Annotated in this window: 53 protein-coding genes (1 of these 53 cut by a window edge); 27 read left to right on the top strand and 26 right to left on the bottom strand. The window is 64.2% G+C overall.

The window, feature by feature from the left end; all coding sequences use genetic code 11:
- Positions 1-125: 125 nt before the first annotated feature.
- The 12 genes from ACQ4WO_RS27075 to ACQ4WO_RS27130 all read right to left on the bottom strand — a co-directional run bounded on the left by ACQ4WO_RS27075 (position 126) and on the right by ACQ4WO_RS27130 (position 13,185).
- Positions 126-1,859 (bottom strand): type VI lipase adapter Tla3 domain-containing protein, encoded by a 1,734-nt coding sequence (locus tag ACQ4WO_RS27075; protein ID WP_436483995.1) that lies wholly within the window; start codon positions 1,857-1,859, stop codon positions 126-128.
- Positions 1,856-4,171, bottom strand: coding sequence for a T6SS effector phospholipase Tle3 domain-containing protein (locus ACQ4WO_RS27080; protein ID WP_436483996.1), 2,316 nt, complete (start codon positions 4,169-4,171; stop codon positions 1,856-1,858). Before ACQ4WO_RS27080 ends, ACQ4WO_RS27075 begins: the two co-directional genes overlap by 4 nt.
- A 91-nt stretch (positions 4,172-4,262) precedes the next feature.
- Positions 4,263-4,943, bottom strand: a complete 681-nt coding sequence (locus ACQ4WO_RS27085) for a hypothetical protein (protein WP_436483997.1) — start codon at positions 4,941-4,943, stop codon at positions 4,263-4,265.
- Positions 4,944-5,012: 69 nt separating this feature from the next.
- Positions 5,013-5,342, bottom strand: coding sequence for a hypothetical protein (locus ACQ4WO_RS27090; protein WP_436483998.1), 330 nt, complete (start codon positions 5,340-5,342; stop codon positions 5,013-5,015).
- Between the two features lie 115 nt (positions 5,343-5,457).
- On the bottom strand, positions 5,458-5,970 hold the full coding sequence (locus ACQ4WO_RS27095; RefSeq protein ID WP_436483999.1) for a hypothetical protein: 513 nt from the start codon (positions 5,968-5,970) through the stop codon (positions 5,458-5,460).
- A 27-nt stretch (positions 5,971-5,997) separates the two neighbouring features.
- Positions 5,998-6,498 carry a hypothetical protein gene (locus tag ACQ4WO_RS27100; protein WP_436484000.1) on the bottom strand — a complete coding sequence of 167 codons (501 nt, stop codon included), beginning with the start codon at positions 6,496-6,498 and terminating at the stop codon, positions 5,998-6,000.
- Between the two features lie 116 nt (positions 6,499-6,614).
- The gene (locus ACQ4WO_RS27105; RefSeq protein ID WP_436484001.1) at positions 6,615-7,961 is read right to left on the bottom strand and encodes a sigma-54-dependent transcriptional regulator; all 1,347 of its coding nucleotides are present in this window, start codon (positions 7,959-7,961) and stop codon (positions 6,615-6,617) included.
- Positions 7,948-9,846, bottom strand: a complete 1,899-nt coding sequence (locus tag ACQ4WO_RS27110; RefSeq protein ID WP_436484002.1) for a sensor histidine kinase — start codon at positions 9,844-9,846, stop codon at positions 7,948-7,950. Before ACQ4WO_RS27110 ends, ACQ4WO_RS27105 begins: the two co-directional genes overlap by 14 nt.
- Before the next feature lie 62 nt (positions 9,847-9,908).
- Positions 9,909-10,700 carry an ABC transporter ATP-binding protein gene (locus tag ACQ4WO_RS27115; protein WP_100876234.1) on the bottom strand — a complete coding sequence of 264 codons (792 nt, stop codon included), beginning with the start codon at positions 10,698-10,700 and terminating at the stop codon, positions 9,909-9,911.
- Positions 10,701-10,711: 11 nt separating this feature from the next.
- Positions 10,712-11,521 (bottom strand): ABC transporter permease, encoded by an 810-nt coding sequence (locus tag ACQ4WO_RS27120; RefSeq protein WP_370385376.1) that lies wholly within the window; start codon positions 11,519-11,521, stop codon positions 10,712-10,714.
- A gap of 27 nt (positions 11,522-11,548) precedes the next feature.
- Positions 11,549-12,550 (bottom strand): ABC transporter substrate-binding protein, encoded by a 1,002-nt coding sequence (locus ACQ4WO_RS27125; RefSeq protein ID WP_436484003.1) that lies wholly within the window; start codon positions 12,548-12,550, stop codon positions 11,549-11,551.
- Between the two features lie 398 nt (positions 12,551-12,948).
- Positions 12,949-13,185, bottom strand: a complete 237-nt coding sequence (locus tag ACQ4WO_RS27130) for a hypothetical protein (protein ID WP_128140000.1) — start codon at positions 13,183-13,185, stop codon at positions 12,949-12,951.
- A gap of 467 nt (positions 13,186-13,652) precedes the next feature.
- Between ACQ4WO_RS27130 and ACQ4WO_RS27135 the strand changes: the two genes are divergently transcribed.
- Both ACQ4WO_RS27135 and ACQ4WO_RS27140 read left to right on the top strand, forming a co-directional pair.
- The gene (locus ACQ4WO_RS27135; RefSeq protein ID WP_223278908.1) at positions 13,653-14,153 is read left to right on the top strand and encodes a winged helix-turn-helix domain-containing protein; all 501 of its coding nucleotides are present in this window, start codon (positions 13,653-13,655) and stop codon (positions 14,151-14,153) included.
- Between the two features lie 234 nt (positions 14,154-14,387).
- Positions 14,388-15,260, top strand: a complete 873-nt coding sequence (locus ACQ4WO_RS27140) for a M90 family metallopeptidase (RefSeq protein WP_436484004.1) — start codon at positions 14,388-14,390, stop codon at positions 15,258-15,260.
- Positions 15,261-15,264: 4 nt separating this feature from the next.
- Here ACQ4WO_RS27140 and ACQ4WO_RS27145 read toward each other — a convergent pair whose 3' ends face one another.
- On the bottom strand, positions 15,265-15,954 hold the full coding sequence (locus ACQ4WO_RS27145; protein WP_436484005.1) for a LytR/AlgR family response regulator transcription factor: 690 nt from the start codon (positions 15,952-15,954) through the stop codon (positions 15,265-15,267).
- A complete protein-coding gene (locus ACQ4WO_RS27150; RefSeq protein WP_436484006.1) occupies positions 15,951-17,612 on the bottom strand; it encodes a histidine kinase in 1,662 nt (553 codons plus the stop codon). The genes ACQ4WO_RS27145 and ACQ4WO_RS27150 overlap by 4 nt, the downstream gene beginning before the upstream one ends.
- Positions 17,613-17,776: 164 nt before the next feature.
- On the opposite strand from ACQ4WO_RS27150, the gene ACQ4WO_RS27155 reads away from it, so the two are divergent.
- The 3 genes from ACQ4WO_RS27155 (at position 17,777) to ACQ4WO_RS27165 (ending at position 21,182) form a co-directional block, all read left to right on the top strand.
- The gene (locus ACQ4WO_RS27155; protein WP_436484007.1) at positions 17,777-19,873 is read left to right on the top strand and encodes a serine hydrolase domain-containing protein; all 2,097 of its coding nucleotides are present in this window, start codon (positions 17,777-17,779) and stop codon (positions 19,871-19,873) included.
- Between the two features lie 186 nt (positions 19,874-20,059).
- Positions 20,060-20,626, top strand: coding sequence for a glycine zipper domain-containing protein (locus ACQ4WO_RS27160; RefSeq protein WP_436484008.1), 567 nt, complete (start codon positions 20,060-20,062; stop codon positions 20,624-20,626).
- A gap of 196 nt (positions 20,627-20,822) precedes the next feature.
- A complete protein-coding gene (locus ACQ4WO_RS27165) occupies positions 20,823-21,182 on the top strand; it encodes a hypothetical protein (protein ID WP_436484009.1) in 360 nt (119 codons plus the stop codon).
- Positions 21,183-21,202: 20 nt separating this feature from the next.
- Here the strand turns inward: ACQ4WO_RS27165 and ACQ4WO_RS27170 are convergent, their stop codons facing one another.
- Positions 21,203-22,069, bottom strand: coding sequence for a universal stress protein (locus ACQ4WO_RS27170; protein WP_436484010.1), 867 nt, complete (start codon positions 22,067-22,069; stop codon positions 21,203-21,205).
- Between the two features lie 167 nt (positions 22,070-22,236).
- Here ACQ4WO_RS27170 and phbB point away from each other — a divergent pair, with 167 nt between their 5' ends.
- Positions 22,237-22,983, top strand: a complete 747-nt coding sequence (phbB, locus tag ACQ4WO_RS27175) for an acetoacetyl-CoA reductase (RefSeq protein WP_436484011.1) — start codon at positions 22,237-22,239, stop codon at positions 22,981-22,983.
- A 165-nt stretch (positions 22,984-23,148) separates the two neighbouring features.
- Here phbB and ACQ4WO_RS27180 read toward each other — a convergent pair whose 3' ends face one another.
- From ACQ4WO_RS27180 to ACQ4WO_RS27210, 7 genes are all read right to left on the bottom strand, one after another.
- Positions 23,149-23,529 (bottom strand): TraR/DksA family transcriptional regulator, encoded by a 381-nt coding sequence (locus tag ACQ4WO_RS27180; protein ID WP_436484012.1) that lies wholly within the window; start codon positions 23,527-23,529, stop codon positions 23,149-23,151.
- 110 nt (positions 23,530-23,639) lie between these two features.
- Positions 23,640-24,059 (bottom strand): VOC family protein, encoded by a 420-nt coding sequence (locus ACQ4WO_RS27185; protein ID WP_436484013.1) that lies wholly within the window; start codon positions 24,057-24,059, stop codon positions 23,640-23,642.
- 83 nt (positions 24,060-24,142) lie between these two features.
- Positions 24,143-24,616 carry a hypothetical protein gene (locus ACQ4WO_RS27190; protein WP_051992001.1) on the bottom strand — a complete coding sequence of 158 codons (474 nt, stop codon included), beginning with the start codon at positions 24,614-24,616 and terminating at the stop codon, positions 24,143-24,145.
- A complete protein-coding gene (locus ACQ4WO_RS27195) occupies positions 24,601-25,350 on the bottom strand; it encodes a hypothetical protein (RefSeq protein ID WP_436484014.1) in 750 nt (249 codons plus the stop codon). The genes ACQ4WO_RS27190 and ACQ4WO_RS27195 overlap by 16 nt, the downstream gene beginning before the upstream one ends.
- A 153-nt stretch (positions 25,351-25,503) precedes the next feature.
- A complete protein-coding gene (otnI, locus tag ACQ4WO_RS27200) occupies positions 25,504-26,286 on the bottom strand; it encodes a 2-oxo-tetronate isomerase (protein WP_436484015.1) in 783 nt (260 codons plus the stop codon).
- Positions 26,287-26,529: 243 nt separating this feature from the next.
- Entirely contained in the window at positions 26,530-27,900 is a 1,371-nt protein-coding gene (locus ACQ4WO_RS27205) for a DEAD/DEAH box helicase (RefSeq protein ID WP_046682460.1), read from the bottom strand.
- A 186-nt stretch (positions 27,901-28,086) separates the two neighbouring features.
- The gene (locus ACQ4WO_RS27210; RefSeq protein WP_436484016.1) at positions 28,087-28,329 is read right to left on the bottom strand and encodes a hypothetical protein; all 243 of its coding nucleotides are present in this window, start codon (positions 28,327-28,329) and stop codon (positions 28,087-28,089) included.
- A 218-nt stretch (positions 28,330-28,547) separates the two neighbouring features.
- On the opposite strand from ACQ4WO_RS27210, the gene ACQ4WO_RS27215 reads away from it, so the two are divergent.
- Together ACQ4WO_RS27215 and ACQ4WO_RS27220 are read left to right on the top strand one after the other, a co-directional pair.
- Positions 28,548-29,201: a hydrolase gene (locus ACQ4WO_RS27215; RefSeq protein WP_128139989.1), complete on the top strand. Its 654-nt coding sequence runs from the start codon at positions 28,548-28,550 to the stop codon at positions 29,199-29,201.
- A gap of 66 nt (positions 29,202-29,267) precedes the next feature.
- A complete protein-coding gene (locus tag ACQ4WO_RS27220; protein ID WP_436484017.1) occupies positions 29,268-31,118 on the top strand; it encodes an amidohydrolase in 1,851 nt (616 codons plus the stop codon).
- A gap of 14 nt (positions 31,119-31,132) precedes the next feature.
- Here ACQ4WO_RS27220 and ACQ4WO_RS27225 read toward each other — a convergent pair whose 3' ends face one another.
- Genes ACQ4WO_RS27225 through ACQ4WO_RS27235 form a run of 3 tightly spaced genes read right to left on the bottom strand, consistent with a single transcriptional unit; the run spans position 31,133 to position 33,581 of the window.
- A complete protein-coding gene (locus ACQ4WO_RS27225; RefSeq protein WP_436484018.1) occupies positions 31,133-32,491 on the bottom strand; it encodes a vWA domain-containing protein in 1,359 nt (452 codons plus the stop codon).
- Complete coding sequence (locus tag ACQ4WO_RS27230; RefSeq protein WP_436484019.1) at positions 32,491-33,093, bottom strand: TadE/TadG family type IV pilus assembly protein; 603 nt, start codon at positions 33,091-33,093, stop codon at positions 32,491-32,493. Before ACQ4WO_RS27230 ends, ACQ4WO_RS27225 begins: the two co-directional genes overlap by 1 nt.
- Positions 33,093-33,581 (bottom strand): TadE/TadG family type IV pilus assembly protein, encoded by a 489-nt coding sequence (locus ACQ4WO_RS27235; protein ID WP_436484020.1) that lies wholly within the window; start codon positions 33,579-33,581, stop codon positions 33,093-33,095. Before ACQ4WO_RS27235 ends, ACQ4WO_RS27230 begins: the two co-directional genes overlap by 1 nt.
- Before the next feature lie 561 nt (positions 33,582-34,142).
- On the opposite strand from ACQ4WO_RS27235, the gene ACQ4WO_RS27240 reads away from it, so the two are divergent.
- The 10 genes from ACQ4WO_RS27240 (at position 34,143) to ACQ4WO_RS27285 (ending at position 43,146) form a co-directional block, all read left to right on the top strand.
- Positions 34,143-34,832, top strand: a complete 690-nt coding sequence (locus tag ACQ4WO_RS27240) for a LuxR C-terminal-related transcriptional regulator (RefSeq protein ID WP_436484021.1) — start codon at positions 34,143-34,145, stop codon at positions 34,830-34,832.
- Between the two features lie 204 nt (positions 34,833-35,036).
- Positions 35,037-35,210, top strand: a complete 174-nt coding sequence (locus ACQ4WO_RS27245) for a Flp family type IVb pilin (RefSeq protein ID WP_436484022.1) — start codon at positions 35,037-35,039, stop codon at positions 35,208-35,210.
- A 116-nt stretch (positions 35,211-35,326) separates the two neighbouring features.
- Positions 35,327-35,887, top strand: a complete 561-nt coding sequence (locus ACQ4WO_RS27250) for an A24 family peptidase (protein ID WP_436484023.1) — start codon at positions 35,327-35,329, stop codon at positions 35,885-35,887.
- Between the two features lie 42 nt (positions 35,888-35,929).
- A complete protein-coding gene (gene cpaB / locus ACQ4WO_RS27255) occupies positions 35,930-36,763 on the top strand; it encodes a Flp pilus assembly protein CpaB (protein ID WP_436484024.1) in 834 nt (277 codons plus the stop codon).
- Positions 36,764-36,790: 27 nt separating this feature from the next.
- Complete coding sequence (locus tag ACQ4WO_RS27260) at positions 36,791-38,296, top strand: type II and III secretion system protein family protein (protein WP_436484025.1); 1,506 nt, start codon at positions 36,791-36,793, stop codon at positions 38,294-38,296.
- A 9-nt stretch (positions 38,297-38,305) separates the two neighbouring features.
- Positions 38,306-38,578, top strand: a complete 273-nt coding sequence (locus tag ACQ4WO_RS27265; protein WP_436484026.1) for a pilus assembly protein — start codon at positions 38,306-38,308, stop codon at positions 38,576-38,578.
- Positions 38,579-38,615: 37 nt separating this feature from the next.
- Complete coding sequence (locus ACQ4WO_RS27270) at positions 38,616-39,776, top strand: CpaE/TadZ family protein (RefSeq protein WP_436484027.1); 1,161 nt, start codon at positions 38,616-38,618, stop codon at positions 39,774-39,776.
- An 89-nt stretch (positions 39,777-39,865) separates the two neighbouring features.
- A complete protein-coding gene (locus ACQ4WO_RS27275; RefSeq protein WP_436484073.1) occupies positions 39,866-41,212 on the top strand; it encodes a TadA family conjugal transfer-associated ATPase in 1,347 nt (448 codons plus the stop codon).
- A 5-nt stretch (positions 41,213-41,217) separates the two neighbouring features.
- Entirely contained in the window at positions 41,218-42,186 is a 969-nt protein-coding gene (locus ACQ4WO_RS27280) for a type II secretion system F family protein (protein WP_436484028.1), read from the top strand.
- An 18-nt stretch (positions 42,187-42,204) separates the two neighbouring features.
- Entirely contained in the window at positions 42,205-43,146 is a 942-nt protein-coding gene (locus ACQ4WO_RS27285) for a type II secretion system F family protein (protein ID WP_436484029.1), read from the top strand.
- Positions 43,147-43,223: 77 nt separating this feature from the next.
- Here the strand turns inward: ACQ4WO_RS27285 and ACQ4WO_RS27290 are convergent, their stop codons facing one another.
- Positions 43,224-44,006 (bottom strand): inositol monophosphatase family protein, encoded by a 783-nt coding sequence (locus ACQ4WO_RS27290; protein WP_436484074.1) that lies wholly within the window; start codon positions 44,004-44,006, stop codon positions 43,224-43,226.
- Positions 44,007-44,201: 195 nt separating this feature from the next.
- Here ACQ4WO_RS27290 and ACQ4WO_RS27295 point away from each other — a divergent pair, with 195 nt between their 5' ends.
- From ACQ4WO_RS27295 to ACQ4WO_RS27335, 9 genes are all read left to right on the top strand, one after another.
- Positions 44,202-44,966: an RNA methyltransferase gene (locus ACQ4WO_RS27295; RefSeq protein ID WP_436484030.1), complete on the top strand. Its 765-nt coding sequence runs from the start codon at positions 44,202-44,204 to the stop codon at positions 44,964-44,966.
- Positions 44,963-45,865: a LysR substrate-binding domain-containing protein gene (locus tag ACQ4WO_RS27300; RefSeq protein WP_436484031.1), complete on the top strand. Its 903-nt coding sequence runs from the start codon at positions 44,963-44,965 to the stop codon at positions 45,863-45,865. The genes ACQ4WO_RS27295 and ACQ4WO_RS27300 overlap by 4 nt, the downstream gene beginning before the upstream one ends.
- A 90-nt stretch (positions 45,866-45,955) precedes the next feature.
- The gene (locus ACQ4WO_RS27305; protein WP_436484032.1) at positions 45,956-47,152 is read left to right on the top strand and encodes an MFS transporter; all 1,197 of its coding nucleotides are present in this window, start codon (positions 45,956-45,958) and stop codon (positions 47,150-47,152) included.
- A gap of 72 nt (positions 47,153-47,224) precedes the next feature.
- A complete protein-coding gene (locus ACQ4WO_RS27310; protein WP_436484033.1) occupies positions 47,225-47,752 on the top strand; it encodes a hypothetical protein in 528 nt (175 codons plus the stop codon).
- A 7-nt stretch (positions 47,753-47,759) separates the two neighbouring features.
- On the top strand, positions 47,760-49,406 hold the full coding sequence (locus tag ACQ4WO_RS27315) for a GMC family oxidoreductase (protein WP_436484034.1): 1,647 nt from the start codon (positions 47,760-47,762) through the stop codon (positions 49,404-49,406).
- Positions 49,403-50,359, top strand: a complete 957-nt coding sequence (locus ACQ4WO_RS27320) for an esterase/lipase family protein (RefSeq protein WP_436484035.1) — start codon at positions 49,403-49,405, stop codon at positions 50,357-50,359. Before ACQ4WO_RS27315 ends, ACQ4WO_RS27320 begins: the two co-directional genes overlap by 4 nt.
- A gap of 286 nt (positions 50,360-50,645) precedes the next feature.
- A complete protein-coding gene (locus tag ACQ4WO_RS27325; protein ID WP_436484036.1) occupies positions 50,646-54,284 on the top strand; it encodes an EAL domain-containing protein in 3,639 nt (1,212 codons plus the stop codon).
- Between the two features lie 152 nt (positions 54,285-54,436).
- Entirely contained in the window at positions 54,437-55,018 is a 582-nt protein-coding gene (locus ACQ4WO_RS27330; protein ID WP_436484037.1) for a phasin family protein, read from the top strand.
- A gap of 138 nt (positions 55,019-55,156) precedes the next feature.
- Positions 55,157-55,585: the 5' portion of a TetR/AcrR family transcriptional regulator gene (locus ACQ4WO_RS27335; protein ID WP_034758777.1), read on the top strand. The gene runs 243 nt beyond the window's last position; the window shows 429 of its 672 coding nt (coding positions 1-429); it begins with the start codon at positions 55,157-55,159; its stop codon lies off the right edge, out of view.

The raw sequence follows: 55,585 nt of genomic DNA on the forward strand, positions 1-55,585 counted from the left end.
TCAAGGTGATCCATTCAGCTGGCCGCATGATCTGCTCCCTGCGTGATTGATATGCAGAGTCAGACAGCACTGCCAAGGGAAAATTCCGGCATTCCCCTACTTGCCGATGACAGAGCCAAAAATAATCAGTTCGATGGATAATTCGCCGGGTCGATGGCCGGCGTGACGTAGTGCCGCAATACATCGCCGCCATGCGGATGCTTTTGCGTGCGGCGCTTTTCATCCGACGGCGGGCTGACCAGCACGATGGTCGCTTCGTCCGGGTTGCGCAAGTTCACCACCGCGCTGACGCCGCCATCGCGATAGCTGCCCATCACGCCGATGGCCATTTGCACGAACAGGGTGGCCGCACCCGTATTGCCCAGGCGCTGGTCCGTGTCTATCCATTGCGCCGTGTTGCCGCTGTCGAGTTCCGTACCGCCATTTTCCGCATGTTTCAGCACGGTCTTGTGCAATGCAAGCAGCTGCGCCTGATTGCCGCCGGTGGCAGCGACCAGGCGCGCCGGCGCGGCGGGACGCTCGGCTTCCGGCAAGCTGCGCAAGGCTTGCTGCCAGCCCGTCTGCAAGGCTAGTTCGCGCTGGTCGCGCCGCGTGAGCGGCTTGCCGTGTTCATCCTTCATCTTGACAAACGTGGGCCGGTGGATGAAGCCGAAGGTCGGCAGGCGGTCCAGTTGCGCCAGCTGCTCCTTGTTGAAGGGCAGGGGAAGCCAGGGCGTGGGTTGCCAGTCTTTTGGTGGGTGATACGTTTTTTGCTTGAGCCTGTCGACCATGCTGAAGCTGCCCGTGCCGCGGATGTCGGGGCGCTGCGCGAATTGCGCGGCAACGGGAAGCCATTCGGCGATGCTGGGCTGGCGTTGGGTGAAGACAGTTGGGTCTTCCTTCTTGCGCGGGTGCGGCACGGCCCGCATCAATTCGTCATACGCCAGATACAAGCGCCGCGCCACACCGTAGGTATTCAAGTCATCGACGCTGTCCTCGGGCGGTGCATCGTCATACGCAAACTTCCGCACGGCGTCGATGCGCTCGCGCCGCGCCAGGACGAACATGGCGGAGGCGTCGGGCATTTCGGGGATGTAGTAGCCATCTTTGAGCAATTCAGGAGTGTTGGGACTGCGATTGATATCGCGCGATTCCATGCCATCATGCGAATTCAGGATGACGTATGGCACGTCAGGATGGGCGTCAAAAAATGCGAAAACATCTTCTAGAATATGCTCGGGGTGTTCTGCGAAGCGTCGTGGCCCGGCCACAAATAGAAGCCAGTGCATGCCGGAAGAGGCGGTGCTGCCTGCCAGACCCATAATGGGCGAGTGTGGTGTATCTTGCAGCGCAGGATCTGCAATGGGGCCTTCGGCGTTAAATATGGGTACGGCAAAATACATTGGCGTATTCAGCGCGCCATTTTCGAGTGAGTCGCCTGCACGCCCTCCACTGGTGCCTGCTTTGTCCAGGCTGCTCCATGGATATTTCCTCTTATCTTGTTCGCGGATGCTGGTATAAGCGTTTCCAGTTTGTAGGGCTTCCCAAAGCTTGCCCTGGCGATACTTGTCCAAGGTGACGCCGAGGCCGATGACTTCCAGCACATACTCGCGTTTCTCCTGCTCGGTGGGTGCCGCCAGTTGCACTTGTGGTTTTGCGACGGCCACAGGCTTGGACGAATGCAGCCAGCGAGAACCGAGCAATGTGGCAGCTACAACGGGTGGGATGAGCAACAGCCATTGCAGGTACCACCATATTTTGCTGCTCATTGTGGGCTCCAATAAGAAAGGTGATGGACTGATCAGCAAAGCCCCAAGCACTGCCAGCGCGATGAAGGCTGCACCGAGTGGATATCGCAAGCGTGGAAATGAGCTTTTCATTTCGGGATATCGTCGCTTGACTTGTGGACGACTGGCGTCATGACCGATTCGGTGCGCCTGCCGTTGACTGTTTCACATACAACGGTGGAAGGCAGGCCTGCATGTAAGGCGGGAATACAAGCAGGAAGCTCTCCCGAACTGTAATAGCGCGCATTACCTACGATGATCGCTTTACGCGCCGCAGGCTCGGCAGACAAGTAGACTGCGAAATTTTTTGCAAAGGTATCCCATTTCAATATGGATGGACGCGGTATTTTGTCATCTGTTTTCAACCGCCAATCCGCCACCGCACACAAATACCGGTAAAACTTCGGATCGCTGCTCGCTTTGCCGCCACCGATGGCCACGTCATACGCCGTCACGTTGCGATGATTTTCCGCGTTGCCGATGATGGCGCCGTGGAAGGATTTGGGGCTGACCTCGTTTTGCCAGCGCTTGCGCGCCTCGTTCGGGGTTTCTTCGCGGTTCACAAGCAACTTGTCGCCGCCGCCCGGATGGCGCGAGACGCGGTCGATTTTGCATTGGTCGTCCGCTTCCTTGCGCAGGTTCAAGGCCTTTTCCACCTGATCGCGCTGGCCCGAGCCGAACATGCCGACGCCGTATTCGGGGATGCGGTGCTGCAAGGGGCGTGGGTCGGCGATGATTTCCTGCTTGCGCATCCGCAAACCTTTCTTGCTGGTCACCGCGATGGCCGCGTCGATCGGATCGACTTCCTCGCACGGTCCTTGCTGGTCGCGCGGCAGCTTGACCTGGTCGGTATCCATCGGGAATTGCCCAGGGCGGATCTCGCCGCCGTCCAGCACGGCTTTCATGGGTACGCGCAGCGCTTCGCCATTGATCGTGCGCACGCCTTCGCGGCGTCGGGCTTCCGTTGAAAAGATATTCCATTTGCCGGGTTTGACGGGCGGCCACTGTGCCTCGTCATGGTTGCCGCGGTGGCCCCGGTTGGCCCCGGCCACGTGGGCATGGTCGTCCTCGCCTTCCAGGCGCAGGGCGAAGTCGTGCGGCGGCAGGCCCACCAGCACCGGCCCGCTGTTTTTGCCGGCCGCATCGGGGCGCTGTTTGTTCGTAAACACGCGCTGGTAAAACCCTTTGCCCAGTTCTACCAGCGGCTGGCGGTGCTGGGATTCCTTGTCCCAGTAGGTGGGGCCATCACCCCAGATGCCTTTGTCCGTCTTGCTCTTGGTTTTGGACAGGCCATGACCGTCGATGTGGTCGGGTATGCCCTGCCAGCCGATGCCCTGCATATTATCCAGCGCCACCGTCATGTCTTCGGGGCAGAAGTACAGGTAGACCTTGCCCCGGTTGTCGCGGTCCGCTTCCGCGCGCCATGCCGCGCCTGCCATGCCATGACAGATGTTGTGATCCTTGATGTGCGCAAAGGCGGGTGTGGCGTGCTTTTTGGCCGCCACGCCTTGCACGATCTGCGCCAGCGTCTGCAGGCGCGCATGCAGGGTCTGGCGGTTGTTGATGACATCGTACTGGTCTTCCATCGCGGCATCCCTGCCGCCGCCAAAGATGCGGCTCGATTCCGCCGCGCCGAAAAACATCGTCGTGTCTTCCACCAGGCTGTAGGGCGGATGCGTGAGGATCAGCGTGTCGGCGGGCCGCTTGCCTTCGTCGAGCAGGAAGGCTTGTGCCAGCAACGAGATGAGGCAGCCCTGGCTGTGTGCGACGATGGAGACCACGTCGTTGCTGTCGTAGTCGCGGATCATCGCGATGAGGGCCGCCAGGCGCTTGGCGGCCAGTACCATGTACATGCGGCCCGGTGCCGTCATCAGCGGGCGTACGGGATCGCCGCCCACGTCGTATGGAGAGAATAATCCCTTGTTCCACATGTCGGGCAGGGTATTGGTGGCATTGCCGAAGGGGCCGCCGTTCTTCGACATATCCTTGTCCAGGCGGTTGCCGTAGCGGTCAGTGTTCTGTCCGTTGACCACTTTGCTGGCGTTGCTGCGTTCGCGAAAGCCCCAGTAAAACGGGATGACGGGGCTGTACGTGGTGTCATCAGGCTGGCGCTTGAAGTAGACGGCGTCCGGATCGGCGATCACTTCGCGCTTGTCGGCCTCCTGCGGCAGGCGGTAGGCGGCCGGGGTGAACACGTGGCCGCCGCCGTACATGCGCGCATCGAGTCCTTGGCAGAGTCCCTTTTCCACGGCGCCAAAGCTGGTGCCGACGTCGTTGACGCCATGGATGACGATGACGTTGCCGGGCAGCTCGGGGCGGATGCGCACGATGGCGTCGTTGATGCGGCCACAATGAAGCAGGGCGCTACTCTTGCCGCTGGTGTAGGGAAGTTTGGGATACGCCATCGCCGCTCCATGCTGACCAGACAGGACAGTGTAGAGGGGCGGGACGGTGGATTAATTGCGTTTACGCAAGCATTGCGGAAAGAGAACCGCCTTATGGGGCGCTGATGATCTTCGTCAGCGCAATCCGGTACGCCGGCTGCACGTCGCCATTCTTGTCGAGCTTGTCCGTCATGATCACGCCGAAACCCTGCGCGTACCATACGTATTCGCCGCTTTTGCCTTTGCTTTTGCCGCCGATGTCATGCAATTCGAACTTGCAGGCGTCGGGGAAGCGGCGGCCGCCCAGTTCCAGGCGTTCCCAGCCCAGGAAGGTGATGGAGACATTGCGCTCATCCGTGCGCGTCGAGGTGGTGATCTTGTCGGACAGGCCCGCCAGCGGGTAGTGGGTGCTCGTTTGCGTGTCCGACAATTGCACGCGCACTTCCTGGCCGGGGCGCATGTTGGCGGGGATGGCGGACTGCGCCGTGTAGACGTTCTTGCTGCGCACGGTGCCGTCTTCATTGTAGTGGACGTTGCCTGTCAGAAATACCTGGCCATCGCGGATGTCCTGGTAGGACGTGGCCAGTAGCACGCCGCCGTTGAGGATCAGTTGCGTGCCCTTTTGTTTCTTGCCCTCGAATAGTTCCTCGACGTTGACTTGCGCATCGCCATTGTTCTTGCTGAACTTGATGCCCGTCGTCAGTTCCATGCACTCGCCCACCGTGGGCGCCGCCTGTACGCTCGCGGCCGCCAAAACGCCTGCCGCCATCATGCCACACCATGCTGCTTTCATTGTCTTCCTGGCTATCTTGTAAAGGCGCGATGATAGCGTGCTTGAAAGTAACGTGGCGCAGCGCAGACACTATTTCGTTGGGGCGATGGGGATGCTGGGCACGGCTGGCGTGGATGCTGGCGGCTCGGTGGGCGTGCCGCTGTGCGGTTTGTCCCCGGCATTCGCCGGAGGCTTTCCGCGCCGCGTGCGCTTGTCCGTGCGGGTTTTGCTGGCCTTGCCGTCGTGGACCAGCTTGCCTTTGTTGTCGAGCTTGTCGGAGGCATCCGATTGCTGGCCCGGGTCCCTGGCATTGTTGGTGTGGTTGCCCGTCTGGTTAAGATTCGTCGTCGACTGGGCTTGCACCCAGGCGCCGCCAACGGTCATCAGGGTGGCGGCCAGCAAGAGAGCGGGAGTTTTCATGGTGCGTGTCCTGTGTAGAAAGTTGGAAGTTGCTGTCGAGACTCGATTGTCACATGCGTGCGGTTGTATCCAAGTAGGAATATGCCGCATGCGCGTGTGAGTATATTGCCAGTGTTCACGCATGTTGGCCCGCACGCAAGCGCAGGCGCCGCGCGCTCAGGCCATCGCGCACGGACCATGCCAGCGTGATGGCGCCCATGGCGGCCAGCCACTGGCCGGGTCCGCCGGGCGGCAGGGCCTGCATGACGGCCGGCAGCGCCAGCCAGCCGGGCAGCGCTTGCATCAGCAAGGTGGCGATCACGCCCAGGTTGATGAACAGCAAGACGTGCAGGATGCGTTCGGGCACGGGCAAGCGGCGCGTGTCGCCTTCGACCACGGTGTCACGCAGCGAGACCAGTATCTCCGCCAGCAGCAGTGCCACGGGCCACCAGGCCAGCCAGCCATGCCAGCTGAACAGACCCAGCGAGGGAAACAGCAGGCCGAAGATGATTTCGCGCGCGCTGTGCAGGCCCTGCTCGGCGGCCGCGCCCGGGCGCGACGGCAGCCGCACGAGCAGCTCGTGGTTGAGGATGACGTCGGCCCCGCCCAGCAGGCCGTGCAGCAGCAGCGCGGCCTGCAGCGCCGTCATGGCTATCCCGTGCCGCGTTGCCGGCGCTTAGCGGCCGGGCTGGCGCGGCGGCACCACGCCCGTGTTGCCCGTGGTGCCGGAGTGACCAGTGTTGCCGGTGTTGCCCGACGTGCCAGAGTTGCCGGTATTGCCGGAAGTCCCCGACGTCCCTGACGTGCCCGAAGTTCCCGACGTGCCTGTGCCGCCCGTATTGCCGTTCATGTTCTGCGTGCCGCTGCGCGCGGCGTTGCCTGCGGACTGGCCGGCGCTGCCCGGGGTACCGCCACCCGAGTTGGTGCCGCTGGTGGACTGTCCCGCGCTGGTCGATTGTCCCGTATCGTTGTTGCGCGATTTGCCCGATTTCTTTTGCTGTTTCTTGTCATGCTTGCTCGGCGCCGTCGTGTCGTCCTGTCGCGTATTTTGCTGGGGCGCCGTGCTAGTGTTGCCGGTGTTGCCCGTGGTATTGCTATTGCCCGTCGATTGCGCCTGAGCCAGGGCGGCTGCGCTGCCCAGCAGCAGGGCGGTCAGCATCAATGCAGATGGTTTCATGGGAACTCCTTCTCGTGGCAGGAAGTGGAGTACCGATTCTGGCACGCGCGGGCAGGGCGGCAAGTAGGAGCGCGCCGCCCGCGGCTGTGGGTGCATGGCTGGCCGTGGCGCAGGCTTCAGCGGAATTGCTCGGTCGAAATGTCGAAACGCTTGAGCTTGTCGTACAGGGTTTTCTTGGGAATATTCAGGCTGGCCGCCGCGTCGATGACGTTGCCGTTGTGGCGGCGCAAGGCTTCCTCGATGATGGAAATCTCGAACGTGTCCACTTGCTCGGCCAGCGACGCTTCGCGGCAGCCGGCCGGGCTCAGGGTGTCGTCGAGCAGACCCAGCACGAAGCGGTCGGCCACGTTGTGCAGCTCGCGCACATTGCCGGCCCAGCGCTGCGCCATCAGGGACGCGATCAGTTCGCCGCTGACGAGGGCGGCCGGCTGGCCGTAGCGCAGGGCTGCCTGCAGCACGAAAAATTCGAACAGCAACGGGATATCCTCGCGCCGGTTGCGCAGGGCGGGCAAAGTCAGGCTGGCCACGTTCAGGCGGTAATACAGGTCGGGACGGAATTTGCCTTGTTCCGCCAGTACATTCAAGTCTTCCTTGGCGGCGGCGATCACGCGGAAATTGACGGAAATGAGTTTGTTTGAACCGAGCCGCTCGACTTGCCGCTCCTGCAGCACGCGCAGCAGTTTCACTTGCAGGGCCAGCGGCATGCTTTCGATTTCATCGAGGAACAGGGTGCCGCCGTTCGCGTACTCGATCTTGCCGATGCGCTGGCGCTGCGCGCCTGTAAACGCGCCTTCCTCGTGGCCGAACAGTTCCGATTCGAAGATCGATTCGGGCAGGGCGCCGCAGTTGATCGCCACGAACGGATGGTCGCGCCGCTCGCTGAAGTCGTGCAGGCAGCGGGCGATCAGTTCCTTGCCCGTCCCCGTTTCGCCGAGGATGATGATGTCGGCCGATTTCGGCGCCAGGTTCAGCACCAGCTGGCGCACCTTGGCCATGGCGGCGCTGCGGCCCACGATGCGCGCTTCGATGCCGACCCGCTGCTCGAGCTGGCGGCGCAAGTTCATGTTTTCCAGCACCAGGTGGCGCTTGTCGAGGGCGCGACGGCACACTTCCACGAGCAAGTCGGCGGAAAACGGTTTTTCGATGAAATCGTAGGCGCCGCGACGCATGGCATCCACGGCCATCGACACGTCGCCGTGGCCCGTGACGAGGATGACGGGCAGGCTGGCATCCTGTGCCACGGCGATATCGAGCAGTTTCAATCCATCGATGCCCGGCAGCTTGATGTCGCTCAATAAAATGCCCGCAAATTCGGGCACCAGATAGGGCAGCGCTTCCTCGGCCGTGGCGACGGCCGTCACTTGCAAGCCCGCCAGTTCCAGCGATTGCCGGGCGCCCTTGCGCACGACGGCGTCGTCTTCCACCAGCAGCACTTGCATGCCTTCAAAATTATTCTCGTGCATCAGATGTTTCCTTGTCTCTCCCCCCCGGGTCGCAGCTCAGGGTGATGGTAAATTGTGCGCCGCCCCCTTCCTGTGCGCTGCGGTTGCGCACGGCCAGGGCGCTGCCGGCAGCGCGCAGTATGCCTGCGCTGATCGACAATCCCAAGCCCAGCCCGTGTTCCTTGGTGGTATAGAAGGGGTCGAAGATCTTGTCGAGCGAGGCCAGCGGGATGCCGGGGCCATTATCGGTGATATGCAGCACGGCAAGGCTGCCTTCGCGGCGCACCTGGAACCAGATTTGCACGGGTTCGTTTTCCGGCACGGCATCCATGGCGTTGGTGATCAGGTTGGTAAACACCTGTTCCAGGCCGATGGCGTTGCACAGCACGATGATGTCGTCCTCCAGCCAGCTTTCATGCAGGGTCAAACGCTGCGAGTTTTTGCGCGTGCGGATTTGCAGCATGGTTTGCGCGAACGCCTGGCGCACGCTGACGGGTTTGCGCGCATCGTCGCTGCGCCGCGCAAAGCCTTTCAGTTGCGAGGTGACGTAGCCGAGCCGCTTGACGAGGTCGGAAATGGTCGACAGGTTGTCGAGCGCATCGTCGATCTGTCCCCGCGCCAGAAACACCTTGGCATTGTCGGAAAACGTTTGCAGGGCGGCCAGCGGCTGGTTCAGCTCGTGCGTGACGCCGGCCGCCATCTGGCCGATGGCCGCCAGCTTGCCGCTTTGCACCAGTTCCGCCTGCGCATAGCGCAGGGTCTGCTCGGCCCGTTCGCGTTCCGTCACCTCGGCTTGCAGGCGCCCGTTCGCGTGGACCAGGTCGGCCGTGCGCTGCTCGACCTTGATTTCCAGCTGTTCATACGCGCGTGCCAGGGTTTGCTGTGCATTGAGCTTGTCGGCGATGCGGCGCCGGCGCTGGCGCGCATACATCAGGGCCAGCAGCAGCAAGGCCCAGCCCAGCGCGGCGGCGATGGCCGCGTTGCGCGCCGCCGCATTGACCTGGTCGAGTTCGGCCAGCACCGTGATCTGCCATTGCAGCGGCCCCAGCGCGCGGTTCACGGCCAGGTAGTCGGCGCTGCCGGACAGGGCGGGGGTGTCGCCCGTCTGCGGACGTTCCAGGGTCATCACGCTGGCGCCGTCGGCAAACTGGCGGCTGACGCGGTGCGGCAGGATGGGTAGATTTTCTTGCAGGAACTGGCGCTGTTCGCTGATGTCTTTCTTGGCGTCCGGCGACAGCGGGGCCAGGGTTTTGAACTTGAAGGCCGGTGTGGTGGCCAGGATGATCACGCCATTCGCATCCTTGACCCAGATCTGCTCGCCTGCGCCGGGCGTGCGCCACGATTGCTCGATCCAGTCCAGGTTGACCTTGGCGGCGACGATGCCGATGATGCGCCCGTCGCGCTGCACGGGCTGCGAAATGAAATAGCCGGCCTCGAAGGTGGAAAAGCCGATACCGTAAAAGCGGCCGATGCCGCCCGCGATCGCGTTCTTGAAATAGGGACGAAAACCATAGTTGACGCCCACATACGAGCTGCGGTCCTGCCAGTTGCTCGACGCCAGGGTCGTGCCCTTGTCGTCGAGCACGTAGACGGCAAAGGCGCCCGCGCGGCGGTTCATGTCGACCAGGTAGGCGTTGATTTGCGTGACTTTGTCGGCGCTGGGCTGCTCCAGCAATTGCCCCACCGCATCGCTCTGGGCCACGGCCAGGGGCAGGAATTCGTATTTGTTGAGGGCGCCGCCGATGGACGCCGCATACAGTTCCGCGCGCGAATCCAAGGTGCGGTGCAATTCGTCGAGCTGGCGCTGCTTGACCCAGGCATACGACGCCCACGTCAGCACGACCAGCGACCCCACGGCCAGCAGGGGGGCGAGCGCGGGTCTCAGGGGCCATTTGCCGAATGCCATGGTGCTCCGTGTGTTTGTTTGTGGCAATCTGGGGTCAGACCCGGCGGGTCTGACCCCATTATTTAATCAGCCGTGCTCGCCATCGTTTCCGCATTGTGATGACGCTGCTGCTCTTCCATCACCATCTCGCCCAGCATGCGCTTGAGGCGGTTGAACTCGGGATCGCTCGGGTCGCGCGGGCGGGGCAGGTCGATGGCCACGTCGCGCTTGATGGTGCCGGGACGGTAGGTCATGACGATGGTGCGGTCGGCCAGGTAGATCGATTCCTCGATCGAGTGCGTGACGAACACGATGGTGGTGCCGAAGACTTTCCAGATTTTCAGCAATTCATCTTGCAGGTTGCGCCGCGTCAAGGCATCCAGCGCGCCGAACGGTTCATCCATCAGCATGATCGGCGAATCGAGGGCCAGCACGCGGGCGATTGCCACGCGCTGGCGCATACCGCCAGACAAGTCTTTCGGGTAGCGGGCACGGAATTCCGTCAAGCCCAGCATGCTCAGCAGCATGTCGACCCGTTCCCTGATCTCGGCCGGCGTCTTGCCGGCGATTTCCAGGCCGAAAGCGATATTGCTCTCGATGGTCATCCAGGGGAACAGCGCGTATTCCTGGAACACCATGCCGCGGTCGGGACCGGGTTCGGTGATCAGCTTGCCGCCGGCCAGGATCTGGCCCGACGTCGGCTGCGAAAAGCCGGCGATGGCGTTGAGCAGGGTCGACTTGCCGCAGCCGGACGGTCCCAGCAGGCAGATGAATTCGCCGCTGGCGATTTCCAGGTTGATGTCCTTCAGGGCGATGACGTCCGCGCCGCCCGTGGTGAAGATTTTATTGACTGCATTGATATTGATCGTGGTCATGGCCGTTCCTCTTAGTGTTCCAGGCCGCGGTGCCACTGCAGCAAATGATTATTCAGGGCATTCATGGCGATATCGATGGCCAGACCGAACAGGCCGATGGTAAACATGCCGGCGATAATCTTGTCGGACCAGAAGTACTCGCGCGCTTCCAGGATGCGGAAACCGAGGCCGCTGTTGACGGCGATCATTTCCGCGACGATCACGACGATGAAGGCCGTGCCCATGCCGATGCGTGCGCCAGCGAGGATGTACGGCGTGGCGGCCGGCAGGATGACGCGGCGGAACATCGTCATCTGGCTGGCGCCCAGGTTGCGCGCGGCGCGGATATAGATGCCGTCGACCTGGCGCACGCCGGCGATGGTATTCATCAGCACGGGGAAGAAGGAACCGATGCTGATCAGGAAGAAGGCGGGCGGGTTGCCCAGGCCGAACCACAAGATCGCCAGCGGAATGTAGGCGATCGGCGGAATCGGGCGCAGCACCTGCACCAGCGGGTCGAACAGTTTATAGATGGTCTTGTTGGTACCCATCAGCAAGCCCAGCGGCAAGGCCAGGCCGGCGCCGATGGCAAAGCCGCCCAGCACGCGCGACAGGCTGGCCCAGGCGTCGTGCGGCAATTCGCCGGAGAACATCCACACGAGGTAATTGCCCGCTTCGGGGGTGTACGCTTCCATGGGAATCAGGTATTCATACCATTTCACGACCACGGCGACGGGCGAGGGCAGGATTTGCGGGTTGATCCAGCCGAACGTGGACATGGCTTGCCACAGCAGCAGCACGGCAACGGGCACGGCGGCGCCGTGCGCGAAGCGTTTCATCATTTGAATATTCATCGTGACACTTTCAGATTAGCGAGGTGCGTAGGACTTCTTGGCTTTTTCCAGCAGATCCAGCTTGACCCAATCCTTGGCGGCAGGCGCTTTGGCCATGCGGCCCACGCCGAATTTCACCATGTAGTCTGTGGTCAGCTGCACGTGGCTTTGCGTGATGTCTTCCGTGAAGATGGCGTTGTCGATGGCGTCGCGGTAATCGTCGGTGGTGATCTGGTTCTTGAACATCGATTCGCGCACGTATTTTTCCGCCAGTTTAGGGTCGGCCAAAAATGCCCGCGTGGCGGCGACGAAGCAATCCATGAAGCGCTGGGCCACGGCCGGCTTTTCCTTGTACATTTTTTCCGTCATCACGAGCGCGCGCACGGGCTCGCCCAGCGGCGTGTCGTAGGGCTTGAGGATGGCCGCGCCGTATTTCTTGTGGATGGCCTGGGTCGAGTACGGCTCGGACTGGCTCATGACGTCGATATCCTTGGTCAGCAGCGCCTGGTTCAAGTCCGGGTAGCCCATGTACAGAATCTGCACGTCCTTGCCCGGCTTGTCGGACCAGGTCAGCTTGGCCTTGGTCAATTCGGCAAACAGCAGGATTTCCTGCGGACCGCCGCGCGTGACGCCGACTTTCTTGCCTTTCAGGTCGGCAATGCCCTTGATGTTCAGGTCGGGGCGGCCGACGATCTGCACGCCGCCCTTGGCGAAGCCGCCCACCAGGTACACGGGCAAGCCCGTGGCGCGGCCCGTGATGGCCGCTTCCAGCGCGCTGGCGGACACGTCGATTTCGCCGGCGATCATGGCCGGCACGATGTCGAGGCCCTTGGCGAAGATGCGCTCTTCGATCTTCAGGTCGTATTTCGGCGCGATTTCCTTCATGTAGGCGACGGCGCCGTAATGGGCGAATTTCAGGTTGCCCAGGCGTACGGTATCGGCCGCATGGACGGCCAGCGGGAATTGCGCGGCCAGGGCGACGGCCACGGCCAATGCCTTGGTGTTGAGGAAGGACGAGATGCGGAAGGTGCTTGCCATGCTGTTGTCTCCAAAAGGTAGATGGTTTTTATATAGTGGGTCATGCCGCCGCTCTGCTGGTGGCTATAAAAATATAAAAGCATCTTTCGTGCCAGTGGAGCGCATTTTGGCGCTTATTGCAAGTGATTGTTTATAAAGGTTTAATTTGAATCTATTGAAATTGGAAAATGGCGAGATTCCGCCTTTCCGCACGTGGAGGGGAAAGACTGTGCGGATTGCCGCATTTTGGCGGGCGGGCTCGGTATCGGCTTGCGGGCTCGGAGCAGGTGAACCTTCATGGCGCGACCGACTCCAATCGTAAAAAAACGCGTTGCAAACAGGCTGGCAACGCGTAACTCCCCCGTGGAGTAGGGGCGGCGCCGCGCGGGCGCCTGATGGATGGGCTCCGTCTGCCGGGCTTACTTTGGCGTCGTGGCGGGCGGCAGGGCCGGCGCGGTGGCCGGGTCCGTCAGCGGGGCAGGCGGCGTCGTGCTGCCAGGACCCGCTTCCGGCGTGGCTGGCGTGACGGGTGGCGGCATCACTTGGGGTGCGGAAGCGGGGTTGGGTGCCGTTTCGGGCAGCGGCGCGTCGGCCGGTTTTTTGCAGGCGGACAAGGTGATCAGGGCGGCGGCGGCCAGCAGACTGGGCATATTCATGATGGTTCCTTTGCAAAGTATCAAGATTGGCGCGATGCGGGCGGCGGGTGCCGCGCGCGAAGCTTGAATTTATTGCAAGGATGCCGACGCTTCTGTTCGCTATTTCACTTTGTGCGCGTATGCGAGCGCAGGGTTTTTAAATGTCTTTTATAGATGCACTGAGAGAAATAATTCGACAAGGCAATATTTTTCACTTTCTTGCTTCTAATGTTCGTTAACGCACAGACCAGTGAGGAACGGGATGGCATTCTGTGCCCAGACGCTCAGGATTCGTGGCGTTCTGGTATAAAAATTGCCAAGAACTTAACAATCCGGGCTACCGGCAATCGTTTAAAAGGAGTATTCAAATGCATGCAATGACTCAGTCTCACGTGAAGAGCGAATTAAAGGCAGCGCACCAGGAACTTCGTAGCCCCGAAAAAGGCTCGCAAATGGTAGAACGCGCAGCACCCATCCCCCCGGAACGCATGAATCCCATTTCCATGGCACCGATCGAGCGCGTGCGTTCGACGTCGGCCACCCTGCGCCGCATCGAAAACATGCAAAAGCTGATCGGCGAATTGTCGCTGCACGAGATGCTGGCCGACGAAATTGCCTGGTTCCTCAAGTTTTCGCCATCGGGCGCCCGCAAATACATCCGCGACCTGCGCGAAGCGGGCGTGATCGAACTGGCCCGCTACATCGAAGGCACCGCCACCTACCTGGGCAAGGCAGTGTACCAGCTGACGCCGGATCCTGAGCGCGTGCGCGCCTTTCTGGCCGCCATCGTCCAGCCAAAACGCGAAGGCGCGCCACCACGCAAGGACCGTCCCGGCCTGCGCGAGCAAAGCATGGCAGGCAGCGGCCGTCACTTCCACATCCTGGCCGATGACACGCATTACGCCATCCGCGTCAACCGCGGTCCCGTGACGCGCGATCCGCTCGTCGCCGCGCTGTTCGGTGCGCCGCAGCAAAAGTCGGCCGAGTAATAGCTGACGGTTTTGTCAGGCGTTGTGACGTTGTAATGAAAGCCGGGTCGCAACCCGGCTTTTGGCGTTGGGGCAGGCCGTTTCATGTCGTCTGATTGAAAAGACTGCAAGCATCCCCATGTGGACTGGACTGCTGCCCGCAACGCGCGGGTTCACCTGAAGGAGCTTGTCCTTGTCTGCCTACGCCGCCTCGTTATCGTGTCCGCCACTGCTTTGCCTGAAACGGGACTTCGCATGAATCCGCTGCTGTGGATCGCCATCGTCACGGCTGCCATCGTCTTTTCGCTGTGGTTTCCCCGCTGGCGTTTGAAGCGGGCTCTGGCCAGGCCTTTGCCGCCGGAAGGCCTGGCCGTGCTGGAAAAGAATATCCCCGTGTATCCGCGCATGCCGGCGGCGCTGCAGGAGCAGTTGCGTCGTCTCGTCGTGCAATTCCTGTATCAGAAGAAATTCGTCGGTTGCGGCGGCCTCGAGGTCACGGACGAGATGCGCTATACCATCGCCGGCCAGGCTTGCCTGCTGTTGCTGAACCGCCAGACGCAGGTGTATCCGGAACTCGACACCATCCTCGTGTATCCCACGGAATTCATCGTCACGCGCGATGAAGTGGGGCCGGGCGGCGTGGTCACGCCATCGGCCAATGGGCTATTGGGCGAATCCTGGGGCGATGGCAGAGTCGTGCTGGCCTGGGACCATGTGCAGCGCGGCGCGGCCGACTGGACCGATGGGCACAATGTCGTGCTGCATGAATTTGCCCACCAGCTCGACAGTGAATCGGGCGCCGCGAATGGCGCGCCGTATTTGCCCAGCGTGTCGAGCTACCGCAGCTGGGCCACCGTGCTGTCGCGCGACTTCGACAACCTGCGCCACGACGCCATCTACCGGCAGCACAGCGTGATGGACCATTATGGCGCCACGAATCCCGCCGAATTCTTTGCCGTGGCCACGGAAACCTTCTTTGAAAAGCCGTACCAGATGGCCGAGCACCACGAAGAACTGTACGCGCAATTCGTGCAGTACTACAAGGTCGACCCGCGCGACTGGATGGCGCCGCCCGTGGAACCCGAGCACATGGCCTCGCCGTTTCCCAACTACGCGGCACATTGGTAAGCGTTCAGCCCAGCAGCCGCTGTTTCAGCGCGGGATAGCTGCTGCGCGACACGGGGATGCCCGTGCTGGTTTGCGTGTCGAGCGCGTATTTGCCGCCCGCCGCGATCTGCAGCCTTTTGAAGCCCAGGCTGTTGACGATGTAGGAGCGGTGCACGCGCAGGAAGTGGGGCGGCAGCAGGGCCATGAGCTTGTCGATGGCCAGGTCATGAAAACACTGTTCTCCGCTGCGCAGCACGATATTGCTGTAGTGGCCATCGGCTTGCACATGGTCGATGTCGGCCATGGCGATCCATTCGAGCGCCCCGCGTTTCTTGACGGCCAGCGAGGCCACTTCCGTATGCCGCCCCGTATAGCGTTGCAGCGCCTTGTGCAGCCGTTCGCGGCTGAAAGGCTTGGCAACGAAGTCGAGCACGCCGAACTCGAAGGCCGTGATCGAGCGTTCCGCATGGGCCGAGACAATGATGGTCTGGAACGGGGCTGTATGGGCCAGGCGCAGCAAGTCATAGCCGTCGGCGCCATGCAGGTTCAAATCCAGCAGCAGCAAGTCGACCTGTTCCTGCGCCAGCGCGGCCAGCGCTTGCGGGACATTGTCATGCAGCACGAGATTGCTGAGGCGCGCGCCGAAATGCGCGCGCACCTCGCGTTCGAGGCCTTGCGCGATCAGCGGTTCATCTTCCAGTATCAACACATTCATGGCGCCGCCGGCAAGGTAAAGGTGAGGCGCCAGCCCGCCTGCTGCTGTTCGCTGGCATATTCACGCTCATAGCGGGCCGCATCGCCGAACACGGCGCGCAGGCTGGCGCGGATGTACTGTTCGCCCACGCCGCCGCCCGCATGCTGGCGTGCCTCGCCTTCGGGCAAGACCATGGTCAGCACCTGCGTTTGCGCATGTTCGGCGATGCGCAGGATAAAGGTTGCGCCGTGGCGGTAGCGGTTGTGGCTGAACGCATTTTCCAGCGCCGTCAGCAGGATGGCGGGCGGTACGGTGATGCCTGCCGCCTCGCCTTCGAGCTGCAGGCTGCACGGCTGCTGCAGCCGCGTGCCCATGATGCTCAGGTAGTTCTCGCACAGGGCCAGTTCCTGCGTCAGGGCAATGCTGGGCTGCTGCGCAAATTCGTTGAGCATGCGCAATTCGGCGCCCAGCGCCTCGATGAAGGTTTCGGCTGCCTGCGGTGATTGCGCGTTGAGCTCGCTGATCAGGCTGAGGGAATTCATCAGGAAATGCGGTTGCATGCTTTTGCGCAAGAGCTGGTTTTCCAGCTGCTGGGCGCGTGCCGCCTTGCTGCGTTCGCGCAGCAGCTGCGCCAGCAATTGCGCGCACAGGGGCAGCAGCAAGAAGCACACGACGAGGGCAAAGCCGCCTTCGGCAAACTGGCTGCCCGTCAGCAGGAACAGGGCGCACGAGGCCAGCGCGATCAAGGTGCCGCCGCGGCTGCCCGGCAGGCGGCGCCACAGGGCGCCCAGGTTGAGCGCCAGGCTTGCTGCCAGGCCCGTCAAAAACATCGACCAGCAGCGTGAGTCGAAATGCGCGGGCAGCGCGCCGGCCAGCGCGATGCCCGTCAGCAGCAGGGCCGCCGCCAGCGGCCAGCGCGGCAGCCGGTATGCCGTATAAAAATACAGGGCCAGCAAGGCGGAAAACAGCCAGGTCAGGGCGCTGACGGCGTACAGGCGCGGCAAATGCATGGGATAGGCATAGCCGGCAACGCTGCGCCAGAGTTCCACCACCAGCAGCAGCGCCGCCACCAGGCACAGCGCGGCAAACATGGCCCAGTGCCGCTGCCGCTGGTATAGCGCCGTCAAGGCGAGAAACAGCAGGGCGACGGCACTCAGCGCGCCCGCCAAGAGCAGTGGCGGTAGCCGGTACCAGGCCAGCGCCGCGCGGTAGTCTTGCCGGTCGACCAGGTACAGTGCATACAACGGCGACGCCAGGCGGGCCGGTGCCTGTTGCGTCGACAGCAGCAGGCGCAGGTGGTGCGTGCCCATGGACAACTGCCGTGGCGTCAGGTGGATGGCGAAATCGATGTCGCCCGCGCGTTCCACGCTGGCCTGGCGGGCCGGCTGGCCATTGCTGCCGATCAAGCTGCCATCGAGCCAGACCTCGCTGGAAGCCAGCGCCGATAGCACCAGCAGCTGCGTCGACGAGGGCGTGGCGGCCACGGTGATGTCGCGCTCGACGCACAGCAGCTGGCCCGGCTTGAGCAGCTGGTACAGCGAGGCGGCGGGCGTGGCGCGCGTTGTGCCGCAGGCGCGCCAGCCTTCGGCCAGCGATAGCCTGTCCATGCCCATGGCGAAAGAGGGCAAGGCCAGGCAGCACAGCAGCAGGTAGCGGAAGCAGGAGGGCATGGCGGGCATTGTAGCTGCTCATTTGCCAACCCTTTGCAACATTTTCATCATTGCCGGTGCCGTTCGTGCGGGCCACGTGCATTTCGTGCACGGCCCGCCAACGGTGTATGAAAGACACTTACCATGCATCAGCGCCGTGCTGTGGACACGGCCCTCACCATGGAATCATGACTATGCAAAGCAAGACTTGTTTCGCCGGCGCGCTGGCGCTGTTCTGCGGCGTGGCGCAGGCCGCTTCCGCTCCCGCTCCTGCGCTGGCCGCGCGCCTGGCCGACTTCGACGGCTGGGTGGCGCAACGCATGGACAAGGCACGCATCCCGGGTGTGACCGTCGGTTTCAGCCAGGGTGACGTGGAATGGGTCAAAGGCTATGGCTATGCGGACCTGGAAAACCGCGTGCCGGCCACGCCCCGGTCCAGTTACCGGCTGGCGTCCGTCACCAAGCCCATGACGGCGGTGGCCATCCTGCAACTGGTGGAACAGGGCAAGATCGACCTGGATGCACCCGTGCAAACCTATGTGCCGTACTTCCCCGTCAAACCGTTTCCCGTGACGGTGCGCCAGTTGCTGGGCCACCTGGGCGGCATCGATGCCTACCGTAACAGCAAGGCGGAGCAGCACTTCAAGGAGCACAAGGATACGCGCCAGTCCATCGCCGTCTTCGAGCAGTTCGACCTGATCGCCGAACCGGGCACGCGCTTCCGCTACACCAGCTATGGCTACAATTTGCTGGGCGCCGTCATCGAGGGCGCCTCGGGCGAAAGCTATGGCGGCTACATGCGGCGCCACGTGTGGGGGCCGCTGGGCATGGACACCATCGTGATGGATGACCCGGACGCCGTGATCGCCCATCGCGTGCGCGGCTACCGGCTGGCCGGCAAGGAGTTGAAGAATGCGGAATTCGTCGACATCAGCAGCCGCTTTTCCGCCGGCGGCACGCGCGCCAGCGTGCCCGACATGCTGGCGTTCGGCAGGGGCGTCCACGAAGGCACAATACTGTCGGCGGCCAGCGTGGCCGCCATGGTGCAGCCGATGGCCACGCGCGCCGGCCGCTTGACGGACTATGGCATGGGCTGGGAAGTCCTCTCGACGGGCGGGCGCTACGCGATTGCCCATAGCGGCCAGCAGCCGGAAACCGTCACCTATCTGTACAGCTTCCCCTCGCGCAAGCTCACCATTGCCGTCGCCGCCAATCTCGAGCGCGTCAATCCCGAGGCGTTCGTGCAGCGCCTGTTCGAGGTGGTCACGGGCGAACCGTGGCAGCTGAACACGTATATCGCCGATGCGGGCGCGCAGCGCGCGTACCAGGTGGCGCAAGGCTTGTTCGAGGAGGGCAGGGCGTATGCCGAGCGCACGGATCAACCGTATGCCGATGTGGCCGCCACGCGCGAAGCGTTCCTGCAAATCAACCGGCAAGCGCTGGCGGCCGATGCCAGGGCGGCGCGCGCCTACATCGACGCGGCCCGCCATCCCGCAGGCGGCCGCGTGTTTCTCACGGCCGGCGCCAGCATGGCCAGGCAGTTGCGCGAGTCGGGCGTCGACTTGAATCAATACGCGCGCGGCGGCGCGCTGGCGTTTGCGCGCGACTATGTCTTGTTGTCGCAAGGAACAAAGGCCGGCGCCTTGTCCCGTTTCGATCCTGCTTTCGAACAAGCCATCGTGGCCCTGGCCGACAGCTGGGACCGTACGGCCGTTATCGCCTGGCCGGCCGCACCCGCTTCCATCGCCGCGCTCGATAGCCAGTTGCGTACGGCCTTCCGCAGCCAGCGCGCCTATCCCGATTTCGTGCCCGAACTGCAGGAACTGGCGCAAGCGTCGTCCGCGCGTGGCGAGACAGATACGGCGCTGGCGGCCAGCCGCCTGGCCGTGGAACTGTATCCGCTCAGTGACCTCGCGCATGCGCTGCAGGGCTTGATCCTGCTGCGCGCCGGCAAGACGGAAGCGGCCCTCGGCGCCCTGCGCCTGGCGCTGGAGCGCGATCCGCTCGGTGCGGCCAGCCCGGCGGCGCTGAACCTGGAAGCTTACCGTTTGAAAGGCAGCGGCGCCGTGGCGCAAGGCATGGCCGTGCTGCAAGCGGCCGTCAACCTGCATCCGCGCGACGCGAATCTGCAGGATAGCCTGGCCGAGTTTTATGTCGAGCAAGGCTTGCACCCGCAGGCCGTCGAGGCCTACCGGCAAGCGCTGCGGCTCGACCCCCGCTATCCGGGCGCCGTGGGGGCGAAAGCGGCGATCATCCGCCTTGGCGGCGAGACGAAGGCGCTGGCGCCTTAGAACACCTAATGGGTTTCGCGCGCACAACAATTCCTGTCCGATATCCGCAGCCCGTTCGGCGCAGCCGCATGATTGATTGGCTGTGTGCGTAACTGTGTGCGTAAGCGAACGGTATCCTGGCGCCGTCCGGCGCACGCTATCGTAGCGGCGCACGGTGCGCCAGCAGCCGACCAGGAGGGCCGTACCATGTCACGCATCATCGCAGGTCATTTTCAGTTGCAGGAGCAGATCGACGCCGCGCGCGCGGCCCTGAACCAGGCGGGGTTTCCCGACAGCCGCATCAGCGCCTTCTTTGTCAACCAGCCGGGTCAGCATGATCTGCACGCGCTCGGCGGCGACCGCGACACGTCGCCGGGCGCGAAGGAGACGCCCGAAGGCGTGGTGGAGGGCGTGGCCGTCGGGGCCGCCGTCGGTGCGGGCATCGGCGCGGCCACCACCCTGGCGATGGGGCCGCTGGGCCCGGTGGTGGGGGCGCTCGTGGGCGCCCACGTGGGCTCGCTCTACAGTTTCAATAAAATGAAGGACGCGGGCGAACCCGAAGCAAATGGCGAGGGGAATGGCGAAAACCGCCGCCAGCCCCGTCATCCGGGCATGCTGATCGCCGTGGCGCTCGGTGGCCCTGACGAGCGCGAACGGGCGCTCGAGACCTTGCACCGGCTGGGCGCCGAGCATATCGAGGAAGCGGAAGGCACGATCGCCAATGGCGACTGGCTGGATTTCGATCCGCTCAGCATACCCGTGCTGGTGGCGTGAATTGGCGCGCCAGCCGCGGAATAGGCATAAATTCCGCGCTGCATGAAATTTAGGTATGATCCTTGTTAGTATTCGTAATTATTGGTAAACAATGCCGACAGGGATAGTTTCCGCGCGCCCGAAGTGACACTGGACCAAGGTGACTGCCTGTAGTACTTGCCTCGCATGCTAACGGGTATGAATAGGAGGTCGCGTCATGACACAGGCATGGTTCATTCTGACACGGGCCGATGGGCGCGACATCTGCGCGCCCTCGCCGGCACAGCTGGCCGATGCGCTGGCCGAGGTTTACCGCGGCGGAGCCGTGGCGCAGGATGGCAGCCCGGCCGCCGTCCTGTTGCGTTTTGGTTACGATGACGGTTTGATGTATCAGGTCGAGGTCGCTAGCGGAGGCGAAGTCACTTTCGAGGAATGGTCGGACCGCGATTGCGAAATCGCCCTGGCCGGCCCGCGCCACATGTCGGCCCTGCCGCAGGACGACGCGCTGCAGCTGTGGCAGTGGCTGGCGCAGCGCCAGGTGGCGAAGATCCGCAGCCAGCCCTGGCAGGGCGGCTAGCCCGCCGCTTTCAATACGCCCTAGTGCGCCATCAGCACGGGGATCGTCATGCTTTGCAGAATCGTGCGCGTGACGCCACCGAGGATGGTTTCGCGCAGGCGCGAATGGCCATACGCTCCCATCACCAGCAAGTCGGCCGACAGGTCGGCCGCCTGCGACAGCAGCGCTTCGCCGATATCGCCGCGCCGCACGCCACCGCCATCGAGCAAATGCAGCCGCGCTTCCACGCCGTGGCGCGCCAGGTATTGCGTCAGTTCCGCGCCCGGCTGTTCGCCGTGCTCGGCGGCATGCACCTGTGCGTCGAAGATGGCCACGTGGACTTGGCCAGCGCGCTGCAGCAGGGGCAGGGCGGCGCTCACGGCGCGGCTCGCTTCCTTGCTGGCGTTCCAGGAAACGAGTACATTGCGCGCGGCCGCCGGCGGCGCCAGCAGGGGCAGCGGCGGCGCATACGGCACGATCAGCACGGGACGTCCCGAATGCAGCAGCACGTAGGCAGGAAAGTCGCGCATCACGGACGGCGATTTATCCTTGGCATTGTATTGGCTGATGACGACCAGATCCGCGTAGCGGGCCAGCAGGCTGATGCCGCCCGCCGCCTCGTCGTCGAGCACGCGCTGTTCGAACGAGGCGACGCCGGCCGCGCGCACTTGCGCCTCGAAACCGTCGAGGGCGCGCGTGGCCCGGTCGCGCAGGAAGTTCAGGTGCAAATTCAGGTTCGGGTCGGCATCGAGGTCGGGCTGGTTCTGGTACAGCAGGCGCGATACGCCCGTCAGCGCCACACCCGTCAGGTGGCCGCCGCAAGCCTGGGCGATGCTGGCCGCCGCTTCGATGCGGGCGGCGCGCCCGGCGCTGTCGTCGATGTGGAGCAATACGGTCTTGTACGTCATGGCCTGTCCTCTCGCTGTGCAGTAGCGGCCATTCTGGCACAGTCCGGGGTGCCGGCCGCGCACGACTGCATCAGACTGAGCAGTTGATCTGGCGCAAGGTTGGCAACAAAAACTGCTCCTACACTCGATGCCACGCAGAACAACCATAACAAGCGGGAGAGACAGTCATGAAGGAACAAAAGGTAGCGCTGGTCACGGGCGGCATGGGCGGCCTGGGCACGGCCTTGTGCCGCCGCCTGCATGGGGCGGGCTTTGCCGTTGTGGCCGCGCATACGCCGGGCAATGCGCGGGTGGCAAGCTGGCTCGACGAGCAGCAGGCTCAACAGTATTATTTCCATCCGCTGTCCATCGACGTGACGGATTTCGCTGCCTGCAGCGAGGCCGTGGCCAGCGTGCTGGCGCAGTTCGGCCGCATCGACGTGCTCGTCAACAACGCCGGCATCACGCGCGACCAGAGCATGCGCAAGATGGAGTTGCCGCACTGGTCCGAGGTCATGCGCACCAATCTCGACAGCTTGTTCAATATGAGCAAGCAGGTGCTCGAACCGATGCTGGCTAACCGCTGGGGCCGCATCATCAATATCTCTTCCGTCAATGGCCAGAAGGGCGCGTTTGGCCAGTGCAACTACGCGGCCGCCAAGGCGGGTGTGCATGGTTTCAGCAAGGCACTGGCGCTGGAAGTGGCGCGACATGGCATCACCGTCAATACGGTCTCGCCCGGCTACCTGCGCACGCAGATGGTGACGGCCGTGCCGGCCGATATCATGGAAACGAAGATCCTGCCGCAAATTCCCCTGGGCCGTCTGGGTGAGCCGGATGAGGTGGCGGCCCTGGTCGCTTACCTGGCGTCGGACGAGGCCGCGTTTGTGACGGGCGCGAACATCGCCATCAATGGCGGACAGCACATGAGCTAAGCAAGCGTACAGCTTGCAAAGGGGCAATGGCAGTAGAGGAGACCCGTCCACCCAGCCGGCGCATAGACGCTGGTGGAGGACGTCAGGCAACATGGCAGTCACGCTGGAAAACAGGGGGCAGGGCAGCGATGCCTTGCCCTTTGTTGTTGCGCAGTCATGCAGCCGTTATGGTACCGGGCGCCGGGCTTTTTCCAGCCGCGTCTGGCAATCGATGCACAGCCGTGCTTCGGGGCGGGCGTTCAGGCGCGACAGGCCGATGGCTTCGCCGCAGTTGTCGCACTGGCCGTAGCTGCCATCGGCAAACTTGGCCAGCGCGTGCTTGATGATGGCCAGTTGCGCCAGCTTGTGTTCGGCCGCTTCGCTGACGAGGGCGTTCAAGGTGCGCACGCTGGCGTTGTCGGCCGGCGAGGCTTCGATTTCATTGAGCAAGGAGGCGCGCGCGTCCGCTTCGGCCGCTTCGTTCTCGATCTGTTCCAGCAACGCCAGCTTGCGTTGCTCCAGCACGCCCTGCAGGCGCTGCAACTGGTCTTGCGGCAATCCATTCATGGCCATCACCCGGTAGAGGTTACTTCCATCATGGTAGTCCAAGATTGGCGGCTCTGCTTGCGCTACCACCCGCGCCGCGTTTGACACGGCGCAGGCTGGCAGCGGCCGTTCTATGCTGGCTCTTTCAGGCAGTTGACCATCCAGGCAACGCCGAACTGGTCTTTCAGCATGCCGAAGCGCTTGGCCCAGAACGTTTCTTCCATGGGCATCTGGATGGTGCCGTCACGCGCCAGCGCGGCGTAGGCCCGTTCCGCCTCTTCCGGTGTATCGACGGTCAGGCAGATCGAGCTGCCGTGCATGCCCTTGGCGCCATCCTCGGTGCAGCCGCCGTCCGAGCCCATCAGCATGGTGGGGCCCAGTTGCACGGAGCCGTGCATGATCTTGTCATACCAGTCTTCCTTGACTTGCTCCTGGCCCGGGGTGCCCCGAAACGGCATCAGGCACAGGTCCGTGCCATGCAGGTGCTGGCGGTAGTATTCGAGCGCTTGCGCGCAGTTTCCATTGAATTGCAAATACGGTTCGATACGCATGTTGGTCTCCTCTGGTCATCGTCCCGCAGGCACGATTGTCTGGCGGGGACGTCCCAGTATAGGCGCTCGCCGGCCGATTTCAATCATTCCGGCGCCATCTCTTGCAGGCGCTCACGCACCTTGCCCAGGGTGCTGAGGATGCGTTCGGGGTTGCCGGCGAGCACGGCGCTGCCCAGGTGCAACAAGCTCGTCGCCAGGCTGATCCAGTGCCGCACGTCGTCGTTGCGGGCGATGCGCAGGCGCACCGTGTCGAGCAGGCCGCTGAGCTGGCGCTGCGCCGTCTCCAGCCCTGCCACCGTGTGCCCGGCGGCATCGGCATACAGCTGGTTGGCTTGCTGGCGCAAGGCCACTTCCAGGGCGAAGACGGCTTGCGCCTGGCTGTGGCTGATGCCGTCGGCGCCCTGGCTGGCGCGCTTGCGGATGGCGCGCATGACGGCGCCGTGCAGGGTGACGGCCGCCTGCGACAGGCTGTCGGCCAATTGCTCGACGCGCATGGCGCTGCTGAGGGCCGCTTCGCGGCGTTCGCTGTTGCTGCTCCTGCCTACCGATCCGTCCATCTTGCCTCCGTAGTGGTGGTGAGGGCGGCGGCGAGCTGGGCATGTTCGCGCCCCAGTGCCGCCAGTTGCCGGCGCGCCAGGGTGTGGCGCAAGCCAGCCAGGCGGTATTCCTCGGTTTTGTTTTGCTGCATGTTTTTCGCCAGCACGGCCAGCAGGCGCTGTTGCGGCGTGTCCGCATACGCGATTTCCACGTCGAGCAGGCCGAGCACCATGTCGCGCTCGTTGTCGCCGCTTTTGTCGTACAGCGCCAGCAAGCTGTCGAGCGCGGCCAGCAAGGCTTGCAGCGGCGCGTCGCCATCGTGCAGCACTTGCGCCAGGTGCGCCTGCTGGCTGGCCGCGCCGCTCAGGCGCGACAGTTGCTGCAGCAACTGGGTATAGGCGCTGACATGGCGGTCGTCGATGCCGCTGTCCGGCCAGGCGCGGATGGCGGCGCCGGCGCCCGCCAGTTCCGGCCGCACGTCATACGCGTCGGCATCGGCCAGCCGGCCCAGCGCCTGCAGGTACAGGCGCACGGCTTGCGCCAGGCGTGCGGCGTCCGCCTGCGCGGCGCGGCGCTGCGCATCGAGCAGGCGTTCGCGCGCGTCTTCGGCCGGCGACAGATAGGGGCGGGCGCGCTGGTAGCTGTCGACGTGGCGCTGCGACAGTTCGCTGAAGGCGGTCAAGGCATCGGTGCCGGCCGCCAGGGCGCGCACTTGCGCCAGTTCGGGGCGCGCGGTGGCGCAGCCGCACAGCATGGCAGCCAGGCAGAGGTGGATGCAAAGATAAAGGGCGCGGCGATGGCGGGCGGGCAGGGCAAACACGTCACCTCTCACAGGAAATACTGTATGGAAAGGTATTGTCGTGCCGGCCCGCGCTACCCGCCTTGTGCGGGCGCAAGCAGGCTGCGATCAGGCGCCCGTCAATTGCCCGCGCCAGCCCAGTCCGGCAACGGTGTCGCTGGCGGGACGGTATTCGCAGCCGACCCAGCCTGCGTAGCCGACCTGGTCCAGCAGCTTGAACACGTGGCGGTAATTGATCTCGCCCGTGCCCGGTTCGTGGCGGCCCGGCGTATCGGCGATCTGGATGTGGCGGATCAGGGGCAGCATGGCGCGGATGGTGTTGCTCAGTTCGCCTTCCATGCGCTGCATGTGATAAATGTCGTATTGCAGGAAAATATTGCTGCGCTGGCAGTCGGCGATGATGTCGGCCGCCTGCTGGCTATGGTTCAGAAAGTAACCGGGCATGTCGTGGTGGTTGATCGGCTCGATCAGCACATTGATGCCATGCGGACGGCAGGCGTCGGCCGCAAATTGCAGGTTGCCGATCAGGCTTTGCCGCGCCCGCTCCAGGCTCATGCCGGGCGGCACGATGCCGGACATGCAGTGCAGCTGCTTCGCCCCGAGTTCCAGCGCATAGTTGAGCGCCAGCTGCACGTTGCTGCGGAATTCCTCGCCCCGGCGCGGGTCGCAGGCAATGCCCCGCTCGCCGCGTTCCCAGTCGCCGGGCGGGAAGTTGAAGAGGGCCAGCTGCAGATGGTGGCGCTCCAGCAGCGTGGCAATCTGCCGCGTCTCGACGGCATAGGGAAACAGGAATTCGACGGCATCGAAGCCCGCTTCCCTGGCGGCGGCAAAGCGGTCGAGGAAGGGCAGTTCGGTAAACATCATGCTGAGGTTGGCAGCGAAGTTCGGCATGGCGGCACGCAGGTGAGGGCAATGGACACTATCCTAGCCCAAATCGGCAATTGGTGGCGGGCATGAAAAAACCGTTCCAGAAACAAGTTCTGGAACGGTTTTTATCGTCTTTTGATAAAGACAAACGCCGCCTGAAAGCGTAGCGAGCGGGAGTGATATTGCGTCGAGTAGCGCAGCCGTACAGGAGTACGGCGAGCAACGCAAACGCAATAGCGCCCCGCGCAGTAGCTTTAAGGCTGCGTTTTAACGGCCGCGGCCGCCGGAGCGGTGATTAGCTGCCGAACGCGGCGCATTGCCCGAACGGTTGCCGCCGCCACCGCCGCCCGATGGGCCGGCGCTGCGTGGCTTGGCGCCGCTGCCGCCGGTTTTCACGCGCACGACGGCGCCCGCTGGGGCGCGGCTGTTGTTGCGGTGACCGCCGGTGCCGCTGCGCAATTGCACAGGCTGGGCGCGGGCGTTCAGGTCGGGCTCGAAGCCTTCGATGACTTCGCGCGGCAGGGTTTGCTTGATCAGCTTTTCGATGTCTTTCAACATTTCGTGCTCATCCACACAGACCAGCGACACGGCTTCGCCCTTGGCGCCGGCACGGCCCGTGCGGCCGATACGGTGCACATAGTCTTCCGGAATGTTCGGCAAGTCGTAGTTGACGACGTGCGGCAACTGGTCGATGTCGATACCGCGCGCGGCGATGTCGGTGGCGACCAGCACTTGCAAGGTGCCATCCTTGAACTCGGACAGCGCGCGCGTGCGGGCCGACTGGCTCTTGTTGCCGTGGATGGCCAGGGCGCCGATACCGTCCGCGCCCAGCTGTTCGACCAGTTTATTCGCGCCATGCTTGGTGCGCGTAAAGACCAGCACTTGCGTCCAGTTGTTCGACTTGATCAGGTAGGACAGCATCGGATGCTTCTTGTCGCGGTCGACCGGATGGATCTTTTGCTTGATCACTTCCACTGTCGAATTGCGGCGCGCCACTTCGATCATGGCTGGCTTGTTCAGCAAGCCGTCGGCCAGGGCCTTGATCTCTTCCGAGAACGTGGCCGAGAACAGCAGGTTCTGGCGTTTTGGCGGCAGTACTGCCAGCACTTTCTTGATGTCGCGGATGAAGCCCATGTCCAGCATGCGGTCGGCTTCGTCGAGAATCAGGATTTCCACTTTCGACAGGTCAACCGTGCCCTGGCCCATGTGGTCCAGCAGGCGGCCCGGCGTGGCGACGAGGATGTCGACGCCATGCTTGAGCTGCTTGATTTGCGGGTTGATGCCGACGCCGCCGAAGATCACGGTCGAGTTCAATTTGGTGTACTTGCTGTAGGCGCGCACGCTTTCCTCGACCTGCGCGGCGAGTTCGCGCGTCGGGGCCAGGATCAGGGCGCGGATCGGGCGCGTCGAGGTGTTGCTGGTGATGGATGCGCCATTGGCGTCCGTCGACAGGCGGTGCAGCACGGGCAGGGTGAAGCCGGCCGTCTTGCCGGTACCGGTTTGTGCGCCGGCCAGCAAGTCGCCGCCAGCCAGCACGGCGGGAATCGCCTGCGACTGAATCGGGGTCGGCACGGTGTAGCCGTGTTCGGTAACGGCACGTACGATAGCGTCGGACAATCCGAGGGAGGAAAAGGACATGGTAACTTTATTGTGAGATCGGCCTGTCGCCATCGTGGGGCGCCAGTCGCAGGCAATCAGATTAGGGGTCGAAAGACAGCGGCAAGGGGACTGGTCATATGTGCCGCACCCGCGAAGTATAACAGCCTGGCAAAAATGCGCCTGTTTTGTTTCGGGTTTGCAATGTCGCAAGTAAAGAAAAGGCGTTTAGTTGTCAATTTCGTCGACGGTGTAGCGCACACCTTGCGTATCAAACCAGGCGCGCAGGGCTTCCAGGCCGTGCCACGGCTCCGGGTGCAGGTACTGGCAGATATACAGGCCAGCCTCCGTCAGCCTAGCGTCGGTATCGGGCATGGCTCCTGGCGCCTGCGGCCGTGCCGCCAGCAGCTGCGCGATGTGCTGGCGCTGCTCTGGCGTCAGGCTGGCCGTGATCCTGAATTCAAATCCCATGTTTTCTCCTTGAGGACAGGCTGCTGTCGCGACCATTTTTTATTATCGAAAAAATTGCATATAGCTTGGCATTCTTTCCGTTTTTGTTTTCAAAGTATCTCGTCCATACTGCACAGCACTGGCCCGGCACACGCAGCGTGACGCAAGGGCAGGAGCAGCAGCACCGTATAACGACATCCGTTTTTTTATATTCAATTATTTTCACTAAGGAAAACATCATGCCTATCGCCACCGCCCAAGCCGCCCAAAAACTGCTGACCCCGAACGATCATGCCCTGATCATGATCGACCACCAGTCGCAGATGGCCTTTGCCACCCGCTCCATCGACCTGGCCCTGCTGCGCAACAATGCGGCCCTGGTGGCCAAGGCGGCGGCGGAATTCAAGGTGCCGACGATTTTGACGACGGTGGCCGCGAAATCGTTCTCCGGCCCGATCTTCGACGAAATCCAGTCCGTCTTCCCGGATCAGGCGCCGATCGACCGCACCAGCATGAATACCTGGGAAGATGCGCGCATCGCCGACAAGGTGAATGGCTACGGCAAGGGCAAGATCGTGCTGGCCGGCCTGTGGACCTCCGTCTGCATCGTGGGCCCCGCGCTGTCGGCGCTGGAACAGGGTTTTGAAGTGTACGTGATTGCCGACGCCAGCGGCGACGTCTCCGACGAAGCCCATGCGATGGCGATGCAGCGCATGATACAGGCGGGCGCGCAGCCGATGACGTCCGTGCAATACTTGCTGGAGCTGCAGCGCGACTGGGCCCGCGGCGAGACCTACAACGAGACGGTGGCGACTGCCGTGGCGCACGGCGGCGGCTATGGCCTGGGCCTGATCTACGCCAAGTCCATGTTCAACGCCAGCGAAGGCCATTGATTTTTCACTGACGCCGGCGCCGCCATCCACTGCGGTGCCGTGTTTTTACCTGATTCGGGAGTTCCCATGCACGCACACACCATCTTGCTCAACGGCCGTTTCCACACGGTCGACAGGACGCAGCCGCTGGCGTCCGCCGTCGCCATCGCCGATGGCAAATTTCTCGCCGTGGGCGACGTGGAAGACGTGATGCGCCATCGCGGCCCCGCCACGCAGGTGATCGACCTGGCTGGCCGCACGGTGATTCCCGGCTTGAACGACTCGCACCTGCACCTGATCCGCGGCGGCTTGAACTACAACCTGGAATTGCGCTGGGAAGGCGTGCCGTCGCTGGCCGACGCACTGCGCATGTTGAAAGAACAGGCCTTGCGCACGCCGAATCCGCAATGGGTGCGCGTGGTGGGCGGCTGGACGGAATTCCAGTTCGCGGAAAAGCGCATGCCGACACTCGATGAAATCAACGCGGCCGCACCCGACACGCCCGTCTTCATCCTGCACCTGTACGACCGCGCCCTGCTGAACCGCGCCGCCCTGCGCGTGGTCGGCTACGATAAAAATACGCCGAACCCGCCCGGCGGCGAAATCGTGCGCGACGCTGCCGGCAACCCCACCGGCATGCTGATCGCCCGTCCGAACGCCATGATTTTATATGCGACCCTGGCCAAGGGTCCAACCCTGCCGCGCGAATTGCAAGTCAATTCCACGCGCCAGTTCATGCGCGAACTCAATCGCCTGGGCCTGACCAGCGCCATCGACGCGGGCGGCGGCTTCCAGAATTATCCCGAGGATTACGCCGTCGTCGACGAGCTGGCGCAAAAAGAACAGCTGACCATCCGCATCGCCTACAACCTGTTCACGCAAAACAAGGGCGCGGAACTGCAGGACTTCCAGAAGTGGACGGGCATGATCAAGCCCGGTGACGGCACGGACTTTTACCGGCATAACGGCGCCGGTGAAATGCTGGTGTTTTCCGCCGCCGACTTCGAGGATTTCCTCGAACCGCGTCCCGAGCTGGCGGCCGGCATGGAGGACGAACTGGAAAAGGTCGTGCGCCACCTGGTCGAGCAGCGCTGGCCGTTCCGCCTGCACGCCACCTATGACGAATCGATCAGCCGCATGCTCGACGTGTTTGAAAAGGTCAACCGCGACACGCCGTTCGGCGGCCTGCACTGGCTGTTCGACCATGCGGAAACCATCAGCCCGAAAAACATCGACCGGGTCAAGGCGCTGGGCGGCGGCCTGGCCATCCAGCACCGCATGGCCTTCCAGGGCGAGTATTTTGTCGAGCGTTACGGCGCGGACGCGGCGAAGGCCACGCCGCCCGTGCAGCGCATGCTCGACGCGGGCGTGCCCGTGGGCGGCGGCACGGATGCGACCCGGGTCGCCAGCTACAACCCGTGGACGGCGCTGTACTGGCTGGTGTCGGGCCGCACCGTGGGCGGTCTGGCGCTGACGGATGCGGCGGGCAGATTGTCGCGCGACACGGCGCTGGAACTGTGGACGGCGGGCAGTGCCTGGTTCTCCAGCGAGCAAGGCAAGAAGGGGCGCATCCGCGAGGGCATGCTGGCCGACCTGTCCGTGCTGTCAGCCGATTATTTCACGGTGCCGGAAGAGGCGATCAAGTCCATCGAATCGGTGCTGACCATGGTGGGCGGCAAGGTCGTCTACGGCCAGGGGCGATTTTCGACCCTGGCGCCGCCGCCGATTCCCGTGCTGCCCGAGTGGTCGCCCGTGCGCACGGTGCCCGGCCATTACCGGCCCGTGGCGAAGCAGGCGCAAGCCGCCATGCCGCACCAGTGCGCGGGCGCCTGCGGCGTGCACGCCCACGCTCACGACCGGGCGCGCAAGTCGGCCGTGCCGATCAGCGATTTTTCCGGCTTCTGGGGCACCCTGGGCTGCAGCTGCTTTGCCTTCTAGGAGCTGGCCGGGCCTTATTTGGAAATGCGCAGGATGGCCGAGGCAAGCCGCGTGAAACAGGGGCTCAGGTCGCTGTCGGTGGCCGCATAGCAGTACAGGCCCACGGGTTCGGCCGGCTTGCGGCAAGCCGCTTTCGCATCGGTGGTATTGGCCAGGCAGCGCAGCAAGTCTTCGCCCAGTTCGTTGTCCGGTCCTTCCTTGCTTTTCAGCGAGGTGCCCATACCCAGGGTAAAGACGTAAATGCCTTCCTGGCGCGCTTTGGCCGCCATCGCCTCGACCAGGTTGCGCGAGGCGCGGTGCACATTCGTCCATTGCACCTGCGCCGAGGCGATGGACGAGGTCACGACGCGCGGTGTGTTTGTGACGATGGGAAATTCGCGCAGCGCCGCGTCGTTGGCTTTGGCGTACGCGTTATTCGCGTTGTACCACGGAGGAAGCGCCGTGATCTGCATGGCATCGCAGTCGCCGGTCTGGCGCGTGTCGCTCACTGCCATCTTGTACAGACCGACCAGCGCGGGGCTTTGCAAAGCCGTAAAGGTGGCCAGCGCGCCCGCCGTCTTGCATTTGCCGCCCGTATTGGGGAAGTACGAGGAAAATGCCGCAGGCGAGCCGTCGGAAAAAAACACGATGACGCGCAGGCTGGAGCGGTTGACCTGTCCGATGTCATTGAGCTGCTTGCGTGCCTGGTACATGCCTGCGGAAGAATTGGTGCCGCCGACAAAGGCGAATTGATCGATCTTTCCACCTTTCATGGTCATGCTGGCGCGGTCGAAACCGCGCTCGACCTGCTTGATCGGGACATCGATCTGCGCTTCCGAAGCGAAGTGCAGCAAGCCGACCCGGTCGACCGTGGAGTTGAATTTGTCCAGGAAGGACTTGCCCGCCGCCCGCACGGCGTCGGCATTGCTTGCCAGCGAACCGGACGTATCCATCACCAGTACCATGTCCAGGTCCTTGCGGATGGTTTGCGCGCTGGCGGCCACGTTCAGGGTCTTGAAACCGAGTATGCCCATCAGCGAGACGGGCAGGGAGGCGGTGGCCGAGACGTCGATGGTGGCGGTGCCCTTGTCGAACGTGACGCCGACGGGATTGAGGGTCGGCGTCGAGAGCAGGAACTGGTCCGGATAATTGATGTCGAAAAACTCCTTTGCGGACTGGCGCGCATTGATCCGCTGTTCCTCTTCCGAGCTGCCCGCCGTGACGCCGCGCGCCGCCGCCAGGCTGGCCGAGTCGACGGCCGCGTTGAGCTTGGCCTTGACGAAGTAGCCGAGGGCCGAATCGACGGCCAGGCCCACCGAGGCGACCAGGACGACGGCCGACAGCACCACCATGATCAGCACTTGCCCGTCTTGCCGCTTGTGTGGAATGCGCATCAGAATACCGTCATCGAAGTGAGGTTGGGGCCCAGCACGGGCGTCGTGCTGTTGCCAAATTTCAAGGTGCCGAACAGCATGTCGAAATGGTAGAAAGTTTCCACGGCGTAGATCAGTTCGCCGTCGGCCAGCTGGCCCCGCATTAACGGCACCGTGGGGGCATAGTCGTCCTTGGCGATGCCCGTGCACGCGCCATTGCTCCAGCTGCCGCATTGCCACACCTGGCTGGCGGGCAGATAGCCGCTGGCGTTCGCGCCCGCATCCCAGCGGTACTGTTCCAGCACGATGTTGCGCATGCCGCTCTTGGCCGTGTAGCCCATGATTTTGGTGATGTAGATCATGCCGCGCTGCTTCATGTCCAGCGGCGGCGTGCTGGCGGCCAGCGCATTCATGATGGCCTGGCTCGAGCCGCTCAGGTCGGACGTGGAGCGCGAAGCCAGGTTGGCGCCTTCGCGGCTGATGTTGAGCAAGATGGTCTTGGCCTGGATGGCGCGCGACAGATCGACCACCATGAACAGCAGCAGCGCCAGCAGCGGCAGCACGATGGCAAATTCCACGGCGGCGATGCCGCGCGCGGCGCGCGCAGGAAAGTAGCCGCGCATCACAGGCCGGCAAAGCTTTCATTGCGCATGGTGGCGGCCACGACGAAATGCGCCTGGCCATCGCGGAACAGGGCCCTGATCATCGGCGTGGCAAACGCCCAGCGGCAATCGACGGAAATGACGACGATATCGCCGGCCTGGCCGAACATGGCGGCGCCGACGGCATCGCTGCCGTTGACGGCGATCACGGGGCTCACCTTGTCATACATGCCCATGGAACTGTCCCTGATCTTCTGTATCACGGCCTGGTAGCGCTGCTGGTTGGCGCTGTCGGGGTCGAGGTCTTTTGCCCCCGTGACGGCATAACGGGCACCTTCGCGCACCGCGTGCTGCATGGTCATATTGGCAAAATAAGCCATGCTCAATTCGATGATGCCGATTATCAGCATGACAAAGACCGGCGTTATCAGGGCCAATTCAAGCAAGGTGGCGCCGCCTTGTCCGCCGTGCTTGCGGAATATGCGGGAATCGGCCTGTTTTAAACGCATGGGAATAATCCGGTAAAGTTTCGCGATGACGAATGTCGGGCGGATGGCAATGCGCCATTTGACTGGCGATTATTCTATATCGATTTTCAAGGGCGTGGCCGCCATTTAAATTATTGCAGGTCAAGATAATTACAATTAATCGCCATATTTCAATTGTACCGGCCCTGTCCCGATAAGGCCGGGAGTAATATGCGCGGGTATGAAAACAGGCCTGGTGTCAGGATTGTCCTGCGTGCAGGCAAGGACTTGTTTTGCAAGGTGATGCAACAAAAATGCTGCAATGTAAGCAACAGCAGCGGTGGCAGCAGCGATGGCGCGCCCGCGCCGCGTCCGCCCCGGCCACGCTGCCCATCCATCGGCACACGCCCGCCATGCGGCGGCCGGTGGCCTGGGCCACGCACCGCGTTTGCGCGTGCCGGCCCGGTGCCTCTTCCTTCGTGCCCCCATGACTTCTTTCCCCTGCGCGCAGCCGCGGAAGGCGCGCGCGGGCGAGGCAGGCAAGCCGATTCGGATCAACAGCATTTCCCCGAGGGGAGTGGGCTTCAAGTAAAGAGGTAAAGCATGTCAACAAAAAATGTCATCCGCGTCATGCTGGTGTCGGACCACAAGACCTGGCTGTGGGGCCTGGAGCAGCTGCTCGCCGGTGCCCAGCCGGCGATGCAGGTGGTAGCCAGCTCCACCGAGATCGACAGCGCGCTGTTGCTGGCGCGGACCCTGTGTCCCGATGTCATCGTGCTCGACGCCGACCTGGGCTGCAGCGGCGCCTGCGCCATCGACTATCTGCCGCAGCTGCTCGGCAATGGCGTGTCGCGGGCCTTGCTGTTCAGCGGCACGCAGGATCAGGCCGCATGCGCGCGCGCCGTGCGCAGCGGCGCGCGCGCGGTGCTGGGCAAGGAAACGCCCGTCAAGCAGATGGTCGACGCCATCGTCCGCCTGCATCAGGGCGAGTTGTGCCTGGATCCGGCGCTGCTCGACAGCATGCTGGGCGTACTGAACAAGCCGGAAGCGGCGCCCGATCCGGAAGAGCAGCGGATCGCCAGGCTGACGCTGAAGGAGCGCAAGATCGTTGCCATGATGGTGGAGGGAAATGGTGCGCTAAACCGTGCGATAGCCCAGCGCGCTTTTATCTCGGAGCAAACCTTGCGTAATCATCTGACATCGATCTACAGCAAGCTCGATGTCACCAACCGCCTGGAATTATATGTGTACGCCACCCGCAACCGGCTGGCCGAGCTCATCCACGCGGAATGACGGTACATATGTACTGGATGTGAATAAAAAATTAAGATGATTTGTACTGCGCATAAAATGACTTTTCTCTGATTCGATCTGATGTTTGTTTATATAAAATACATGCATCAGAAATTGGAAAATAAAAACAAGGATGATGTTTTTATTTTCAGACTGTATTTTCAGTTTTTATCATGTTTGAAACTTGACCTGAAAGGGAATAATATGAATTGCATTAAAAAATTTATCGCCGAAGAAGACGGCGTGACTGCGATCGAATATGCGCTGATCGCTGCGCTGGTGGCTGCGGCGCTGGTAACGGCCGTCGGCTATTTCACCACCGGCCTCGATGGCGCCTTCAAGGCGATCGGCACCAAGCTGACGGGCGCGGCGATCTAAAACGCCGGCCCACCGCGCTGCACCCCGACAGGCCGGCTGCCGATCCGGCCCGGCCTGCCGACCTCCCGCCCAACGATGCGCATGCTGTCCTGCGCTCGGCTTGCATCAGGTACACGATGGACCCTCATTCTTTCTGGACGTTCAGCCCCGCCATAGTCTTGTGGGGGCTGCTTGCTGTGGCTGTCTGGCATGACGTGCGCCGCCGGCGCATTCCCAACCGGCTCGTGTTTTCCGGCGCCGTGCTGGGCGTGCTGCTCAACAGCCTGGCCTTGCCCGGGGTAACGACGGCCGGACCGTGGCTGGCGCTGGGCGGCCTGGCCGTCGGCCTGGGCTTGCTGTTGCCCATGCATGCGATGAAGGCGCTGGGCGCGGGCGACGTCAAGCTGATGGCGATGGTGGGGGCTTTTCTCGGTCCGCGCGCCACCGTGTTTGCCGTGCTGTGCAGCCTGCTTGCCGGCGGCGTGCTGGCGCTGGCCGTCGCCGTGTATCAGGGCACGCTGCGCCAGGCGCTGGCCAATGCCCGCCAATTGCTGCTGCAAGGTTGGCTGCGCGCCGCGGCGGGCGAGGCGCCGCAGCTTGATGCGCCCGCCGCGCCCGGTGGCAGCTTGCCGTACGCGATCGCCATTGCCGCAGGCACCGCCATCTGGCTGGCCCTGGCGGCCGGCGGCCATGCATGACGCACCCGTCCGGAACCCCACGCTTGATCAAGAGGAAAAATAATGAGAAATAGCCGCGTTGTGATCGTGCTGCTGCTGGCGTTGCTGATGGCGGGGGCCGCCGTGCTGGCGGCCGCGCGCTGGATGTCGGGGCAGGGCGCGCCGGCCAGCCAGACGGTGATGGTCGCGCTGGTCGATATCGGCGTGGGCGCGAAGGTGACCCAGGCCATGCTGCGCGGCATGGACTGGCCGGCCGGCGCCTTGCCGCCGGGAGCGTTCGGCGAGGCCGGCGCGCTGGACGGGCGCATCACGCGCAGCGCCGTCGGCCGAGGTGAGCCCATGCTGGAAAGCAAGCTCGCGCCGCCCGGCGCCACGGGCGGCCTGTCGGCCATCGTGGCGGCCGGCAAGCGCGCCATGACCGTGCGCGTCAATGACGTGGTGGGCGTGGCCGGCTTCGCCCTGCCGGGCAATTTCGTCGACATTCTCGTGCATACGCAGGATGACCGCGCCAGGCCGGCGGGCGGCGCGCCGCTGGCCATTTCCAAGATCGTGCTTGAACGCATCCTCGTGCTGGCCGTGGCGCAGGAGTCCGGCCGCGACGACAACAAGCCCAAGGTGGTCAACGCCGTGACCCTGGAACTGACGCCGGAGCAGGTGGAAAAGCTGGACCTGGCGCGCAGCGTGGGCAGCCTGTCGCTGGTGCTGCGCAACCAGGTCGATCCGGACCCCGTCAACACGGGCGGCGCCACCAAGGAGTCGTTGCTGGAACTGAAGGCGCCGACGCCGGCGGCCGCGCCCGTACGCGCGGCGCGGCGCCAGGCGGCCCCGGCACGCGCCGCCGCGCGCGACAGCGTCACCGTCGTCAAGGGCATGGATACGAGCGTCCAGCAATTTTAACAATCAGCAGGCAAGCAAGGATGACCGATGAATATATTTCGTAAGCACGCCGCGAGTGCGGGCATGCGCCTGGCGCTGGCCGCAGGCATGGCCTGGCCAGCGGGCGTCAGCGCGGCGACGCCGGCCAGGCAGGCCGTCATGTCGCCCGTCGCGGCGCCGGCCATGTCGCTGGGCGCCGATATCGCCCGCCTGGGCGCGCCCGTGCGCATCGCTGTGGGCAAGTCCACCTTGCGCAAGCTGAGCTTGCCGGTGTCGCAGATCGCCGTCAACGATGCGCGCGTGGCCGGCGCCAGGATGCTGGGCTCGTCCAGCCAGCTGTTCGTCTGGGGCCTGACCCCGGGCAGCACCAACCTGATCTTGTGGGACCGGCAGCAGCGCCCCGTGATCGTCGATATTGAAGTCGAGATCGACGTCGAAGGCTTGCAGGCGCAGCTCGCCTATGTCTTCCCTGGCGAGCGTGCCGTGAAAGTTGGCGCGGCCGGCGGCAGCATCGTGCTGTCGGGACAGGTGAGCGACGGCGTCAAGGCCAGCCAGATCCTCGAGATGGCGCAAGCCTATGCGCAGCGCGGCGTGGGCGAGCCGGCCGCACCGGCCGCAGCGGCCGATGGCGCCGCGAGTGCGGGCGGCGCCGTCAAAGTCATCAATATGCTGTCGATCGCGGCGCCGCAACAGGTGATGCTGGAAGTGAAGATCGCCGAAGTGTCGAAGACCCTCGTCGACCAGCTCGGTGCCAGCGTGGGCCTCAGCGGCACGCGCGGCAACTGGAGCTACGGCTTGCTGTCGAACCTGCTTAGCGGCAACCCCAGCCAGCTGGGCGCCGTGCACGGCAAGAATGGCAACGGCCTGACGCTCGATGCGCAAAAGCGCGACGGCCTCGTCAAGGTGCTGGCCGAACCGAACATCATGGCCATCAGCGGCCAGGAAGCCAGTTTCCTGGCGGGCGGCAAGATTTTCATTCCGGTCGCGCAAGACAGCACGACCAACAAGATCACGCTCGAGGAAAAGGAATTCGGCATTGCCGTCAAGTTCACGCCCACCGTGCTGGAAGGGGGACGCATCAACCTGAAGGTGGCGCCGGAAGTGTCGGAGCTGAACCGCGAAGGCATCGGCATCACCACGGGTGGGGGCGCCGCCGCCAATGCGGTGCTGCCGGCCTTTACCACGCGGCGCACCACCACGACGGTGCAGCTGTTCGATGGCCAGAGTTTTGCCGTTGGCGGCTTGATCAAGAACAATGTGACGACCAATATCAAGGCCTTGCCCTTCCTGGGCGAGATTCCCGTGCTGGGCGCGCTGTTCCGCAGCAGCGATTTCCAGACCGACCGCACCGAGCTGGTATTCATCATCACGCCGCACCTGGTCAAGCCGCTCGATACCGCGGAAGGCACCGATATCGTGTTGCCGACCGACGCCTATGTGGCACCGAGCCGCGGCGAGTTCTTCTTGCAAGGAAAAATGGAAGGCGCCGCCGCCCCACGTCCACGGCAGGAAGCGGCCACGCAGACAGCGCCGGCCAGCCCGGACATTCAATAGGAGCATACCATGCAGCATTCCCTTTCCCTCCCCGTGCTGCTGGCCGCCCTGGCCGCCAGCGGCTGCGCCGCCACGCCGAACCTGGACCGCCAGTTCGGCCACAGCGTCGCGCAGTTGCGCGCGCGCCAGGTGCTGGCGCCGCAGGCGGGCGCGAACCGCGACCCCGTGGCCGGCATCGACGGCAAGGCCGCGCAGGCCGCCCACGCGGCATACCAGAAAAGCTTTGCCGCGCCCGCGCCGCAAGCGGCCGCCCTGACCATTGGCGTCGGGGCGCGCCCGTGAGCCTGGCACCGTCACCACAGAATCAGCAAGGCATATCGTGAAAATCGCCATCAATTCCCGGGATGAAAAAACGCTGTCCGAACTGGGGCGGCTGCTGCGCAGCCGCAACCGGCTCGACGAGATCAGCGCGGGCGGCGAAACGTTTGAGGCGCTGCAGGCCGCGCAATCGCTGCCGGATGTGCTGATCTTCGACCGTCCGTCGAACGACGGCGCCGACCTGGCCGCCATCGAGCGCCTCAGCAACCTGCATCCGCGCACGGCCTTCATCGTGCTGTGCCACCAGCAGGCGCCGGAATTCCTGCTGCAGGCCATGCGCGCGGGCGTGCGCGACGTGCTGCCGTTTCCCGCCGCGCCGGCCAGCCTGCATGCGGCGCTCGAACGCATCGAGGAAAAGCTGGAGCGGCGCGAGCATGGCAACGGCAAGGTGCTGGCCTTCATTTCCTGCAAGGGCGGCAGCGGCGCCACCTTCATCGCCAGCAACCTCGGTTATGCGCTGGCCGCCGGCGGCCAGCAGCGCGTCGCCCTGATCGACATGAACCTGCATTTTGGCGACGCCTCGCTCTTCGTTTCCGAGAACAAGCCGCTGGCCACCCTGTCCGACGTCACGCGCGACATCCACCGGCTCGACTCCTCGTTCCTGGGGTCGAGCATGCTGCACATCCTGCCCAACTACAGCGTGCTGGCCGCGCCCGAGGATCCGGCCCACGCCAGCGAAGTGGCGCCCGAACACATCGACGCCATCATCCGGCAAGCCAGGCGCCAGTACGACTTCATCGTGCTCGACGTGGGCCGCAACCTCGACGCCGTCAGCGTGCGCGCGCTGGACCACGCGGACATGATCTTTCCCGTGCTGCAGGCGACCTTGCCGTACATCCGCGACGGCAAGCGCCTGCTGGGCATGTTCCGCTCGCTCGAATACGCGAAGGAAAAGGTGCACATCATCGTCAACCGCCACGACAAGGGCGGCGAAATCCGCCTGCGCGACCTGGAAGCGGCGTATGGCACGGCCGTCTACCGCACGGTGCCCAATCACTACGCCTCGGCGGCCGCCTCCGTCAACCAGGGCATGCCGATTTTGCAGCTCGACAAAGCCAGCCCGATCACCCGCTCGCTGCAGGAATTCGCCGCCAGCCTGGCCGGAAGCGCGGCCAGCACGGCGCGCCAAGGCTGGCTGGGCCGCGTCCTGCGGCGAGCTTGATTCACACGTTTGGCCCACACGCTTGATTCACATGCTTGATACACATCCCAGAACAGGAGCATCGCATGGCTAGTTCCCCCACCGCCGCCTTGTCCATCCGCGAACGGCTCGGCAGCGCCAAGATCGCCGCGCTCGCGCCGCAACGCGCGGCGGCCATCGACAACCACGGCTACCGCGACCTCAGGCTGCGCATCCATGGGCTGCTGCTCGAACGGGTCGACCTGGAAACCATGCAGCGCCTGTCGCCGGAGCGCATCCGCGAAGAATTGCGCGGCTTGGTCGAGCGCCTGCTGGACGAAGAGGCGGTGGTCATCAACGACGCCGAGCGCCGGGGCCTCACGCGCGACATCCAGCACGAGATGCTGGGCTTCGGGCCGCTTGAAACCCTGCTGTCGGACGCCAGCGTATCGGACATCCTCGTCAATGGCCACAAGCAGGTGTATGTGGAACGCGGCGGCCGCCTGGAGCTGACCGACATCTGTTTCGACGACGACGCCCACCTGATGAAAATCATCGACAAGATCGTCTCGCGCGTGGGCCGCCGCATTGATGAATCGAGCCCCATGGTCGATGCGCGCCTGCCCGACGGTTCGCGCGTGAACGCCATCATCCCGCCGCTGGCCATCGACGGTCCCGTGATGTCGATCCGGCGCTTCTCCGTCGATCCGCTGCGCCTGGCCGACCTGGTCGCCTACCGCAGCATGACGGCCGAAATGGCCGAGGTGCTGCAGGGCCTGGGCAAGGCGAAGATGAACATCCTCATTTCCGGCGGCACGGGCAGCGGCAAGACCACCATGCTCAACGTGATTTCCGGCTTCATCGGCCATACGGAACGCATCGTCACGGTGGAAGACGCGGCCGAGCTGCAATTGCAGCAGCCGCACGTGGTGCGCCTGGAAACGCGGCCCGCGAATATCGAAGGCAAGGGCGAGGTGAGTCAGCGCGCGCTGGTGCGCAATGCGCTGCGCATGCGCCCCGACCGCATCATCCTGGGCGAAGTGCGCGGCGCCGAGGCGCTCGACATGCTGGGCGCCATGAACACGGGCCACGAAGGCTCGATGGCCACCATCCACGCCAATACCCCGCGCGACGCGCTGACGCGGCTGGAAAACATGATCAGCATGGCGGCGGCGAATTTGCCCAGCAAGGCCATCCGGCAGCAGATCAGCTCGGCCGTGTCGGTGGTGGTGCAAGTGTCGCGCCTGATCGACGGCAAGCGCAAGGTCACGTCGATCCAGGAAATCACGGGCATGGAAGGGGAGGTCATCACGATGCAGGAAATCTTCAGTTTCAGACAGACGGGCGTGGCCGAGGGCGGCGCCGTGGTGGGGCAGTTCTCGGCCAGCGGCATCCGCCCGCGTTTCCTCGAGCGCCTGAACAGTTTTGGCATCGGCGTGCCGGCCGCCTTGTTCGAACCCGCGGCGGCGGGACGCTGACCGCCATGCTTTCCTGTCTTGTCTATCTGTTCCTCTTCCTGGCCGTCCTGCTGCTGGTGGCGGGCGCTTGGCTGGCGTGGCAGGCGGCGCGGGGGCCGGGCGCTGCGCGGGTGGCGCGTCGCCTGCAGTCCATGTATACGGCCAGCGACGGCGAACAGGCGCTGTCGATCACCAAGCAGCGCCCGCTGAGCAGCTATCCCTTCCTGCAGGGCGTGCTGGAAGGCTTGCCCGGCGTGCGGCGCATCGAGCAACTGCTGCTGCAGGCGGGCATGCGCTGGCTCGTGGCCGGATTCCTCGGCTATTGCGCGCTTGGCGCGCTGGCCGGCCTGCTGGCGGCCAGCGTGCTGCCGCTGCCATGGTATGTGCGTCTTGGCCTGGGCGCGGGCGGTGCCGCGCTGCCTTATCTGCTGGGGCGCCGCGCCAGGAGCCGGCGGCTGGTGCGCATCGAGCAGCAATTGCCGGACGCGCTGGACCTGATGGGCCGCGCCATGCGCGCCGGCCATGCGTTTCCCACCGCGCTGAAAATGGTGGGCGAGGAGATGACGGGGCCGCTGGCCGACGAGTTTCGCGCCGTGTTCGACGAAGTCAGTTTCGGCGTCGCGATGGCCGATGCGTTGGGCAACCTGGCCGCGCGCGTGCCCAGCACGGATTTGCGCTATGTCGTCATCGCCGTGCTGATCCAGCGCGAAACGGGCGGCAACCTGACTGAATTGCTGGGCAGCATCAGCGCCATCATCCGCGACCGCCTGAAATTGCTGGGGCAGGTGCGCGTGCTGTCGGCCGAAGGGCGCATGTCGGCCTGGGTGCTGGGCTTGCTGCCGTTTGGCGCGGCGCTGATGATGCACGTGATGAATCCGCAGTTCATTGCCGTGCTGTACACGGATGCGGGTGGGCGCAAGATGGTCGGCGTGGCGCTGGGCTTGCTGATGGTTGGCGTGCTCTGCATCCGAAAAATTATCCATATCCGGGTGTGACATGAAAGAAGAGACACGATGAGCGGCATGAATGCGGCGCAGCTGGCTTTGCTGGGCCTGCTGTTTCTGATTGTTTTCGCGCTGGCCGTGCTGGTGCTGCGCCTGTTCGCGAGCAATGCCGTGCAGCAGCGGCTGCAATCGCTCGGTGACGCGGGCGCCGCCGGCGACCGGGAGCGCCATGCCAGGCGGCGCTGGGTGGCGCACGCCGTCAGCCTCGCGCGCCCGCTGGCCAGGCTGTCGCTGCCCGACGAAGGCTGGGAAAGTTCGCCCATCCGCAGCCGCTTCGTCCATGCCGGCTGGCGCAGCCAGGCCGCGCCGGCCCTGTTTTATGCGGCCAAGACGGGCCTGTTCGTGGGCTTGCCGCTGCTCGTGTATTTCCTGCTGCGCCAGGGCGGACAGAATATGCTGTTGTGGCTGGTCGCGGCGGCCGCCCTCGGCTATTACCTGCCTAACGTCTGGCTGTCGCACTGTTTGAAACAGCGCCAGCGCGAAGTGTTCGAGACCTTTCCCGATGCGCTCGACCTGATGACGGTGTGCGTCGAAGCGGGGCTGGCGATGGATGCGGCGCTGGCGCGCGTGGCGCAGGAAATCGGCTTGAAAAGCGCGGTTCTGGCCGAAGAGCTGCAACTGGTGACGCTGGAACTGCGCGCCGGCGGCGCCAAGGACAAGGCCCTGCGCAACCTGGCCCTGCGCACGGGCGTGGGCGACGTGGATGCGCTGGTGACCTTGCTGATCCAGGCCGAGCGCTTCGGCACGAGCATAGCCGCGTCGCTGCGCGTGCAGTCCGACCAGCTGCGCACCAAGCGGCGCCAGCGCGCCGAAGAAACGGCGGCCAGGATCGCCCTCAAGCTGCTGTTTCCGCTGATCTTTTTCATTTTTCCATCGCTGATGGTCGTGCTGATGGGCCCGGCGTTCCTGCAGATTTACCGCGTGCTGCTGCCGGCCATGCGGGGCAGCTGAAGGCTAGTCGAGCGGGCAAAAAAAAAGCTGCCGGAGTTTCCTCCGGCAGCTTCTTTACATCAGCCCTTGCCTGGCAATCAGGCGAATGGCGTCAGCAAGGTGATCATCTGGCCAAAGATCTTCGGGCTGGCGGCGATGACGTCGCCCTTGTACAGGTAGTCCGATTCGCCGGAAAATTCACCGACGATGCCGCCCGATTCCGTGATCATCAGGGCGCCGGCGGCGATATCCCAAGGCTTCAAGCCTTTTTCGTAGAAGCCGTCCAGGCGGCCGCAAGCGACGTAGGCCAGGTCCAGCGCGGCCGAGCCGGCGCGGCGCACGCCCTGGCTGCGTTCGCCCATGATCGCGTACATCTTTAGGTATTCGTCCAGCGCGCGGGCGCTGCCGGCCACGTAGCCGGTGCCCAGCAGGGCGTTCGAGATGCGATCGAGCTTGGTGACGCGGATGCGTTTTTCGTTCAGGTAGGCGCCGGCGCCCTTGGTGGCCGTGAACAGGTCGTTGCGGACCGGGTCGTAGATGACGGCTTGCGTGACGACGCCGCGATGCGCGAGGGCGATCGAGATGCAGTATTGCGGAAAACCGTGGATGAAGTTGGTGGTGCCGTCCAGCGGATCGATGATCCACTGATATTCATTCTCGTCGTGCGAGTTGGCGGAAGCTCCCGATTCCTCAGCCAGGAACGCGTGGTCCGGGTAGGCTTTGGACAGCACCTCGATGATGGCTTGTTCGGCCGCCTGGTCGACGTCGGTGACGAAATCGTTATGTTGTTTTTCCGTGACGACGACGCGGTCGAGGTCAAAAGAGGCGCGATTGATGACGGTGGCGCCGCGGCGGGCGGCTTTGATCGCCGTATTGAGCATTGGGTGCATGTGAGCTTCCGTTAAAAGCACGCGACCGCCCATGGCCGCCTTGCGGCGCCGGTACGATAGAGTGCAAGAATGAATTAAAGAGCGGAGCGGTGCCGAAGTGGTTAAAATCCCGGCCTGGCGTCAGCGTTTTGTGACTCCGTTTCCCGAAATTTCCTGTATCGATACCGCGCAATAGCGCTATTTTAAATGAATCTGCCCGAAATCAACACGTCTCTTTTCAAACGCCTGCGATTTATTCTTGTCGAAACTAGTCGTCCTGGCAACATTGGCGGCGTCGCGCGCGCCATGAAAACGATGGGTTTTTCCGATCTGGTGCTGGTCAGCCCCCGCTTTCCCGATGCCTTGACGGATGCGGAAGCGGTGGCCTTCGCCAGCGGCGCGCAGGATATTTTGTCGGGCGCGCGCATCGTCGGCTCGATCGCCGATGCACTCGAAGGCTGCAATTACGCGGCCGCCGTGTCGGCCAGGTTGCGCGAATTCTCGCCGCCCGTCACGGCGCCGCACGCCATCGCGGCGCAACTGGCGGCCAGCGAAGAGCTGCACGCGGCCGTCATCTTCGGCAACGAGCGTTTCGGCTTGCCCAACGAGATCGTCGAGCAGTGCAATGTGCTGATCAACATCCCCGCCAATCCCGAATATTCGTCGCTGAACCTGTCGCAGGCGGCGCAGGTCGTCGCCTATGAATGCCGCGTGGCGGCGCTCGGCGATGGGCAAATGGCCAGCCCCGTCGGTTTCCATGGCGACGCGGCCAGTCTGGCGCAGGTCGACGGCATGTACGCGCATCTGGAGCAGGCGCTGGTCGCCATCGATTTCCTCGACGCCGACAACCCGAAAAAGCTCATGCCCCGTTTGAAGCGCCTGTTTTCGCGCACGGGGCTGGAAACGGAAGAAGTCAATATCCTGCGCGGCATCGCGCGGCATATCCTGGCGGTAGCCAAAAAAGGCCCATGATAGAGACCCGGCTGCTGCGCCAGTTCATCGCCGTCGCCGAGGAACTCAATTTCCGGCGCGCGGCCGAACGGCTGCACATGGCGCAGCCGCCGTTGTCGCAGGCGATATTGCGGCTGGAAGAGGCGCTCGGCTACCCCGTATTCGAACGCACGAACCGCAAGGTCGCCTTGACGCCGGCCGGCAGCACCTTCCTGGCGACGGCGCGCCAGGTGCTGGCCAGCCTGGAAGAGGGCGTGGCCGCCACGCGCCGCGTGGCGCAAGGCATCGAGGGTCATTTGCGCCTCAGTTTCATCCACATCACGCCGTATGCCCACGTGCTCGATGCCTTGCGCGCGTTTCGCACCGCGTCGCCCGCCGTGCAGTTCACTTTGCGCGAAGCGTCGACGCAGCAACAGGTCGAGTGGCTGGAAAAAAACGAGGTCGATATCGCCCTGCTGCGCGCACCGGGCCGCAGCACGCCGGGCTTGCGCTTCGAGCGCCTGTCCGGCGAAGACATCGTGATCGCGCTGCCATCGGAGCACCGCTGCGCGGGGCTGACGCGCGTGGACCTGGCGGACCTGGCCGGTGACGACTTCGTCGCTTCGCCGCGCGAGCTGGGCCAGGGTTTCCACGACCAGCTGGCCAGCCTGTGCCTGCATGCGGGCTTCGTGCCGCGCGTGGTGCAGCAGGCGCGCCGGCTGCAAACGGTGCTGGGACTGGTGGCGGCCGGCTTTGGCGTCGCGCTGCTGCCGGCCAGCCTGGCGGCCTGCGCACCTGCCGGCGTGGTCATGCTGCCGCTGGCAAGCGGCGCGCCCGAGGCGCTGCGCCAGCTCGACCTGTACATGGCGTGGGACCCGCAGCGCACGTCGCCCGTGCGCGAGCGGCTGCTGGCGCAGTTGCGGCAGTCTGCCTTGTATTGAGACTTGAAAAGTCTCATTCCAAGATAAATAAGATATTTTACAGATGATGGCCCAGGGGCCAGCATGGCGTTTTGATTTGCTGGAAGCGCCATGTCTCCTGTTACTACCCGCGCCGCGGCAGCCCTGCCGCCTGCCGTTTATCTGCTCTCCCTGTGCAGCTTTGCCTTTGGGTTGTCCGAATTCGTCGCCGCCGGCCTGTTGACCCCCATGGCGCGCGATTTGCACGCCAGCGTGGCGGCGGCCGGCGGCGCCATTGCCGCGTATGCGCTGGGCGCGGCCATCGGCGCGCCGATCCTGACGGCCCTGCTGGCGCGCCGGCCCACGCGCCAGGTGCTGGTGGCCACCATGCTCGTGCTGGCGGCCGGCAGCGTGGCCATGGCGGCCGCGCCGGCGCTGGGCGCGCTGCTCGGTGTGCGCTTTGCCGTGGGACTCGCGCATGGCGTGTTCATGGCCGTCGCCTCGCATGCGGCCACCAGCCTGGTCGACCCGTCCCGCGCGGGACGGGCGCTGTCCATCGTCTGGCTGGGCCTGACCCTGGCGCTGGCGGGCGGCGTGCCGCTGGGGACGTGGCTGGGCGCCGTCTCGTCGTGGCGCTGGGTATTTGCGGCCATCGGCGTGCTGGCCCTGTGCGGCGGCGCCGGCTTGCGCTGCGCCATGCCGGCCGCGCGCCAGCAGCTTGCCGCCGTATCGGCGCTGGCCAGCCTGCGCGCCATCTTGCAGCCGCCCCTGCTGCTGGCGGCCGGCGTGGCGGCGCTGGTCAGCGTGGCCACCTTCAGTTTTTTCACCTATGTTTCGCCGTTCCTGTTGCAGCTGGGCGGACTCGATGCGGGCTGGCTGGGCGCCGCCATGCTGTGCTTTGGCGCGTGCGCCATCGGCGGCAACTTGCTGGGTGGCTGGTGCGCCGATAGGCCCCACGCCTTGCGCGCCACCGTGCTGGCATTGGCCGCGCTGGCGCTCAACTTGCTGGCGTTTTATGTGCTGCGCGCCCAGTCCGTTGCCATGCTGGCCCTGTGCGGCACTTTGGGCTTGCTGTTCTTCGCCCTCGTGACCTTGTCCACCATGCGGCTGCTGCGCCTGGCGCAGCAGCATTGCCCTGGCAGCGACGCCGTGGCGGCGGGCTTGAATATCGCCGCCTTCAATGCGGGTACGGCGGTCGGTGGCGCGCTCGGCGGTGCGCTGATCGTCTCCTTCGGCTTGCCCAGCATCGCCATCGGCGGCGCGCCGGCGGCGCTGCTGGCCATGTTGCTGCTGTGGTTCCCGTCGCGCAAACTAGACGGGTCGCTCTAGTTTTTGCGCGCGGATCGCCGCCCCCTTTGGCGTACACTGGCCTGCAAAAGGCCGTATAAAACAAGGGGAGACATGGGGATGCGACGCAGATCGTTTCTGAAACTGGGCGTGCTTGGCGCCGGTGTGCTGGCCGCTGGCGGCGCCACCTACCGTCTGGTACGCGGGCCGGCGCCGCCTGGCCGCTTCGTGCCCGATGGCGAAGCGCGCGCGGCGCTGGCGGCCATCGTGCCGGCCATGCTGGGCAGTGCACTGACTCGGGACGCCACCGCGCGGGCCACGGCGCTCGATGGCGCCATCGCCGGCGTGGACACGGCCATCCGTGGCTTGCCGCTGGCGGCGCAGCAGGAAGTGCAGGATTTGTTTGGCTTGCTGGCGCTGGCGCCCGCGCGGCGTTTCGTCGCCGGCGTGCATGGCGGCTGGCTTGACGCCGACCCGGCACAGGTGGCCGCCTTTTTGCAGTCGTGGCGCACGCACCGCCTGGCCACCCTGCAGACGGCCTACCTGGCCCTGCACGATTTGATTCTCGGCGCCTGGTATGCCGATGCCGCCCACTGGGCCGCCATCGGTTATCCGGGACCGCTGCCCGAACTGAGCGCATAAGGCATCCATGAGCACATCCCCCATACCCGACCCGATCGCCATCGGCGTGGCAGCGGGCTGGAACGTTACCGACGCCAGCCCCCTGGGCGCCGACCGCAGCTTCGAGGCCGATGTGGTCGTCATCGGCAGCGGCGCCGGCGGCGGCGTGACGGCGGAAATCCTCGCGCTGGCCGGCTTGAAGGTCTTGATCGTCGAAGAGGGCGGCTTGAAGTCCTCGCAAGACTTCAAGATGCGCGAAGCGCAGGCTTATCCTGCCCTTTATCAGGAATCGGCCGCGCGCAAGACGCGCGACAAGGCGATCAATATCCTGCAAGGACGCACGGTCGGCGGTTCGACCACCGTCAACTGGACCTCGAGCTTCCGCACGCCGCCCGGCACGCTCGAATACTGGCGCAAGCACTTTGGTTTGTCCGGCTATTCCGTCGATGCCATGGCGCCGTGGTTCGCCATGATGGAAAAGCGCCTGCACGTGAGCGACTGGGCCGCGCCACCCAATGAAAACAACGACTTATTGCGCCGTGGCGCCACGGCGCTGGGCATCCCCACGGCCGCTATCCGGCGCAATGTGAACGGCTGCTGGAACCTCGGCTACTGCGGCATGGGCTGCCCGACCAACGCCAAGCAGTCGATGCTGGTGACGACGATCCCGTCGGCGCTGTCGCTGGGCGCGGGCCTGCTCGTGCATGCGCGCGCCGAACGTTTCACTTTCAAGGGCGAGCGCGTCGACAGCCTGCTGGTGACGGCGCTCGACGCCGCCGGGCAAGTACCGACCGGCGTGCGCCTGACGCTGCGCGCCAAACACTTCGTGCTGGCCGGCGGCGCCATCAATTCGCCGGCGCTGCTGCTGCGCTCGCAGGCGCCCGACCCGCACGGCTTGCTGGGCCGGCGCACCTTCTTGCACCCGACCGTGGTCTCGGCGGGCCTGTTCAAGCAGAGGGTCGACGCCTATGCGGGCGCGCCGCAGACGATTTATTCCGACCATTTCCTGCACGTGGCGCCCATCGATGGTCCCATCGGCTACAAGCTCGAAGCGCCGCCTTTGCACCCGTTGCTGATGGCCACCACCATGGGCGGCTTCGGCGACGAGCATGCGCGCACCATGCGCGAATTTCCCCATGCGCACGCCTTGCTGGCGCTGCTGCGCGACGGCTTTCACCATGATGCGGCCGGCGGCAGCGTTTCGATCGACAGTTTCGGCGCGCCCGTGCTCGACTATCCGCTCACGCCTTTTCTCTGGGATGGCGTGCGGCGCGCACTGCTGTCGATGGCGGAAATCCAGTTCGCGGACGGCGCCAGGAGCGTCTATCCCGTGCACGAAATGGCCAGTCACTACACGAGCTGGGCGCAGGCGAAGCAGGCCATCGGCGCATTGCCGATGCAGGCGCTGCTGGCGCGCGTGGTGTCGGCCCACGTGATGGGCGGCTGCGCCATGTCGGACGATGCGCGCCTGGGCGTGACGGGGGCCGATGGCCGCTATCACGGCGTGCGCAACCTGTCCGTGCACGACGGCTCGCTGTTTCCCACCTCGATCGGCGCCAATCCGCAACTGACGATCTACGCGCTGGCCGCGCGCCTGGCCAGCGGCCTGGCGCAAGCGCTGACGGGCAAGCCGGCGCCCGTGCCCATGCCTGCCGCCGCAACAGGCGCCGCATGATCGCGCGCATCCTCAAGTGGCTGATGCTGCTGCAAGTGCTGGCCGTGCTGGGCTTGGCGTACCTGGCCATGCAGGCGTGGGGCGTCGCCTCGCCGATGCTGGCCGTGCTGCTGGCGCTGGCCATGCTGCTGGCCGTGCGCGCGCTGATCGTCGTGCGCAATTTCAGGGAGAGCCGGCGCCTGGGCAGCCCCGTGCCGCCTGAATGCCAGCTGGGCGCCTTGGGCGCGGCGCGCCTGTTTTTCGGCGAATTGCGCGCCACCCTGTGGACATCGTCATGGGGCATGCTGCGTCCGCGCCTGCATGCGGCCGACACTATCGCCGGCCGGAGTCTGCCCGTGCTGCTGGTGCACGGCTATGTGTGCAACCGCGGCTACTGGACAAAGCTGAGCCGGCAACTGGCACGGGCCGGCATCGTGCACGACGGCGTCGACCTGGAACCGATCGGCGCCGATATCGAGGAGTTCGTGCCGCTGGTGGAACAGGCCATCGCCGAGCTGTGCGCCCGCACGGGCAGCGACCGCGTGATTCTCGTCGCCCACAGCATGGGCGGCCTGGTGGCGCGCGCCTGGCTGCGCCATTACGGCGCGGCCCGCGTGGCGCGCATCGTCACCATCGGCACGCCGCACCACGGCACGGCGCTGGCCAACCTGGCGGCGGGCGCGAATGCGCGCCAGATGAGCCGTGTCGATGGCACACCCAGCGGCTGGCTGGCGCAGCTGGCCGCCAGCGAGACGCCCGAGCTGCGCGCGCTGATCACGTCGATCTATTCGCACCACGACAATATCGTCGCGCCGCAGTCGTCCGCACAGCTGCCGGGCGCGCGCAATATCGCTTTCGGCGGCATCGGCCACGTGGCGCTGGCCAGCGATGCGCGCGTGCTGCGCCAGCTGCTGGCAGAAATCACTATCAAGAGCGAAGTCGTGCAACCTCCCTCGGCTCCCCATTTCGCCTGAGTCCTGTTGTGTTTTGTCTGCATGGCAAGACTGTCTCTTTTGACTCTGCTGTTGCCCATGTTTAACAACGCACGAGGCAGAAAATGCTGTTTTCCGCTGGCGTACTGTATTAAGCTAACGTCAGAAGATAGCTGAAGGAAATTTGTTCATGAGGCCGCTTGGGCCGTTCTGCAGGCGTACGTCGGCCAGAAATTTCTCTGAATCTATGGCAAGATGTTTATACGATTGTTATGTAGCCCGCGCATGCGGAAAAATGAGTCCATGCCGTTTTTATTGGGGGCGCTAATTGTCCGCACGTATCCTGATTATCGAAGATAACGCCACCAATATGGAATTGATGGTGTACTTGCTGCGCGCCTTCGGGTACACGCCGCTGGCCGCCTATGACGGCGAAGAGGGCGTGCGCATGGCGCGCAGCGAGTTGCCGGACTTGATCATTTGCGACGTGCACTTGCCCAAGCTCGATGGCTATGGCGTGGTGGCGGAGCTGAAGAAAGACCCGCAGCTGCGCAAGATCCCTGCGCTGGCGGTGACGGCGCTGGCCATGGTGGGCGACCGCGAACGCCTGCTCGAAGCGGGCTTCAATGGCTACATCGGCAAGCCGATCGAACCCGACCTGTTCGTCGCGGAGCTGGAGTCTTTTTTACCCGGGGCGCCGTCGACGCCAATTAAAAACGACATAGCCACCATCCTGATCGTCGATGATCATGTGCTGAACCGCGAGTTCCTGACCGCACTGCTGGGCTACGGCGGCCACCGCCTGCTGGAGGCGGCCAACGGCGCCGACGCGCTGGAAATACTGCGCACCGAGCGGCCCAACCTGATCATCTCCGACATCCTCATGCCGAACATGGACGGCTACGAATTCGTCACGCGCGTGCATGCCGATCCCGCGCTGGCCGACGTGCCCATCATCTTTTATACGGCCACCTACCGCGAGCAGGAAGCGATCCTGCTGGCGCAGGCGTGCGGCGTGCGCTGGGTCTTGCCCAAGCCGTCCGATCCCGAAGTCATCGTGCGCACGGTCAACGAGGCGCTGGGACTGATGCCGGCGGCGCCCCAGGTGCCGGCGGCGCCGGGCGCGGGCGGCGGAGCGGCGCTTCCTGGCACGGGCCAGCTGGCCGGCATCGAGCACCAGGTCAGCGGCTACCTCGACGAGCTCGAATCGAGCAGCCAGCAGATTTCGCAGCTGGCCAGCCAGCGCGAGGGCCAAGCCGCGCTTCCCGAAGACCTGGGCATCATGACGGAGCGCTTGTCGCGCTCGCTGTCGAGCCTGCAGGCGGTGAGCCTGCGCCTGACGGCCTTGATCGAACTGGGCATCGAGCTGGGTGCCGAACGCGATCCGCGCGCCCTGATCGAGGCGGGTTGCAAGGTGGCGCAGAATATCTGCGTCTCCAAGTACGCCTGCATTGGCGTACTGGAAGAGGGCGCCGAAAAGCTCAGCTATTTTTCCTCGTGCGGCGCCGAGAAAAACCTCGACCGCATCGCCAGCACGCCGCGCACGGGCATTTTGAACCGCTTGCTGGAACAGCGCCAGCCTTACCGGGTCAATGGCTTGAAGGGCGATCCCTGGGCGCTGGGCCTGCCCGATACGCACCCGCCCGTACACTCCTTCCTCGGTGTGGCCATCGCCTCGCGCGAGCGCAGCCACGGCTGGCTGTACCTGGTCGACAAGCTGGGGGCGAATGAATTTTCCGAAGTCGACGAACGTGTCGCCGCCACGGTGGCGGCGCAGATCGCCGTCGCTTACGACAACCTGCTGCTGTACGACGAGATCAAGCGCCACCACGAGCAGCTGACTCTGGACATGGCGGCGCGCATCCGCCTCGATGAAGACTTGCGCCGCTTCCGCTTGGCGATGGACGCCACGGCCGACGCCATTTTCCTCGTCGACCGCGCCGGCATGTGCTTCGTCGACGTCAACCAGACGGCTTGCCGCATGCTCGGTTTCGAGCGCGAGGATTTCCTGCGCGTGGGGCCGGGCCGCGCGCACGAGGGCGAATCCCAGCTGGAAGAGCTGTACAACAAGCTGCTGGCCGGCGACCAGGGCGGCCCGATGACGGAATTGCAGCTGCAGCGCAAGGACGGATCGCCCCTGTCGGTGGAAGTGCAGCGGCGCACCTTGCGCTCGGGGCAGAGCTGGATCCTGGTGGCCGTGGCGCGCGACATCACGGAGCGCAAGGACGCCGAACAGCGCCTGATGAAGCTGGCCCATTTCGACACCTTGACGGGTTTGCCGAACCGCAGCCAGTTCTACGCCTCGCTGACCCATTCGCTGGCCCAGGCCGCCGAGCACCAGTGGGCCGTGGCCGTGCTGTTCATGGATGTCGACCGCTTCAAGAATATCAACGATACCCTGGGCCACACCATCGGCGACGACCTGCTGCGCCAGTTTTCCAGCCGCCTCGTCGATTGCCTGCGCGTGCGCGACACCATCGGCCGCTTTGGCGGCGATGAATTTGCCACCATCCTGCTGCTGCCCGAAGGCGCCCAGCATGCCGTGGGCGTGGTCGACAAGATCCGCGAGGCGATGCGCAAGCCCTTCGACTTGCAGGGCCACGAGGTGACGGTGACGGTCAGCATCGGCATCTCCGTGTTCCCCGAGGATGCGGCCGATGCGGACACCCTGATTCAATACGCCGACACGGCCATGTACCGCGCCAAGGAGGCGGGCCGCGACGCCTTCCGCTTCTTCACGGCGGAAATGAACGCGCAATCGATGGCGCGGCTGGACATGGAAAATGCCCTGCGGCGCGCCATCGACAACGAGGAATTCGTGCTGTTCTTCCAGCCCAAGGTGAATATCATCTCGGGGCGCATCAGCGGTGCCGAGGCGCTGATACGCTGGCGCCGTCCCGGCCACGGCATGGTCTCGCCGGCCCTGTTCATCCCCCTGCTGGAAGAAACGGGTCTCATCGTGCGCGTCGGTAACTGGGTGCTCGACGAGGCCTGCAAGAAGATCAGCGAGTGGGGCGCCAGCAGCATCGGCCCCGTGCACCTGTCGGTGAACGTGTCGGGCATCCAGTTTTTCGTCGGCGGCCTGGAAGAAGAGGTGCTCAAGGCGATCCGCAAGCACGATATCGCGCCCGACCTGCTGGAGCTGGAGCTGACGGAAAGCTCGCTGATGTCGAATGCCGAGGAAACCATCGCCGTGCTGCGCAACCTGAAGGCGCTGGGCATCCAGATTTCCATCGATGATTTCGGCACCGGCTATTCCAGCCTGGCCTACCTGAAGCGCTTCCCCATCGACAAGCTGAAGATCGACATCGCCTTCGTGCGCGAAGTGACGAGCAATCCGGACGATGCGGCCATCGTGCTGGCCATCATCAGCATGGCCCACAGCATGAAGCTGGAAGTGATCGCCGAAGGCGTGGAAAACGATGCGCAGCTGGCCTACCTGCGGCGCCATGGCTGCGACGAGATGCAGGGCTATTATTTCAGCCGCCCCGTGCCGCAGGAAGAATTCGAACAGATGCTGATGGGCGGCAAGCTGCTGCAGGCGCCGCAGGATGCGGGCAGCGAAGAGCAGCAAACCTTGCTGATCGTCGACGACGATGTCTTCATGCTCGACGTGCTCAGCGACTTCCTGGCGCAGGACGGCTACCGCATCCTGACGGCGCAGACGGCCGCCGAGGGCTTCGACATCCTGGCGCGCCACAAGGTGCAGGTGATCCTGTGCGACCAGTGCATGCCGCTCATGAGCGGCACCGAATTCATGGAGCGGGTCAAGCACCTGTGTCCGGACACCTTCCGCATCATGCTGTCGGCCTTTGCCGACCTGACGCCCATCATGGCGGCCATCAACCGCGGCGCCGTCGACCGCTTCTATACCAAACCATGGAAAGGCGCCGTGCTGCGCGAGAATATCCGCGAAGGCTTCCGCCTGCACAAGCTGCTGCATGGCCAGGTGAAAGCGGCGGCTTAAGGATTTTCCGCAGCGGGTAATTGGCCGCCGCGTGCGCTGGCGCACCTTGCGCAGCAGCTTTCCACCGAATTAGACTCCCGTCTCTAGTTTTGCTCTCTAGAATAAAACGCATCCATGAAGTGGCATGGCCTTTCACATGACGGGAGCTGGCGATGGCGAAGAAATTGAAGGAGCTGACGGAAGACACGGAATTGGCGAGCACCGTGCGCTCGTCGGCGCAGCAGATCTGGCAAGCGGGCCTCGGCGCTTTTGCGAAGGCGCAGGAAGAGGGCGGACGCGTGTTTTCCAGGCTGGTGAAGGAAGGCACGGAATTCCAGAAACGGGCCGAAGACAAGGTGGCGGACGTCAGCGGCAGCGTCGGCAAACTGGCCGATGGCGTGGGCAAGCAGGCCAGCGGCTCCTGGGACAAGCTGGAGCAAGTGTTCGAAGAGCGCGTGGCGCGCGCACTGGCCACCATCGGCGTGCCCACGCAGCAGGACATCGCCGCGCTGCACGCGCAGATCGATGCCTTGAGCCGGCAAGTGGCGGCGCTGTCGGCCAAGCCCGCGCCGGCGGCCAAGCCGAAGGTGGCGGCCAAGCCTGCCGTGAAGGCGGCGCCAAAAGTCGCATCGAAAGCCGTACCAAAAACTGCACCGAAAGCGGCTGCCGCCAAGGCGCCGGCCAAGCCCGCGAGCAAAGCGGTGAGCAAACCCGCCGCGAGGCCGGCGGCGAAGAAAAAAGCGCCAGTCGCCTGAGCTGGCGCCGCATGTCTCCAGCCTGCTCGCGCAGGCTTTTTTTTGCCTGCGGTTTTCGCCGGCGCCAGCGGGCGCAGTGTTTCATTACGACTATCTTAGGTGGTATGCTTGAGGCAGAACACAGAGAGATTGCCCGCCATGCTACAAAAAGCACCACGCCGTACCCGCGAACGCATCCTGGAGTTGTCGCTGCGCCTGTTCAATGAGTTTGGTGAGCCGAATATCACGACGACCGTGATTGCGGAAGAGATGAACATTTCGCCGGGAAACCTGTATTACCACTTCCGTAACAAGGACGATATCGTCAACTCGATCTTCGTCCAGTTCGAGGCGGAAATCGAACGCATCCTGACCGTGCCCGACGGGCGCCGTTCGAATATCGAGGACGTCTGGCTGTACCTGCACCTGATGTTCGAGCTGATCTGGCGCTACCGCTTTTTCTATCGCGACCTCAACGATTTGCTGTCGCGCAACCGCAAGCTGGAACTGCACTTCAAACTGATCCTGGCGCACAAGATCAAGGTGGCCACGCAGCTGTGCGAAGACTTGCGCAGCGAACAGTCGCTC

The organism is Janthinobacterium aestuarii, from assembly GCF_051380835.1.
GTDB lineage: Bacteria > Pseudomonadota > Gammaproteobacteria > Burkholderiales > Burkholderiaceae_D > Janthinobacterium > Janthinobacterium aestuarii.

Coding starts and splice junctions, on each gene's coding strand:
- ACQ4WO_RS27075 (WP_436483995.1), bottom strand. CDS start 1,859: ATGAAAAGCTCATTTCCACGCTTGCGATATCCACTCGGTGCAGCCTTC.
- ACQ4WO_RS27080 (WP_436483996.1), bottom strand. CDS start 4,171: ATGGCGTATCCCAAACTTCCCTACACCAGCGGCAAGAGTAGCGCCCTG.
- ACQ4WO_RS27085 (WP_436483997.1), bottom strand. CDS start 4,943: ATGAAAGCAGCATGGTGTGGCATGATGGCGGCAGGCGTTTTGGCGGCC.
- ACQ4WO_RS27090 (WP_436483998.1), bottom strand. CDS start 5,342: ATGAAAACTCCCGCTCTCTTGCTGGCCGCCACCCTGATGACCGTTGGC.
- ACQ4WO_RS27095 (WP_436483999.1), bottom strand. CDS start 5,970: ATGACGGCGCTGCAGGCCGCGCTGCTGCTGCACGGCCTGCTGGGCGGG.
- ACQ4WO_RS27100 (WP_436484000.1), bottom strand. CDS start 6,498: ATGAAACCATCTGCATTGATGCTGACCGCCCTGCTGCTGGGCAGCGCA.
- ACQ4WO_RS27105 (WP_436484001.1), bottom strand. CDS start 7,961: ATGCACGAGAATAATTTTGAAGGCATGCAAGTGCTGCTGGTGGAAGAC.
- ACQ4WO_RS27110 (WP_436484002.1), bottom strand. CDS start 9,846: ATGGCATTCGGCAAATGGCCCCTGAGACCCGCGCTCGCCCCCCTGCTG.
- ACQ4WO_RS27115 (WP_100876234.1), bottom strand. CDS start 10,700: ATGACCACGATCAATATCAATGCAGTCAATAAAATCTTCACCACGGGC.
- ACQ4WO_RS27120 (WP_370385376.1), bottom strand. CDS start 11,521: ATGATGAAACGCTTCGCGCACGGCGCCGCCGTGCCCGTTGCCGTGCTG.
- ACQ4WO_RS27125 (WP_436484003.1), bottom strand. CDS start 12,550: ATGGCAAGCACCTTCCGCATCTCGTCCTTCCTCAACACCAAGGCATTG.
- ACQ4WO_RS27130 (WP_128140000.1), bottom strand. CDS start 13,185: ATGAATATGCCCAGTCTGCTGGCCGCCGCCGCCCTGATCACCTTGTCC.
- ACQ4WO_RS27135 (WP_223278908.1), top strand. CDS start 13,653: ATGAATCCCATTTCCATGGCACCGATCGAGCGCGTGCGTTCGACGTCG.
- ACQ4WO_RS27140 (WP_436484004.1), top strand. CDS start 14,388: ATGAATCCGCTGCTGTGGATCGCCATCGTCACGGCTGCCATCGTCTTT.
- ACQ4WO_RS27145 (WP_436484005.1), bottom strand. CDS start 15,954: ATGAATGTGTTGATACTGGAAGATGAACCGCTGATCGCGCAAGGCCTC.
- ACQ4WO_RS27150 (WP_436484006.1), bottom strand. CDS start 17,612: ATGCCCGCCATGCCCTCCTGCTTCCGCTACCTGCTGCTGTGCTGCCTG.
- ACQ4WO_RS27155 (WP_436484007.1), top strand. CDS start 17,777: ATGCAAAGCAAGACTTGTTTCGCCGGCGCGCTGGCGCTGTTCTGCGGC.
- ACQ4WO_RS27160 (WP_436484008.1), top strand. CDS start 20,060: ATGTCACGCATCATCGCAGGTCATTTTCAGTTGCAGGAGCAGATCGAC.
- ACQ4WO_RS27165 (WP_436484009.1), top strand. CDS start 20,823: ATGACACAGGCATGGTTCATTCTGACACGGGCCGATGGGCGCGACATC.
- ACQ4WO_RS27170 (WP_436484010.1), bottom strand. CDS start 22,069: ATGACGTACAAGACCGTATTGCTCCACATCGACGACAGCGCCGGGCGC.
- phbB (WP_436484011.1), top strand. CDS start 22,237: ATGAAGGAACAAAAGGTAGCGCTGGTCACGGGCGGCATGGGCGGCCTG.
- ACQ4WO_RS27180 (WP_436484012.1), bottom strand. CDS start 23,529: ATGAATGGATTGCCGCAAGACCAGTTGCAGCGCCTGCAGGGCGTGCTG.
- ACQ4WO_RS27185 (WP_436484013.1), bottom strand. CDS start 24,059: ATGCGTATCGAACCGTATTTGCAATTCAATGGAAACTGCGCGCAAGCG.
- ACQ4WO_RS27190 (WP_051992001.1), bottom strand. CDS start 24,616: ATGGACGGATCGGTAGGCAGGAGCAGCAACAGCGAACGCCGCGAAGCG.
- ACQ4WO_RS27195 (WP_436484014.1), bottom strand. CDS start 25,350: ATGCTGTGCGGCTGCGCCACCGCGCGCCCCGAACTGGCGCAAGTGCGC.
- otnI (WP_436484015.1), bottom strand. CDS start 26,286: ATGCCGAACTTCGCTGCCAACCTCAGCATGATGTTTACCGAACTGCCC.
- ACQ4WO_RS27205 (WP_046682460.1), bottom strand. CDS start 27,900: ATGTCCTTTTCCTCCCTCGGATTGTCCGACGCTATCGTACGTGCCGTT.
- ACQ4WO_RS27210 (WP_436484016.1), bottom strand. CDS start 28,329: ATGGGATTTGAATTCAGGATCACGGCCAGCCTGACGCCAGAGCAGCGC.
- ACQ4WO_RS27215 (WP_128139989.1), top strand. CDS start 28,548: ATGCCTATCGCCACCGCCCAAGCCGCCCAAAAACTGCTGACCCCGAAC.
- ACQ4WO_RS27220 (WP_436484017.1), top strand. CDS start 29,268: ATGCACGCACACACCATCTTGCTCAACGGCCGTTTCCACACGGTCGAC.
- ACQ4WO_RS27225 (WP_436484018.1), bottom strand. CDS start 32,491: ATGCGCATTCCACACAAGCGGCAAGACGGGCAAGTGCTGATCATGGTG.
- ACQ4WO_RS27230 (WP_436484019.1), bottom strand. CDS start 33,093: ATGCGCGGCTACTTTCCTGCGCGCGCCGCGCGCGGCATCGCCGCCGTG.
- ACQ4WO_RS27235 (WP_436484020.1), bottom strand. CDS start 33,581: ATGCGTTTAAAACAGGCCGATTCCCGCATATTCCGCAAGCACGGCGGA.
- ACQ4WO_RS27240 (WP_436484021.1), top strand. CDS start 34,143: ATGTCAACAAAAAATGTCATCCGCGTCATGCTGGTGTCGGACCACAAG.
- ACQ4WO_RS27245 (WP_436484022.1), top strand. CDS start 35,037: ATGAATTGCATTAAAAAATTTATCGCCGAAGAAGACGGCGTGACTGCG.
- ACQ4WO_RS27250 (WP_436484023.1), top strand. CDS start 35,327: ATGGACCCTCATTCTTTCTGGACGTTCAGCCCCGCCATAGTCTTGTGG.
- cpaB (WP_436484024.1), top strand. CDS start 35,930: ATGAGAAATAGCCGCGTTGTGATCGTGCTGCTGCTGGCGTTGCTGATG.
- ACQ4WO_RS27260 (WP_436484025.1), top strand. CDS start 36,791: ATGAATATATTTCGTAAGCACGCCGCGAGTGCGGGCATGCGCCTGGCG.
- ACQ4WO_RS27265 (WP_436484026.1), top strand. CDS start 38,306: ATGCAGCATTCCCTTTCCCTCCCCGTGCTGCTGGCCGCCCTGGCCGCC.
- ACQ4WO_RS27280 (WP_436484028.1), top strand. CDS start 41,218: ATGCTTTCCTGTCTTGTCTATCTGTTCCTCTTCCTGGCCGTCCTGCTG.
- ACQ4WO_RS27285 (WP_436484029.1), top strand. CDS start 42,205: ATGAGCGGCATGAATGCGGCGCAGCTGGCTTTGCTGGGCCTGCTGTTT.
- ACQ4WO_RS27290 (WP_436484074.1), bottom strand. CDS start 44,006: ATGCTCAATACGGCGATCAAAGCCGCCCGCCGCGGCGCCACCGTCATC.
- ACQ4WO_RS27295 (WP_436484030.1), top strand. CDS start 44,202: ATGAATCTGCCCGAAATCAACACGTCTCTTTTCAAACGCCTGCGATTT.
- ACQ4WO_RS27300 (WP_436484031.1), top strand. CDS start 44,963: ATGATAGAGACCCGGCTGCTGCGCCAGTTCATCGCCGTCGCCGAGGAA.
- ACQ4WO_RS27305 (WP_436484032.1), top strand. CDS start 45,956: ATGTCTCCTGTTACTACCCGCGCCGCGGCAGCCCTGCCGCCTGCCGTT.
- ACQ4WO_RS27310 (WP_436484033.1), top strand. CDS start 47,225: ATGGGGATGCGACGCAGATCGTTTCTGAAACTGGGCGTGCTTGGCGCC.
- ACQ4WO_RS27315 (WP_436484034.1), top strand. CDS start 47,760: ATGAGCACATCCCCCATACCCGACCCGATCGCCATCGGCGTGGCAGCG.
- ACQ4WO_RS27320 (WP_436484035.1), top strand. CDS start 49,403: ATGATCGCGCGCATCCTCAAGTGGCTGATGCTGCTGCAAGTGCTGGCC.
- ACQ4WO_RS27330 (WP_436484037.1), top strand. CDS start 54,437: ATGGCGAAGAAATTGAAGGAGCTGACGGAAGACACGGAATTGGCGAGC.